This is a genomic window from Acinetobacter sp. Res13-Abat-PEC15-P4-01 (genome assembly GCF_015676285.1).
In the GTDB taxonomy this organism is placed as follows: domain Bacteria; phylum Pseudomonadota; class Gammaproteobacteria; order Pseudomonadales; family Moraxellaceae; genus Acinetobacter; species Acinetobacter nematophilus.
The window spans coordinates 346,030-403,700 of sequence record NZ_JADAIN010000020.1 but is presented as its reverse complement, the minus strand read 5'-3'; the positions used below and the strand labels follow the sequence as shown (position 1 = coordinate 403,700).

At 40.5% G+C, this 57,671-nt stretch carries 42 protein-coding genes and 2 pseudogenes (2 of these 44 only partly in view); 15 read left to right on the top strand and 29 right to left on the bottom strand.

Annotated elements, in window-relative coordinates:
* The 4 genes in view from IMO47_RS08830 to IMO47_RS08815 are tightly spaced (at most 48 nt apart) and all read right to left on the bottom strand, a layout consistent with a single transcriptional unit that may run on beyond the window.
* Positions 1 to 1,215, bottom strand: the 5' portion of a protein-coding gene (locus IMO47_RS08830; protein WP_196075851.1) for an aromatic ring-hydroxylating dioxygenase subunit alpha. 63 nt of this gene lie to the left of the window's left edge; 1,215 of the gene's 1,278 nt are visible here — the first part of the coding sequence; it begins with the start codon at positions 1,213 to 1,215; its stop codon lies beyond the left edge, outside the window.
* A gap of 30 nt (positions 1,216 to 1,245) precedes the next feature.
* A complete protein-coding gene (locus IMO47_RS08825) occupies positions 1,246 to 1,773 on the bottom strand; it encodes a nuclear transport factor 2 family protein (RefSeq protein ID WP_196075852.1) in 528 nt (175 codons plus the stop codon).
* Between the two features lie 43 nt (positions 1,774 to 1,816).
* Entirely contained in the window at positions 1,817 to 2,953 is a 1,137-nt protein-coding gene (locus IMO47_RS08820; RefSeq protein ID WP_227552246.1) for an acyl-CoA dehydrogenase family protein, read from the bottom strand.
* 48 nt (positions 2,954 to 3,001) lie between these two features.
* The gene (locus IMO47_RS08815) at positions 3,002 to 4,114 is read right to left on the bottom strand and encodes an amidase (protein WP_196075854.1); all 1,113 of its coding nucleotides are present in this window, start codon (positions 4,112 to 4,114) and stop codon (positions 3,002 to 3,004) included.
* A gap of 149 nt (positions 4,115 to 4,263) precedes the next feature.
* Between IMO47_RS08815 and IMO47_RS08810 the strand changes: the two genes are divergently transcribed.
* On the top strand, positions 4,264 to 4,731 hold the full coding sequence (locus IMO47_RS08810) for a winged helix DNA-binding protein (protein ID WP_004831289.1): 468 nt from the start codon (positions 4,264 to 4,266) through the stop codon (positions 4,729 to 4,731).
* Between the two features lie 49 nt (positions 4,732 to 4,780).
* Here IMO47_RS08810 and IMO47_RS08805 read toward each other — a convergent pair whose 3' ends face one another.
* From IMO47_RS08805 to IMO47_RS08790, 4 genes are all read right to left on the bottom strand, one after another.
* Positions 4,781 to 5,779 (bottom strand): 3-hydroxybutyryl-CoA dehydrogenase, encoded by a 999-nt coding sequence (locus tag IMO47_RS08805; protein WP_196075855.1) that lies wholly within the window; start codon positions 5,777 to 5,779, stop codon positions 4,781 to 4,783.
* A gap of 1 nt (position 5,780) precedes the next feature.
* Positions 5,781 to 6,887 (bottom strand): NAD/NADP-dependent octopine/nopaline dehydrogenase family protein, encoded by a 1,107-nt coding sequence (locus IMO47_RS08800; protein ID WP_196075856.1) that lies wholly within the window; start codon positions 6,885 to 6,887, stop codon positions 5,781 to 5,783.
* Positions 6,888 to 6,985: 98 nt separating this feature from the next.
* Positions 6,986 to 7,981, bottom strand: coding sequence for an AraC family transcriptional regulator (locus IMO47_RS08795; protein WP_196075859.1), 996 nt, complete (start codon positions 7,979 to 7,981; stop codon positions 6,986 to 6,988).
* A gap of 90 nt (positions 7,982 to 8,071) precedes the next feature.
* Positions 8,072 to 9,415: an MFS transporter gene (locus tag IMO47_RS08790; RefSeq protein WP_196075857.1), complete on the bottom strand. Its 1,344-nt coding sequence runs from the start codon at positions 9,413 to 9,415 to the stop codon at positions 8,072 to 8,074.
* Between the two features lie 364 nt (positions 9,416 to 9,779).
* Here IMO47_RS08790 and IMO47_RS08785 point away from each other — a divergent pair, with 364 nt between their 5' ends.
* The 4 genes from IMO47_RS08785 to IMO47_RS08770 all read left to right on the top strand — a co-directional run bounded on the left by IMO47_RS08785 (position 9,780) and on the right by IMO47_RS08770 (position 14,802).
* Positions 9,780 to 10,172, top strand: coding sequence for a DUF4440 domain-containing protein (locus tag IMO47_RS08785; RefSeq protein WP_196077450.1), 393 nt, complete (start codon positions 9,780 to 9,782; stop codon positions 10,170 to 10,172).
* Between the two features lie 501 nt (positions 10,173 to 10,673).
* On the top strand, positions 10,674 to 12,065 hold the full coding sequence (locus tag IMO47_RS08780) for a GntP family permease (protein WP_196074769.1): 1,392 nt from the start codon (positions 10,674 to 10,676) through the stop codon (positions 12,063 to 12,065).
* A 32-nt stretch (positions 12,066 to 12,097) separates the two neighbouring features.
* Positions 12,098 to 13,258 (top strand): iron-containing alcohol dehydrogenase, encoded by a 1,161-nt coding sequence (locus tag IMO47_RS08775; protein WP_196074768.1) that lies wholly within the window; start codon positions 12,098 to 12,100, stop codon positions 13,256 to 13,258.
* 47 nt (positions 13,259 to 13,305) lie between these two features.
* The gene (locus IMO47_RS08770; protein WP_196074767.1) at positions 13,306 to 14,802 is read left to right on the top strand and encodes a CoA-acylating methylmalonate-semialdehyde dehydrogenase; all 1,497 of its coding nucleotides are present in this window, start codon (positions 13,306 to 13,308) and stop codon (positions 14,800 to 14,802) included.
* 50 nt (positions 14,803 to 14,852) lie between these two features.
* Here IMO47_RS08770 and IMO47_RS08765 read toward each other — a convergent pair whose 3' ends face one another.
* The gene (locus tag IMO47_RS08765; protein WP_196074766.1) at positions 14,853 to 15,605 is read right to left on the bottom strand and encodes an IclR family transcriptional regulator; all 753 of its coding nucleotides are present in this window, start codon (positions 15,603 to 15,605) and stop codon (positions 14,853 to 14,855) included.
* Between the two features lie 264 nt (positions 15,606 to 15,869).
* On the opposite strand from IMO47_RS08765, the gene IMO47_RS08760 reads away from it, so the two are divergent.
* The gene (locus tag IMO47_RS08760; protein ID WP_196074774.1) at positions 15,870 to 16,925 is read left to right on the top strand and encodes a helix-turn-helix domain-containing protein; all 1,056 of its coding nucleotides are present in this window, start codon (positions 15,870 to 15,872) and stop codon (positions 16,923 to 16,925) included.
* Between the two features lie 193 nt (positions 16,926 to 17,118).
* Positions 17,119 to 18,039: an aromatic amino acid DMT transporter YddG gene (gene yddG / locus IMO47_RS08755; RefSeq protein WP_196074765.1), complete on the top strand. Its 921-nt coding sequence runs from the start codon at positions 17,119 to 17,121 to the stop codon at positions 18,037 to 18,039.
* 137 nt (positions 18,040 to 18,176) lie between these two features.
* Here yddG (IMO47_RS08755) and IMO47_RS08750 read toward each other — a convergent pair whose 3' ends face one another.
* From IMO47_RS08750 to IMO47_RS08715, 8 genes are all read right to left on the bottom strand, one after another.
* The gene (locus IMO47_RS08750) at positions 18,177 to 19,505 is read right to left on the bottom strand and encodes an MFS transporter (protein WP_196074764.1); all 1,329 of its coding nucleotides are present in this window, start codon (positions 19,503 to 19,505) and stop codon (positions 18,177 to 18,179) included.
* Between the two features lie 165 nt (positions 19,506 to 19,670).
* Positions 19,671 to 20,558, bottom strand: coding sequence for an aromatic amino acid DMT transporter YddG (gene yddG, locus IMO47_RS08745; protein WP_196074773.1), 888 nt, complete (start codon positions 20,556 to 20,558; stop codon positions 19,671 to 19,673).
* A gap of 171 nt (positions 20,559 to 20,729) precedes the next feature.
* A complete protein-coding gene (locus IMO47_RS08740) occupies positions 20,730 to 21,914 on the bottom strand; it encodes a hypothetical protein (RefSeq protein WP_196074763.1) in 1,185 nt (394 codons plus the stop codon).
* 156 nt (positions 21,915 to 22,070) lie between these two features.
* Positions 22,071 to 23,567 (bottom strand): aldehyde dehydrogenase, encoded by a 1,497-nt coding sequence (locus IMO47_RS08735; protein WP_196074762.1) that lies wholly within the window; start codon positions 23,565 to 23,567, stop codon positions 22,071 to 22,073.
* Positions 23,567 to 24,472 (bottom strand): dihydrodipicolinate synthase family protein, encoded by a 906-nt coding sequence (locus IMO47_RS08730; protein WP_196074761.1) that lies wholly within the window; start codon positions 24,470 to 24,472, stop codon positions 23,567 to 23,569. Before IMO47_RS08730 ends, IMO47_RS08735 begins: the two co-directional genes overlap by 1 nt.
* A 72-nt stretch (positions 24,473 to 24,544) precedes the next feature.
* A complete protein-coding gene (locus IMO47_RS08725; RefSeq protein ID WP_196074760.1) occupies positions 24,545 to 25,873 on the bottom strand; it encodes an MFS transporter in 1,329 nt (442 codons plus the stop codon).
* Between the two features lie 188 nt (positions 25,874 to 26,061).
* Positions 26,062 to 27,387 (bottom strand): FAD-binding oxidoreductase, encoded by a 1,326-nt coding sequence (locus tag IMO47_RS08720; RefSeq protein WP_196074759.1) that lies wholly within the window; start codon positions 27,385 to 27,387, stop codon positions 26,062 to 26,064.
* Positions 27,388 to 27,463: 76 nt separating this feature from the next.
* Positions 27,464 to 28,141: a GntR family transcriptional regulator gene (locus tag IMO47_RS08715; RefSeq protein WP_196074758.1), complete on the bottom strand. Its 678-nt coding sequence runs from the start codon at positions 28,139 to 28,141 to the stop codon at positions 27,464 to 27,466.
* Between the two features lie 849 nt (positions 28,142 to 28,990).
* On the opposite strand from IMO47_RS08715, the gene IMO47_RS08710 reads away from it, so the two are divergent.
* From IMO47_RS08710 to IMO47_RS08700, 3 genes are all read left to right on the top strand, one after another.
* Complete coding sequence (locus IMO47_RS08710) at positions 28,991 to 30,580, top strand: alkaline phosphatase (protein WP_196074757.1); 1,590 nt, start codon at positions 28,991 to 28,993, stop codon at positions 30,578 to 30,580.
* Positions 30,581 to 30,595: 15 nt separating this feature from the next.
* Positions 30,596 to 32,125 (top strand): alkaline phosphatase, encoded by a 1,530-nt coding sequence (locus IMO47_RS08705; protein WP_196074756.1) that lies wholly within the window; start codon positions 30,596 to 30,598, stop codon positions 32,123 to 32,125.
* A gap of 68 nt (positions 32,126 to 32,193) precedes the next feature.
* Positions 32,194 to 32,850: a hypothetical protein gene (locus IMO47_RS08700; RefSeq protein ID WP_196074755.1), complete on the top strand. Its 657-nt coding sequence runs from the start codon at positions 32,194 to 32,196 to the stop codon at positions 32,848 to 32,850.
* A 154-nt stretch (positions 32,851 to 33,004) separates the two neighbouring features.
* Here the strand turns inward: IMO47_RS08700 and IMO47_RS08695 are convergent, their stop codons facing one another.
* The 5 genes from IMO47_RS08695 to IMO47_RS08675 form a co-directional block, all read right to left on the bottom strand.
* Positions 33,005 to 34,267, bottom strand: a complete 1,263-nt coding sequence (locus IMO47_RS08695) for a carbohydrate porin (protein ID WP_196074754.1) — start codon at positions 34,265 to 34,267, stop codon at positions 33,005 to 33,007.
* Positions 34,268 to 34,428: 161 nt separating this feature from the next.
* Complete coding sequence (locus tag IMO47_RS08690; protein ID WP_196074753.1) at positions 34,429 to 35,433, bottom strand: transketolase C-terminal domain-containing protein; 1,005 nt, start codon at positions 35,431 to 35,433, stop codon at positions 34,429 to 34,431.
* 13 nt (positions 35,434 to 35,446) lie between these two features.
* Positions 35,447 to 36,292, bottom strand: coding sequence for a transketolase (locus tag IMO47_RS08685; protein WP_196074752.1), 846 nt, complete (start codon positions 36,290 to 36,292; stop codon positions 35,447 to 35,449).
* A gap of 15 nt (positions 36,293 to 36,307) precedes the next feature.
* The gene (locus IMO47_RS08680; protein WP_196074772.1) at positions 36,308 to 37,606 is read right to left on the bottom strand and encodes an MFS transporter; all 1,299 of its coding nucleotides are present in this window, start codon (positions 37,604 to 37,606) and stop codon (positions 36,308 to 36,310) included.
* Between the two features lie 83 nt (positions 37,607 to 37,689).
* Positions 37,690 to 38,439, bottom strand: a complete 750-nt coding sequence (locus tag IMO47_RS08675; RefSeq protein ID WP_196074751.1) for an SDR family NAD(P)-dependent oxidoreductase — start codon at positions 38,437 to 38,439, stop codon at positions 37,690 to 37,692.
* Positions 38,440 to 38,589: 150 nt separating this feature from the next.
* On the opposite strand from IMO47_RS08675, the gene IMO47_RS08670 reads away from it, so the two are divergent.
* Positions 38,590 to 39,501, top strand: coding sequence for a LysR substrate-binding domain-containing protein (locus tag IMO47_RS08670; protein ID WP_196074750.1), 912 nt, complete (start codon positions 38,590 to 38,592; stop codon positions 39,499 to 39,501).
* 229 nt (positions 39,502 to 39,730) lie between these two features.
* Here IMO47_RS08670 and IMO47_RS08665 read toward each other — a convergent pair whose 3' ends face one another.
* The 3 genes from IMO47_RS08665 to IMO47_RS08655 all read right to left on the bottom strand — a co-directional run bounded on the left by IMO47_RS08665 (position 39,731) and on the right by IMO47_RS08655 (position 41,741).
* On the bottom strand, positions 39,731 to 40,087 hold the full coding sequence (locus IMO47_RS08665) for a DUF1304 domain-containing protein (RefSeq protein WP_196074749.1): 357 nt from the start codon (positions 40,085 to 40,087) through the stop codon (positions 39,731 to 39,733).
* 63 nt (positions 40,088 to 40,150) lie between these two features.
* On the bottom strand, positions 40,151 to 41,128 hold the full coding sequence (locus tag IMO47_RS08660) for a zinc-binding dehydrogenase (protein WP_196074748.1): 978 nt from the start codon (positions 41,126 to 41,128) through the stop codon (positions 40,151 to 40,153).
* Positions 41,129 to 41,138: 10 nt separating this feature from the next.
* Positions 41,139 to 41,741 (bottom strand): TetR/AcrR family transcriptional regulator, encoded by a 603-nt coding sequence (locus IMO47_RS08655; RefSeq protein WP_196074747.1) that lies wholly within the window; start codon positions 41,739 to 41,741, stop codon positions 41,139 to 41,141.
* A 438-nt stretch (positions 41,742 to 42,179) separates the two neighbouring features.
* Between IMO47_RS08655 and proP the strand changes: the two are divergent.
* Positions 42,180 to 43,660 (top strand): annotated as a pseudogene (gene proP / locus IMO47_RS08650) (glycine betaine/L-proline transporter ProP).
* A gap of 110 nt (positions 43,661 to 43,770) precedes the next feature.
* Here proP and IMO47_RS08645 read toward each other — a convergent pair.
* From IMO47_RS08645 to IMO47_RS08625, 4 genes and pseudogenes are all read right to left on the bottom strand, one after another.
* On the bottom strand, positions 43,771 to 44,964 hold the full coding sequence (locus tag IMO47_RS08645; protein WP_196074746.1) for an LLM class flavin-dependent oxidoreductase: 1,194 nt from the start codon (positions 44,962 to 44,964) through the stop codon (positions 43,771 to 43,773).
* Between the two features lie 17 nt (positions 44,965 to 44,981).
* Positions 44,982 to 47,315: a TonB-dependent receptor gene (locus IMO47_RS08640; RefSeq protein ID WP_227552245.1), complete on the bottom strand. Its 2,334-nt coding sequence runs from the start codon at positions 47,313 to 47,315 to the stop codon at positions 44,982 to 44,984.
* 249 nt (positions 47,316 to 47,564) lie between these two features.
* Positions 47,565 to 50,009, bottom strand: a pseudogene (locus IMO47_RS08630) (TonB-dependent receptor plug domain-containing protein); the annotation flags it as partial.
* Positions 50,010 to 50,154: 145 nt separating this feature from the next.
* On the bottom strand, positions 50,155 to 50,820 hold the full coding sequence (locus tag IMO47_RS08625) for a hypothetical protein (RefSeq protein ID WP_196074745.1): 666 nt from the start codon (positions 50,818 to 50,820) through the stop codon (positions 50,155 to 50,157).
* A 167-nt stretch (positions 50,821 to 50,987) separates the two neighbouring features.
* On the opposite strand from IMO47_RS08625, the gene IMO47_RS08620 reads away from it, so the two are divergent.
* From IMO47_RS08620 to IMO47_RS08610, 3 genes are all read left to right on the top strand, one after another.
* Positions 50,988 to 52,994, top strand: a complete 2,007-nt coding sequence (locus tag IMO47_RS08620) for a class I SAM-dependent DNA methyltransferase (RefSeq protein WP_196077397.1) — start codon at positions 50,988 to 50,990, stop codon at positions 52,992 to 52,994.
* 2 nt (positions 52,995 to 52,996) lie between these two features.
* Positions 52,997 to 54,307 carry a restriction endonuclease subunit S gene (locus IMO47_RS08615; protein WP_196077396.1) on the top strand — a complete coding sequence of 437 codons (1,311 nt, stop codon included), beginning with the start codon at positions 52,997 to 52,999 and terminating at the stop codon, positions 54,305 to 54,307.
* Positions 54,308 to 54,416: 109 nt separating this feature from the next.
* Positions 54,417 to 57,671, top strand: the 5' portion of a protein-coding gene (locus tag IMO47_RS08610; RefSeq protein ID WP_196077395.1) for a type I restriction endonuclease. The gene runs 30 nt beyond the window's last position; the window shows 3,255 of its 3,285 coding nt (coding positions 1-3,255); the start codon lies at positions 54,417 to 54,419; the stop codon falls past the right edge of the window.

Below are 57,671 nucleotides of genomic sequence, written 5' to 3'. Positions count from 1 at the left end.
ATCACTCTTTAAACCATCTTCAGTTTTGACTTCACCCGGTAGACCTCGATTTAACATGATCCATAAGTCATTGCCTGCGCTTGCACCATGTTGTACACGTTCCCATGCCTCGGAATCATCTGGAGTTCCAAAACCGAACGGTCCCTGGAAATGTTCATGTAGTCGTAAACGATATTGATTGGCAATCTGTGGTCCACCATCCATGGTAATGACAGAGTGGTGAATTTCAGTTTCTTTGGCTGAAATAGGTTGCATCACACGGAAGAAAGCCATTGAGCAGGCGATGTTCGGGAATATATTCAAGTTAAAACCAGATCCGCCAACAGCACGTACGATACGGCGGACTTCCAGTTCTTCATGACCTTCATCACGCAAGGCCTGAGCCAAGTCTTCAAAGCGTTCTTGGATTGGTCGCTCCATTAACTCTTCTTCTAGATCGACGAGTTCAGGAATCATCACCATGACACTGTGACCATTGCCTAAGTCTTCGACAAATCCAGGTTGATTTTCAAAATCGAACAGTTGTTCTGTTTTCTCATCGACTGAGCTTAAGAAAGACTTATGTACCAATGGGAAATGATAGGCGTCCGTGGTGTTTTCTAACTGAATTTTCCAGTTTCCCGGAAAACGAAAACGATGCTCACCCAATATTTTGATTGGATAGCCTGCACCTTGCTTCATAAACAGATCTATCCATTTCTTTGCAGCACCCAAGAAATCTTCCAAGGGTTCAATATCCTGTTTAAACGTGGCAAAAATCATGCCATTGTATTCTTCGACCCTTAAACTCACCAAGGGGAATTCAGACTTGTCGAGACAGTCTCCATAACTTTCAGGTGAAGGTACACCACGTAATGTGCCATCCAGCGCATAACTCCAACCATGATAAGGACAGACAAAACTGTTGGTCTTGCCCTTTTTATGTTCGCAGACTGTTGCTGCACGATGACGGCAACGGTTTAACAGAACATGAACTTTCTTTTTGCGATCACGAACCACAACAACAGGCTGTTGACCGATATTGATGGTCTTATAACTTCCACCCTCAGGAATTTCACTGGCATGGGCTACCCAGACCCAAGTGCTGTAATAAATTTTTTCCATCTCTTGTTCAAAGATATGCTCATCTTTATATAAGGAGGTATGTGCACGGTCACTTTGAACCAAATCGTTGTAATCAACATCAATGTTCTGCATTGGAATAATACTGTTCATATCAATTATCCTTTTCAATCTATCCATAGGTTATTGCTGAGACGGTACTGGCAATTTCGCTGTACTGTTCCAGTGGGATACGGGACGACTAAAAATATTTTCAGTCTGGAAATGTTTAATTTTCCAACGCCCATCGGCTTGCTGTTTAAACTTGACTCTAAGTTTTGCGGCGTTTAAATGACTCTGGTCATCGCCGAAAGTTGAGGTCTGCAACATCAACCAACTTGCATTTGCCTGTTCGGCATTCATTTCAATTTGCTCTGAACTGAGGAAGTGCGCATTCATCACAAAGTGTGATTCTTTCCGGGTATAGCTTTTAAACATGTTAAAAATGGCCTGCCAAGAATCGTAACGTCCAAAAGATTGGGCATATTTTTCACCAATCCCTTCCCATATACTGTCTGGGTCAAATAAATCCATGAGTTCATCCAGATCAGTATTGGCATTTAAGCCATCACAAATTTCCATATAGCGGTTGATACAGTTACGAATTGCATTTTGTGCTTCAAGGTGCTGTATCCGCTGTATAAGATGCTGTAAAACGGATTGATCATTCATCTCTGCTCGGTCCCTGTACTGTTGTCTCATGCTATTTATCAAACTATAGATAACCCGGTGTTGGTTTCATTCCGAAGCTCACCAAAGCAGCATTCTGTAAAGTGGCATCCCCCATAAAGGCATGCTGGGTCACTACATTGGTATCGTTAACGAAACGGCTAAAGGGATTGTGGGTATAGATTGCAGTCATACCTGCCAACATTTGGATTTTACGTGTTACACGTGCGCAGACTCTTGCCACATGGGTACATGACAATCGCATATCGCTCACCTGCTCTGCTGTGGGTGTACGTTCAGCAAGTATTTCATTCCAAACGATTTGCATAGTGTCATAGAACCAAACCCGTGCTGCTTTAAATTCTGCTTCAGCCTGAGCAAATTCGTATTGGGTGATGGGACGATGGGCAATTTCAGCCCCACCCGTAATGGAAGCTTTACCCGGTGCAAGCTTTTGAAACTCTTCAATTGCTGCTGCCGCTACACCAATTCCCACCACAGTTAAAACCTGTGTTGCCAGTGACAGTGAGGGATATTTAAAAAATGGTTCGGACAACTTCGATGGCTCACCGCGAACAAAAGTCCATTCTTTTGCGACCAGAACATTTTTCACCACCAAATCATGACTACCTGTACCTTTGAGTCCCACAGTATCCCACGTCATTTCGATTTGCGCCTGTTGCGCAGGCATGACTGCCATACGGGGTAAACCCTGAGTTTCATTATTTTTCTGTGGTGAAATCCCGACCCCTACGATATCTGCCCCCATGCAGCCACTGGAAAATTTCCAGCGCCCGCTGACCACAACGCCTTGTTCAGTCATTTCCGCTGGTTGTGGCGGAAAAATCCCTCCTGCAAAAACGATATCGGGACTGTCTTGGTATAACTGCTCAAGCGTTGCTTCAGGCAAACTGCCTAAATATGCAGGACTCATCCCAAAGCTTGCTACCCAACCTACTGAGCCATCCGCTTTAGACAATTTTTCAATCAATTCACAAAACTGTTTTGGTGACCATTCATTGCCGCCAAAGCGTTTCGGAACCAAAGCACGATACACACCGATGTGTTTAAGTTTCTCGATAATGTCCTGACTGACATATGCTTGATTATCGAACTCACCTGTACAAGCACGCTCCCGTATTTCCAGACATAAAGCGTCTAATTCTGCTGTTTTTGTATCCATAACAAAATCCTTTGTCGCTAACTGATTCATTACCCGCTTCCTTGTAATTTATTGCGCTGCCTCAACGATATATTTCGCAATTGCACAGACATGCTCATCTGCATTTTGTTTTGCCACGATTTGTAAACCGACAGGTAAACCTGACGCTGTTTGTAGCGGTATTGAAATCGCTGGATGTCCCGATAAATTAAAAGGACGAACCAAGCCCGTTAAATTCAAGAACGCCACTGTATTTTCTGCTTCACTTACTTTGGGTGGAATCTGTGGCAGGGTCGGTAAAATCAAGGCATCAAATTGTGTCAATAAAGCATCGATTTCAGCCTTAAACTTGGCTTTTATCTGTTCTGCTTGCTGCACTTGTTGCAATGTTGTTTGGGCAGCTTTGAGTAATCGAGCGTTGACATCTGCACCGACCAATCCGGTTTCGGTTAAAGCTGCATATGCCTGCCAATTCTCATAATTGATGACTTGCATACCCGCCTCGAAAGCCGAGTCAAACCATTCTGATTTCACAGAAGTCAACGGCAAATCAGCTTGATCAAGATAATCCTGAATACATTCAATCACTTCAGTATCCGCTCTTACATCAAGCCAAGCGAGTTTTGGTGCCTGAGTTAATTCAGCTAAAGGATGGAAGCTTGGATCAATAATTTGCATTGCTGTTTCAATCATGCTGACTGACATTGCAAATGGTCCAACACAGTCCAAAGAACTCACTGTTGGATGCACACCTTTACGACTCACTCGATCAAAGGTTGGTTTTAAACCATATACCCCGCAACATGCTGCAGGCATACGGATTGAACCGCCGGTATCGGTACCCAGTGTAAAATCAGCCAAACCTGCTGCTATGGCTGCCGCAGAACCGCTTGATGAACCGCCGGGAATCAGGTCTGGATATTTAGGATTAAGCGCAGTGCCAAAGCTGTGATTGATACCGGTAATCCCAAAGGCAAGTTCATGCAAATTGGTTTTCGCCGTGATTTGACAATCAGCAGCCAAAATAAGCTCCACAACTTCTGCATTTGCAGTTGCAGCAGGTGTATCCATCAACGCTTGGCTACCTGACATCGTTTTCATGCCTTGAATGTCAATGGAATCTTTCACCATCACTTTCAAAGCACCGGTGCCTTTTCGTACCTCTTGTACAACAATATTCATTCACTTTTCCATGTATTTTTATAGTTAATACAAATATCGGAAAAAGTAATGTAATTGTCAAGCTATTTTTATTGATAAACAGCAAAGAAAAAAAAATTTAATTTTTGTATAATGAGAAATGTCCATTTTTATAAAGTTATTACTTGGCTATGCTGACTCATTTAGAACAATTCCTACCTAACAATGAACCAAGCAGTTTACAAAGCTATCCTTTTTTCTGGATCTCGCAAGTTAACGGGAAATACACGCAGCTTATTGAAAAATCGATTAAAAAATTAGGTATAGACAACACTCGCCGTAAAATTATCTTGAGCACAAATGCTTTAGAGCAAGCCAGTATTACAGAGATTGCCAATCTCTCTACCCTGAAATTAACCACGGCAACCAAAGCGATTTATCGTTTAGTTGAAGACGATATTGTGCAAGTTTTTTCATCTGAGGCTGACGAACGGATCTCTATGGTCAAACTGACCGATAAAGGAAAAGAACTGGTGGAACAAATTAATCAAATCAGCCAAGTGACTTTGTCGGGGATTCTAAATGCCTTTGAAGATGAAGAACTTCATCAATTAAATGCCCAACTTAAAAAACTGTTCAATCTTATGCCTTCGAGTTAAACATGATCGTAAAAGCTCATCTCTATAGAGATGAGCTGAACATCAAAGTTTAAACTGCGTCATGCTGTAAAATATTAAAATGCGGTTTTAAATCGTGGTGGGTGATTCGATCTGCAAATCGATGTAACACCTGCTGTTTATAAGCAGCAATATCAACCTGATCATAATTATAAAAGCCTTGTTTTTCACGTAAGCCATTGTGTTGTCGACGCATGTTTTCAGTAATGATTTCAGGTGTTTGAAAGCGATTCCCCAACTCCTTTTGCAAATATTGTGAGGCATAATACAAAATATCACCTCCTCCCCAATCAATGAATTCCAATAGTCCCAAGACAGAAAAGCGCAAACCAAAACCTGTGCGAATGGCAATATCAATATCTTCTGCCGAGGCTACACCTTCTTCGAGCATTCTTGCTGCTTCATTCATTGCCAATGCTTGAATCCGCGGCACGATATAACCGGCTTTCGCGTTACATACCACAGGAACTTTGCCCATGGCATGAAAAAAGTTTTTTAAATCGGTTACCGCTTCATCGGAAGTTTGTTCAGAACGGCTTAATTCCACCAAGGGCATCAGATAAGCAGGATTTAACCAGTGTGCATTGATCACTCTTGCAGGATGCGAAATCATTTGCGCAATATCGCTAACCAAAAAGGTAGATGTTGTCGAAGCGACGATACAATTGGCTAAAATACAGGAGTCTAGCCATGCAAAAACTTCCTGTTTGAGTTGTTTTACTTCTGGAACAGCTTCAAGTAATAAATCACAATTCGATAAGACTCCAACCGATGCATCTCGGCTTAAAATATCAATCTTCTCCAGTATAAAAACGTGTTGCTCAGATTGAATAAAATTAATTTTCCCAAGTAATGCAACCTCTTGCTCAAGATCATCCTGAATTTGAATGCGATAGTTTAGGAAATCATCTTCACTTCGTTGTCTTGCATCAATTAACGCCACCCTCAGCCCAGCGTAGGCAAAAGCAATCGCCATCGCTTTGCCCATTCTCCCCGCACCCAATATTGCAATCTTTGAAATTTTGCCCATACTAAACTCCTTGCAACAACATCGCTTGCAACGCTGCTTTACTGTGATCGGCAAGCCCTAAATTTTCAAATGTTCGACCTTCCTGATATAAATCTTTTCCAGTAATTGCAGAAGCTATATTCAGTAAACCTTCCGCGACAGGGGTTGCGACACCGACCCAGCGTCCTACCGAAACTAAAAAGGATAGTCCCAAACGCGTGTCTTCCAACATATAACGGTGCGACTTTAGATCAATATCTTCTCGCCAATCGCCACTATCGGTTAATTTGCCATGAGCACCTCGCCCATACATCCATTCATCTCCCTCATCAGCTTGATTGTAGTGATCCGCCAAAGGGAAATGAGGTGCAGCATAACCCAATGCTTCACGGACCTGCATTCGCTCAGCATCCAGTTGATTGGTCACACGTCGAATTGAAGGCTGCGTACCTTCATTGTGAATATCCCAAGCTTCAAAATGCTCCAATGGTCCAGCATTCATGAGAATCAAAGGGGGATGAATGATTGGTCCGGCATTCATCAAAGCTCCGCTCAAACCATCTTCAATCGGCTCTACACTTGGATAAGCCTGTTTCAGCTGTCGAAAAGCATGTTCTGACAATGCTCTTGGAAACACACCCGTCGGCAATCTCGTGGCATAACCACTGATTACAATTTGATTGACCCCATGTTTACGCACCAAATACGGTAAAGTCCCGGTTTCTGCGAAAGCCACTTCTGCATGATTCCCCGCATCCCGCATGGCTTTGGCAAAAATAAAACTGCCAAATGTCGCAGGAGGCAAAAACACCACCTGCCCAGCTTGAAAAAATTTTGCCGCTTGTTGTGCTAAATCTTCATGTGTTGTGGCTGGCAGAGGAATAATGATTAATTCTGCATGCTGAATGGCATCCTGTAAGTCATGAGTCAAGTTGATCTGGCTCTGTTCAAAGCCGACTGTTAAGGTTCGATCTCCCTGATAATCCTTCACTTTCAATTGACCTGTCATGGCGAATTGATTTAACGCTGTTGAATCACGGCGCCATAACACCACATCATGCCCTTTTTCTGCCATTTCTGCTGCAGCTGCATAGCATCCATGCCCACCGCCGAGTACTGTAATTTTCATGATCTCTCCTGATGATTCTCTTTCAATTCATCATAGGTCAGACATAAACATCTGGCTTATCCAAATGCGCAGTGCTTATTCAATTTACGCAGGCATTTTTAGTTGAGCGGAACATTCATTTTTAAGGTCTGAGAGGGCGAACAGCCATAACGTTTTTTATAAATTGTTGAAAAATGTCCAAAACTCTGGATACCGTAACGCAATAAAATATCTGTAACCGTTTCATTGACTTGTGTCGCTTGCAAAGCCTGATGGACATGTTTTAATCGTTGCTCACGGATATATTCCACAGGTGTTTGCTGTAAATATTGTCCAAAGCCTTTTTGCAATGTACGGATCGACACATCACAGTGTTGGCTCAAACTGGATAATGAAATTGGTTGCTGTAATTGATCTTGAATATACTGTTGGGCTTTTTTTAGATAACGTGGTAAAAGCTGCTGACCTTGAATACGCAGCCGCTCACTATAGTTGTTTGGAATTTTGAGTAAAATCAATTCAATCAGATACTGGGTAAAACTGCTCGAAATAAACTGCCAATTGTGAATATGATAATAGGCATGACACAGATAATTGAGCGTTTCGATCACTGCATCCATGCCCTCAGCCGTACAAGATGGCGAAGTATCAAACTGAAGCGGAGCTTGAGCCGAATGTCCCAACATATGACATAACTGTGCTTCCACGTCATGCTGTGACAATTTTAGAATAATATTGCGACAGTCCTGGTTGGTGACAATCTGCTGCCGTGTATAGGGATGTGTGACGGACATAATTCCAACGGATTGCAGCAGATGTTGATTTGCTACACTGACTTTGCATTGACCTTCAAGGGTAAGTCGGAATAAATAAAAGTTAGATCGCTCATCAATCGTAATCATCACGGGCGCACTATATTTCAAATCGTATAGCGCATTATTTCCAAAGCTAAAACCATTTAAGCGTGTATTCAAGGGCTCTTTTAAGGCAACATCAAAATGATGCGGACATAAATAATGGCTGATTTGCGCTTTAATGGTCTGATAGTCATCGGATTTCAATAATAAAAATTCATCCAGATAATGAAGGTGATTCAGTTTGACAGATATTTCCATCATTACACTCCCTTGTTATGGATTGATCAAATCAACAGCTGCGCCCATTACAAAAGAATGGGCGCTGATGGTTTATCAAACACGGCTATTTCATGAAGCATGTTCCCTTTGCATACTGTCACTGAATGCCTGACAGCCTTTTTTCAATAAAATAAACGCCAATATGCATGATATGGTTCCAACAATGGTCAATGAAGTTCCGACCATCAACGGGTTTTCAAAGACTTTATCAGTAATTAATGCCACCAAAGTTGTACCTATTCCAACGGCAACCAGATTACTGATCAGCAAAAAAATGGCCGAAATTTGGGCACGCAGTTGGTTTGGCGCCAGCATTTGCATTGCTGTAGTTGAAATTGGCATCGGGAAAGATGCAAAAAACATTGCAGGTACAAGGAAGACAACAGAAAGCCACAATTGATTGACTTGGCTAAATATCATCATGGGTAAAATTAAGCCGACAATTCCAATCACACCCGTAATCATGGGTGCATCTTTACGTCCTTTTTGAATAAACCAGTCATTTAACCATCCTGCGCAGAATACTCCTAAAATATTTGCCACCAGTAAAACACTTCCAAGCATATAGCCTGCTTCTGTTGGAGTAAGTCCAAATTTGCGCATATAAAATGCTGGCGACCAACTGATTAAACAGTACAACGCCATCGCATAAAAGGTGAAACCCAAATAATGGCATCTAAATGTTTGTGCATGCTTTTTAATAAATTTGAAAGCATCGCGCATGCTGGTTTTTTCCACTTGACCTTGTGCATTTAAGCGTTGCCCTTTACGTTTTGGTTCTCTAACGGTGAGTAATACCAATAATCCAATAAATACTCCCGGTAAACCGACAATAATAAAAGCGGCCTGCCAGGCTTTTAATGCACCAAAAACCGGGATCAGTATCGTGTCCATATTTTTGAGCAAACCAATCACATATCCACCGACCAGAAAGGCAATACCGCCGCCAACAAAAGATCCTATTGAATATACCGCAACCGCTCTCCCCAATTTATCCTTACTGAACATATCACTAAACATCGAATAGGCGGCTGGAGATAAGGCAGCCTCGCCTACACCTACGCCCATACGGCTTAGAAACAGTTGAATAAAGTTTTTACTCAGCCCACAAAATGCCGTTGCGATACTCCAGAAAACCACACCAATTGCGATAATTTTTGGTCGTGAAAATCGATCTGCCAGATAAGCCAGGGGTAAGCCCATAAAAGCATAAAACAATGAAAATGCTAAACCATGCAATAAGCTAAACTGGGTATCTGACAGACCAAGATCAGCTTTAATTGGCTCAATCATCAGTGCCAATATCTGTCGATCAATAAATGAAAATATATAGGCCAACATACACAGTAAAACCACATACCACGCGTATATATTGGATTGAGCCCTTGTTGGCTCGGTTGTATGAGTATCCATCTTTCTTCCTTGTCCATACTATTGTTCTAATGGGTCTTCTTATTGAAGGGTCTTGTGACCAGAACACATCTCCTTTTCCAGTCATCTTCAATAAGGTGAATCATCATGTCCTATAATTATTATTTTTACATGGAATTTTCCATAATAATTCAGGTATAAAGTTATACCTTTTTTGCTATTTTAGCTATTCCTGAATTACCTCAGTATGAAAAATAATTTAAAAATTAATTAAGTATCTGAAAATTAATTTTTTATTGTTCACTGGCATCATTGACCAAAATATATTTTTTAAATTTATATTGAATTTTACATTTATTTTTGCAATAAAATATAAAGCATAAAAAATTTTTAAATGGAAACGGATATGGCACTTTTAAAAGAACATGCAATCGAAAGTATACATACAATGCATGTATTGATCGAAAAGATTTTTACTGGACAACATTCAGAACAAGATCTTCCCCTACTGATTGATTATTTTGCAGATCATTTTGAAATGATCGGTGCAGCAGGAAAACGGATTAAACTTCAAGAAGTCAAAGGGTTGTTCGCAAATAATCAAGGAAAAATGCCTGATCTTCAGATTGAAATCTATGATGAGCAGGTACTTTTACAGCACCCAAATGCCATTGTGCTCAGCTATACTGAAAAACACACCAAATCTTCCAGTGTGCTCATCCGCCGATCATGTGCATTGATTGAGGAAATTGAAGGAAAGATGCTTTGGAGTTATTTACAGGAAACTTTTTTATCCTAAAATCTGCCCTCGATGAAAAGATTGTGCCCTATGTCCCATTGAATTAATCAAATGGATATAGGGCATACCGAATTTTGCTGCTTTCTCATTTTCCCCGTGTGTTGTAATTCTAAATTTATTTGTATTTTCATTTCTAAAAATGATCTTGGATACATTCTGCCCTCAATAAGAATATATTTATTCCATCTCATCCCAAGCCCCGCTCTTTATTTATTTTTCGTGAACCGCTCCGATCCCAATGATGGCAGACAGTGAAAGAATCTCTTTGCTTCAATCCATATTGCGCCTACAAAATTTTAAACAACCGATAAAATCAATAAATAAATCATTAATTTAAAATTATTTAACTTTTTAAAAATGTAATCACATCACATTATTCTTCACACTACTCTAACGAGAATTACCATTTGAATTTTTTGTTGACATCATCAAGATTAAATTATATACATTAATAACGATACAAATCGTATCATTATAGAATGAAAAACAGGATGTATAAAAATGATAGGACTAATTGGAATAGTCTTGTCCTTAATATTGCTGATGTATTTAGCGTATAGAGGATTTAGCGTTATTGTACTTGCTCCACTACTTGCATTATTTGCAGTGGCTTGGAGTGGGCTAAGTAATGAATTGCTGGGTTTTTACTCCCAGGTGTTCATGACTGGCTTAGGCGGTTATATCATCAAATATTTTCCACTCTTTTTATTGGGTGCAATATTTGGAAAATTAATGGATGACTCTGGTTCTGCCCAAACCATTGCCAACTTTTTTGTTGACAAATTGGGACACCGTCGTGCCATGTTATCTATTGTGCTGTCCTGCGCGATTCTAACCTATGGCGGCGTTTCTCTTTTTGTTGTTGGTTTTGCTGTATTTCCAATTGCTTCGGCATTATTTAAAGAGCTGGGTATCCCTAAACGCTTAATTCCAGCAGCGATTATGCTGGGCGCACTCACTTTTACCATGACTGCGCTGCCCGGCACACCGGCGATTCAAAATGCGATCCCAATGCCTTTCTTTAACACGGATCTATACGCAGCACCTGGTCTCGGTACTTTAGCGTCAATTTTTATCTTATTGACTGGCATGTGGTGGTTAAATCGACGTATTGCCCAAGCAGACCGCAATAAAGAAGGTTATGGCAACCATCTGGAAACTCATTTTGAAACAAAGTTGGTGAAATCAAATCCAAGTCTGATCATTGCATTTGCACCAATTTTAATTGTAATTATCACCAACTTAGTGCTGACTAAATTAATTTTACCTTCGTTGGACACTGCCTATCTAGCTACAGATCAGTTTGGCAATACTTCATTGAATTCAGTGATTGGATTGTGGGCAATTATTTGTGCCTTGGTCTTGGCCTGTCTGAGCATTATCGTGCTCAACTGGAAAGCCATTGTTGATATTAAAGACTCCATTCAGCAAGGTGTTTCCTCCTCCTTTCTGCCTATTTTCAATACCGCCTCTGAAGTCGGCTATGGTTCAGTCATCGCATCATTGGCGGGTTTCATTATCTTACGTGACTTCTTGGTCGGTATTGCACCGAACAACCCGCTGATTTCTGAAGCCATTGTGATCAACGTATTGGCAGGCATCACTGGTTCCGCGTCTGGGGGATTGAGTATTGCACTCAATACCATGGGAGAGACCTATAAGAATCTCGCGATTGAGCACGGTATTTCTCAAGAACTGATGCACCGTGTCGCGTCTATGGCTTCTGGCGCACTGGATTCACTTCCGCACAATGGTGCAGTCATCACCATTATTACCTTATGTGGTTTGACACACAAACAATCCTATTACGACATGTTTGTGGTCGCTGTCATTATTCCACTGATTGCGCTGTGTGGCGTGATTACATTGGGAACATTATTCGGTTCATTTTAAAAACCCATCATTCATTACGAAAGGAATAAAAAATGTCTCATTCAATTAATCTTCCAAGGATTATGGAAGTTGGAAAAAATGCCAGAGCAAAGCTTCCGGCAATTCTTGAAAGTTTAGGTGCGAAAAAGCCACTCATCATTACCGACAAAATGATGGTGACGCTAGGTTATATCCAACAGATTCAAGACATCCTCGAGGCAGCAGGAATAGAGAGCGACTATTTTGATGAAACAATTCCTGAACCGACTTCAGGCTCAATCGAAGCAGGTGTTCACTATGTTCAAAATCACCAATATGATGCCATTATTGCAATTGGTGGCGGAAGCCCGATTGACAGTGCAAAAGCAATCAGCATTTTGAGTAAACATGGTGGCAAAATTTCTGACTATAAATTTCCCCGCCAAGTCAATGAAATGGGGCTGCCAATTATTGCCATTCCTACAACAGCGGGCACAGGCTCGGAATGTACTCGTTTTACCATTATTACCAATGATCTCACCAGTGAAAAAATGCTCTGTGCAGGTTTAGGATTTTTACCGGTTGCAGCCATCATTGACTATGAGTTAACCCTGTCTTTACCTGCCCGTACCACGGCAGATACAGGTATTGATGCATTAACCCATGCCATTGAAGCGTATGTCAGTAAAAAAGCCAGCCCATATAGTGATGCTCAAGCCATTGCTGCGATGAATCTCATCGGACCGAACTTGCAGGTGGTTTATCACCAGCCTGATCATGAACAGGCACGCGAAAAAATGATGCTCGGCTCTACTTTTGCAGGGATTGCCTTTTCCAATGCCTCGGTCGCTTTGGTGCATGGAATGAGCCGCCCTATCGGTGCTTTTTTCCATGTTCCACATGGCTTATCGAATGCCATGCTGCTTCCGATGATCACTGAATTCTCAATAGAAGCTGCACCTGAACGCTATGCAGAATGCGCCAAAGCAATGGGCTGCGCACATTTTGATGACTCAAATGACGTGGCAAATCAAAAACTAATTAATACCTTAATCGAGATTAATCGTGATCTCAAAGTGCCGACTCTGGCGGAGTTTGGCGTAGACAAAAAATATTTTGATGAAGTGGTTCAAACCATGGCGGAGCAAGCGCTCGCCTCAGGTTCTCCATCAAATAATCCTATTGTTCCTACAGTTGAACAAATGGTCTCGCTCTACCAAAAACTCTGGTCATGACTCAACGCCACCTTTACTATTTTTCATCACAATGAGGATATCCCCACATGGAATTAATCGGACATTTTATTAACGGTGCTTTAAATACTGAATACACCAGAACTCAAGCTGTTTTCAACCCATCACTCGGTTTGCAAACCAAAGAAGTCGCATTAGCAGGCAAAGCTACAGTTGAAGAAGCAATTGCTGCTGCTGAAGCAGCATTTCCTGAATGGCGTAATACCCCAGTGCTTAAACGTGCTCGTGTCATGTTCAAATTCAAAGAATTGCTTGAACAAAATGCTGAAAAAATTTGCCAATTGATTGGAGAGGAACACGGAAAAATCGTGCACGATGCAGCAGGAGAACTACAGCGTGGCATTGAAAATGTCGAATATGCCTGTGGCGCACCAGAGTTTTTAAAAGGTGAGTTCAGTAAAAATGTTGGACCGTCAATTGATTCCTGGAGTGAATTTCAACCTTTAGGCGTGGTCGCAGGAATTACCCCTTTTAACTTTCCTGTAATGGTGCCTTTGTGGATGTTCCCAATGGCGATTGTCTGTGGAAATACCTTTGTCTTAAAACCGTCTGAACGAGACCCATCTTCGACCCTATTCATTGCACAATTACTTAAAGAAGCGGGACTGCCTGACGGTGTACTCAATGTGGTTAACGGTGACAAAGAAGCAGTGGACACATTACTGCACGATACACGTATCCAAGCGGTGAGCTTTGTAGGCTCAACACCTATTGCAGAATACATTTATAAAACTGCAACGGCGGCAGGTAAACGTTGCCAAGCACTGGGAGGTGCGAAAAACCATGCGATCGTCATGCCAGATGCAGATCTTGATAATGTAGTAAACTCTTTACTCGGTGCGGCTTTTGGTTCATCAGGTGAACGCTGTATGGCTTTGTCTGTTGCAGTTGCTGTGGGCGATGAGATTGCCGACCAAATGATTTCAAAACTCTCTAATGAAATCAGTACATTGAAATATGGTCCCTACTCAGACAAAAACAATGACTTTGGTCCCGTCATTACTGCACAGCATAAAGCAAAGGTTGAAGGTTATATCAGCAGCGCAGAACAACAAGGTGCAAAAATTGTTGTTGATGGTCGAAATGCAGCACCATCTGGCTATGAAAATGGCTTTTATGTTGGTGCAACATTAATCGACCAGGTCCAGCCCAATATGACCAGTTATAAAGAAGAAATCTTTGGTCCCGTACTACAAGTCATCCGTGTAAAAACCATGCAAGAAGCCATGGATCTCATTGATCAGCATGAATATGGCAACGGAACATGTATCTATACTCGTGATGGTGAAGCAGCCCGCTATTTCAGTGACCACATCAAAGTCGGTATGGTCGGAATTAATATTCCGCTCCCCGTTCCTGTGGCTTATCATAGTTTTGGCGGTTGGAAACGCTCATTATTTGGTGATTTAAACGCATATGGTCCAGACGGTGCTCGCTTCTATACACGCAGAAAAACCATTACTCAACGTTGGCCGAGTACCAATGTTCGTGAAGGCGCACAATTTTCAATGCCAACATTAAATTAATGATATTTCATTTGTTTTAAGAATAAGCAGGCATCATCGCCTGCTTATCCTCACTCGACTTCAATCAATTTATTTAAATCACGGGCTGCTTGACGAAGTAGAGGTTCAAACTGCAAAAGGTCTTCGAGTGATTTGCGGATTGTCGGCGCATGTACATATAGGCAGGCGATAATCGTATCACCACGCTGAATCGGGACTGAACATGCAACCATACCTGAAATAAACTCCTCATTGTCCGTGCCAATTTTATTGAGAAATATCTGATCTAAATTTTCTTCAAGTAACACTGGATCAGTAATGGTATTACGCGTAAGTTGCGTAATCGGTAAATGCTCCAAAATATTTTTTCTACGTGGGCTGGGCTGAAAACTTAAAAAAAGTTTTCCACTTGAGCTACACCATAAAGGCACAGTTGAACCGACAGGTAAATACACCTGCAATGGCCAGTTCGCTTGTACGCGATCTGTATATAGCATTTGATTATTATTCAAGATGGCAATGCCACAGGTCTCATTAATTTGATCTGAAAGTTTTTGTAATATTGCCAATCGTTCCATTTTTCGTGGCTCTTGCTCCCATGAACTCAACAGCAGTTTATAGGTTCGATCGCCCAAGATATATCCACCATACATATCCGTTTTAACGAATTTTTCTTGTTCCAATGTCTGTAGTAAACGATGAATACTCGGTTTTGGGATATCCAATTCGACAGAAAGATCAAGTGGTGTTGGGGGATGTTTCGCAGTTGATATGGCTTCAATAATGTCTAAAACGCGTGTAATTGATGAACCTTTTTTATTCATTCTCATGTTTCCAACAATTCAATCCGGTCAGTCTATGTTCTGCTCTTGTTCATCATAACAGATTGTAACTGATAAATATTGAATCGCATTTTTTTCATCGTCCTGAATATAAAAATCAATCGTTGAGTACACTGCTTTTATTTAATGTTTTATAAGCACCTCTGAGCTATAACCTGCTAGAATAAAATTCAATTTAAGCCCAAGCACCCATAAAATAACTCATTTGGGCTTCACACTGCTCTTATGGATTTGACGGTGAAAATGATGCAAGACGTATCTTTCAATGCTTATGATGAGGTTTCTCCTAGCCCTGAAAGCCTTTCAAAAATTAAACCTGATCTCCGAGTTGGCTTTATTCTCATGGATAAATTCACTTTGGCGCCCGTTTCAGGTTTTGTCGAATCATTGAGATTTGCCGCTGATCAATCCTTTCGCAGCTTGCAGATCTATTGTAAATGGGACTGGATGACCTATCACAATCAACCCGTTCATGCCAGTTGCGGCTTATCCGTCAATCCAACCAAAAATCTAGATCCGAATGAACTTAAACAAAACTATGATTATATTGTCATTGCGGGGGGATTGCTCAGCGAAACTCGCAAACCACCTGAATATTTACTGGAAGTTTTAAAAGAGATACACGCCGCCAAAATTCCAATTATTGCTTTGTGTTCAGGTTGTTTTGTATTGGGTAATGCGGGTTTACTCAACGGTCGTAAATGTGCCATCCATTTTACGACTCGAGATGAGTTTGTAGGGCTTTTTCCACAAGCCATTACACTCATTGAGCAAAATTATATTGAAGATCATGGCATATTTACCTGTCCGGGAGGAACAGCAATTGATTTGGCAGCAGATTTAATTCGTATCCATTGTGGAGAAATCCGTGCCAAAAAAAGTTTGGATTATTTATTAATTAAAGAAAAACCGTTGTCATCTCAAACTAGAGAAAACACCGATTTAGACAGCCCCAGCACCTATGAAAATAACATGGTCGCTAAAGCAATCGCTTTTATGAGTGAGAATTTAAGTGCCCATGTGACCTTAAAAGAAGTTGCTGAACATGTAAATACCAATCCGAGACAATTAAATCGGGCATTTATGGCAAACACCAATGAAGCACCCGCCAATTACTGGCGTAGACTGCGCTTAGAACATGCTCGTAAACTACTTGCAAACACCAGTGCGTATATCACCAACATTGCAATCGAATGTGGTTTTTCCGATGGTTCTCACTTTATCCTGTGGTTTAAAAAACAATATGGTGAAACCCCGTTTGCCTATCGAAAACGCCGTCATGGAGTAGACAAACTGAAATGAAACAATGCTGTCTATAATGTGATTACACGTTTAAATCGCTTGCAATATTTCATTTCCCAAACACCCCCTATGTAAAAATATACTAGATAATGTCCTAATCTTCCTATTCTACTTGGTTGTATTTTTCTATTCTGTAGGGCTACATTCATATCTGCCTTCTCTACAACTCTCTATCCTCTATTTTGAAATCTCTATGTCTAAGAATTTAGCAACATTGGTCGGCCTAAGTGCAATTCTCATGTGGGCATCCATGGTCGGCTTGGTGAAATATATCAGTAGCACTGTCGGTCCTGCGATGGGAATTACCCTGATTTATAGTTTAAGTGCGCTGATCGTTCTGCTGATTTTTAGGTTTCCCAACTTTAAACTGATTTCAAAAAAATACTTAATTCTTGCTACATCCCTGTTCATTGTTTATGAGCTGTGCTTTTCATTTGCAATCGCCTATTCCAAGACCTCGCAGCAAGCCATCGAAGTCAGCATTGTAAATTACTTATGGCCAAGTCTGACCATTGCGGCTTTTGTCATATTTAAAGAATTAAAATTTAATGTTTTGATCTTAATTGGGTTATTTATTTCGATTAGTGGAATTATTTATATTCAAACAGGTAGTGGATCGTTCAGTGCCCAAAGTGTGGTCACAAATCTAAAAGATAATCCTCTCAGTTATCTTTTAGCACTTTCAGGCGCAGTGATTTGGGCATTTTACTGTGTGGTTACCCGAAAAATGAGCAACGGGCAAAACCCAATCTCGTTTTTCTTTATCGGTGTTGCACTCACGCTCTGGATAAAATTGATAGTCTCCGACCAATTGGTCATGCCTGATTTTGATCTTGAATTATGCTTATATCTATTATTCGCTGCTGCTGCCGTTGGTCTGGGCTATGCAGCTTGGAATATTGGCATTATTCACGGCAATATCACCATTCTTGTTGTGGCGTCCTACTTTACACCGATTGTTTCATCCGTCTTGGCGATGTTTGTGTTAGATACTCAATTACCAATCACTTTTTGGCAAGGAACAAGCTTAGTGACGCTGGGCTCTTTTATCTGCTGGATTTCAAGTAACTGGATTGCAATCAAACCATTATTGAAAAAATTAAGAACGTATTGAATGCAAAGCTTATTTTCTAAAACCTGACTTTGCTCAAATTGTGCTTTACTAAAATACTGTCATCGATCGAAACAGGATACAAGATTTTGTATCCTGTTCATTTTACTACTCACCTTACCACTCACCTTTGCTGTATATCATTCCAATGCGGCTGCCTCAGAAAGATCTTTTGATTTGGTTTCTGGTGCCCAAGCGACAGAAACAATTAACCCAATCAAAGTGACTGCTGCAGCAACGTACATGGTATTACCAATCCCGATAGTTTCAAGAGACATCGGAACAAGAAAGGTTCCAATTGCAGCGCCGATTCGTGTGGCGGAAACCGCCCATCCCATTGCATAAGGACGTAACTCTGTTGGAAAAATTTCATTGGGGTAAACAAGCTCTAAAACTTGCGCACCACCAATCAATAAGGCATAAGCGCCAAAGAACACCAATACCACCATTTCTGAAGAATCAGAGAATGTTCCCAGTAACAATAAAGCCAAACCTGACCACAAGAAACTGTGAATCAGCATCTTACGACGCCCCAATACATCAATCAATTTAGTACCGAGAATACAACCGATGACAAATAACAGGGTAATTGCAACGGAGCCATAAGCTGCCCAATCTCCTTCTAGCTTGAGCGCTGCAAGCACTTTTGGAGCAAAAGCATACACAGCAAAAACAGGAATGATGGCACATGTCCAAAATACAATGACAAACATGAGGCGCTTGCCGTAGCCCATCCGCAACATATCACCCAATGAGAGTTTTGCGGATGTTGGTTCTTTAGGCAAATTCACCAGTGAAAATTGATTGCCATATACCTTCTTGATGACATTTTCCGCATCAGAACTTCTATTTTTAGTAATGAGCCAACGCGCTGATTCGACAGTACCGAGACGAGATAAAAGTAAAATCACACCAATAATGACTGAACTAGAAAGTGCCCAACGCCAACCTTCATTGCCCATAACACGAACAATAATATCTCCAAAAATATAAGCCATTGCTGCACCTGCAAACCATAAGATGGTAAAGCTGGCTAAACGTGAACCACGGTATTTTTTTGGTACGAATTCAACAAACAGACTGGTTGCAGCAGAATAATCAATTGCAATCGCGATACCGATTAAAAACCGCAACATAAAAATCATCATGGGCGAATCTGTCCAAAATTGCAGAATTGAACAAATTAAAAAAATGACAGGCGCAACAAATACAATTTTTCTACGACCGAACTTATCTGTGAGCCAACCACTAAATAAGCCACCTGCAAAAATCCCAAGCAGTGCTGAAGTTGCAATCATGCCCTGCCAAAAGTTAGTGAGTTGTAAATTGGCTGTCATCTGTACCAAGGCAATACCAATGATGCTGAGTATATAGCCATCCATTAATGACGCTCCCCCAACAGAAACTGTAAGTCTCTGATGAAATCCATTTAGGGAAACATCTTCTACTGAAATATTAGAATTATTCATTGTGACTTCCTTAATTTAAAGTAAGCCGAACCCACAAAACAGTTGAAATGATCATATTTCAAAGTTTATATTTCATCCCTTAGCTCAGGGATTCAGCTTTTTCCATTTAAAATTGAGTTGTTATAATATTTCTCTGATCTATGACCTCATTTACATTCAGAGTGGTTATTTCTGACGTGTGGCAAACCAACATAAAATAGAGCCAAGGCATACCATGGCTGCCCCTTGCCAGAAAGAGAGTGAAAGCGGCGTTTGTAAAACGATGGCCGCAAGTGCAGCTGAAAAAACAGGAATAAAATAAGAAGCACCAGCCAAAAGTGTGACATTGCCATGCAAAATACCAATATTCCAAGCCGCATAACCAAAACCCATTGCCCCCGCAGCAAGTACAAGATAAATCAGCGCATGTAAATCAAAGTGCATCGGTACTGCCCCCATAGCGAGGTATTTAATCCATAACACTGCAGCCGTAAGCATAAAAAAGAGGGTTACTCCATTTTTGCCATTGGCAATTCTTGCTGTAACGGTGCAATAGGCAGCCCAAATCAAAGCACCTATAAATGCCAGTCCATAGCTCAAGGGATTATCTTGAATATTTCGCCCGATACTGACCAAATCAAGTCCCTGCTCTCCACCTAAAACCCAACAAATGCCTAAAATTGCGATGGCAAAACCAGGGATCACCAGTAAATTTGACTTTTGATGATTGAATAAAATGGCACAAACCATGGTCAAGGCTGGCCATAAATAATTGACCATTCCGACCTCGATTGCCTGTTGACTGGTATTTGCATAGCCAATCGACAGGGCCAAACACAGTTCATAAGATACAAACAGTAGGCTTCCCCACATTAGGTACGCTCGTGGAAATTCTCGTAGTTTGGGAAATCCAATACTTAAGAACAAGAACACTGAAGCAACGCTATATATCATTGCTGCACCTCCTGTTGCACCCAGACTTTCACTGACACTGCGAATCAGCCCAACAATGGCACTCCACAACAGCACGGCAATCAGTCCGATCAGCGTTGCATTGTTTCTGCTTACTATCATCTTCATCATTTACTCTGATTAAAATCATGGATAAATTGATTGATCAATCATCCATTTTCAAGGGTTGAATCGGGGTTTAAAAACATTGGTAGTATTTGAGTTTTGTCGTAAAACACTGCTTTTTTAGCATTGAGTTGTGTGACCATCGTGACTGCGTCATCAACCAACTTACTAAAAGTTATAGACCAACATCAGGTTCAGCAGCTTATTCCACTTAGCATCGTCCCCTTTTCCCAGTGAATTTACTGTCCCACCTACAAAAGGATCATTTTTACTCGTCAAATATTCAGTGTATAAAGTTGTATTCTTATATTCCCAAGCGAGTCCTGCGATATTACGTTGCGAGTTTTGAAACTGCTTCTGTTTTTTATCAAAACCACTGAACACTAAATATGGAGTGATACTCAAAGCCCCACTTACATGATCAAAACGATAACTGCTGTCGATCGTGTAGAAATAACCCTGATTGGCAATATCATATTCACTGTCAAACGAACCAAAGCCAGAACTGTCTGGTGTTAAGTCATCCTTGTTGGTGATCGACTGTCTGCCACCAGTCAGGACAATATTTAGATTTTTATAACCGATTCGATTGAACAATGCCCATGTATTTCTTGAACCATTTTCAGCTGTTTTATGATTTTCAATCTGTGAATACCAATAACTTGCACCTGCTGAAACCTTGAGATCATCATGATTTAAAAAGGGGCTTAAAACTTTTAAATCTTGATCTACACGTGCCATCCACATGTTCTTTTCTTGGAGGTTGGTTTTAAGTGGATCGGAAGACTTCACCATGTTGGCACTATAACGTGCTGAGTCTTTACTCTGACCGTGATAATTGCCTCCATCTGTAGCAAAGTAAGCCAAATCGAATTGGGTTGCTGATGGCATTTCAAAATGATAATTCACCCCAAGATTGTGAATATCCTGTAAACCCATGGTGTTATTGATACCTGCATAAAAACTGCTGTCCCAAAAACGGCCTGGGCCAAATGGGATGGGTTGTAAACCGACAGTAAGGTGATTTGTCTTGTTAAGACGATAACCTGCATAAGCATAGACAAGCGTGGAAAAATCACACAAAGTATCATACTGATAGCAGCGATACTCAGTTTTACCAAACCAATCAGGAGAGTCGTAAGCCAGTCGAAGAATGGCAGCATCCAATTTTATTTTTTGATCGGAAACAGCTTCACCATAATCTTTATCTTGATAATTGACCCGTAGTGTACCTGATAGTGTTAAAGCACCTGTTTCACTTTCTGCTGAGCCAAACGTAATCCCTGCCATAACGGGCATAGACATCCCCAGCGTCAATAATCCCAAGCTTAATATGTTTATTGTTTTAAGCATTTTTAATTCCTTTCTTTCCATGATTTATCGCAACAGTATGTTTTCAAAATTGTTAAACCCATCTGATGCAATGGTTGATGTCCTTGTCTGCTTCACAGAGCAAAGGTGAGGAATGACGAAAAGTCGAGCCCTGCATCATTCCATTTCCCTATATCGCTAGGCTTCAGAAACATCAATCCAGATTGTTTTCAGCTCTGTATATTGGTCATGCGCCCAAATTGATTTATCACGCCCACCAAAACCAGAGGCTTTATATCCTCCAAATGGCGTGGTGATATCACCTTCTCCAAAACAATTGACTGTGACCACACCGGCTTGAATTGCTCGTGCCAGTTTGATGGCATGACGTAAATTACTGGTGTAAACCGAGCCTGCAAGCCCATAGATCGTGTTATTTGCCAAAGCAATCGCTTCTTCAATGGTATTGAATGTGGTCACAGCAAGTACGGGTCCAAAAACTTCTTCTTGGAATAAAGTATCTGTGGCTTTCACGCCGTCTACCACGGTCGGTTCAACGAAGATTTCTTTTTTAGTCTGTCCACCATGCAGAATGTTGAGTTTTTCTGCTTTGGCTTGCTCGATATAGGATTTTACCTTTTCAAAATGAGACTGACTGATCAACGCACCCAATTTATGTTCTGGATCAAGTGGATCACCCATTTTCCAATCCGTTAGGTGGATGCCGATCAAGCCCAATAATTCATCTTTAACATCGTGATGCACAATCAGGCGTGAAGAGGCTGAACAGTTCTCTCCCATGTTCCAAAAAGCACCGTTGACAATATGCTGAGCAACCAGATCCAAATCTTCAACGTCGTTCATCACCACAGCCGGGTTTTTACCGCCGCACTCGAGTACGATGCGTTTTAAATTTGATTCAGATGCATATTGAAGAAATAAGCGACCTGTTTCAGTAGAACCCGTGAAGCTGACCATGCTGACATCCATATGTCTGCCTATAGGTTCACCCACTTCACGTCCCCCACCCGGCAGCACATTCAATACCCCCGCAGGAAGACCTGCTTCAACAGACAGTTCAGCAACACGCAATGCTGTCAAAGTTGTTTCTTTTGCAGGTTTTACCACTATAGAACAGCCTGCCGCTAAAGCAGGACCAATTTTCCAAGCCAACATGAGCAGTGGAAAATTCCACGGTAAAACCAAACCGACGACACCAATTGCCTCACGCTCAATAATGGATAAAGTATCAGTTCCCACAGGCGCAGTGTTGTCATAAATTTTATCAATCAATTCAGCATGCCAACGGATGGTATGAATCATTTCAGGAATATCAGTGAGCTGACATTCACGAATAGGTTTACCACTGTCCAAACTTTCCATGACTGCAAGTTCAATGGTATGCGCTTCAAGTAAATCGGCAAATTTGAATAGAATATGTTTGCGCTGATTTGGTGAAAGCTTACTCCAACGTCCATCTTCAAATGCTGCTTTGGCATGCTCAACAGCAATATTGACGTCCTGTTCATTGCAGGCAGTGATCTCAGCGAGCACTTCACCTGTTGCAGGATTGGTGGTTGTAAATTTTTTCCCTGAAACAGAAGCTTGAAATTTGTGATTGATAAAAGCCAATGTTGGAAACTTTAATTTTTGTGCAATATCACGATATTCTGCTGCGCTTAACAACTCAGCCATTACACACCTCCTGTAATCGCTGCAACGTCACGTTTAAGTTGCGCAACAATAGTTTGGAATGCATGCTTTTTCTCAGCATCCATATCTTGCAGCGGTGCACGCACACCTCCCGTACTTAAGCCATTCAATTCACAACCGTATTTAATACATTGAATAAAATGACCCGTTTCAAGAAAATCCATCAATGGCATCATTGCAGCCATGATCCGGCGCCCTTTATCAAAGTCTTTTTCGATGACACATGCTTCATATAAGGCAATGTGTTCACGTGGAATAAAATTGGAACCTGCACAAGTCCAGCTGCGAGCTCCCCAGGCAAAGAACTCAAGTGCTTGATCATCCCAACCACATGAAATTTCCAACTTTGGATAATGACGTGCCAACATATGCAGCTGATTCATCTCGCCGGAACTCTCTTTCAGTCCGACAAAATTTTTAGATTCAGCAAAAACCGTATCAAAAAATTCTTTACCCATACTCACGCCCATACGTGCCGGATAGTTATAGAACATCACGGGTAAATCTGCTGCTTGGTCTATGCTCAAAGCATGAACCGCCACTTCTTTTTCAGTGGGCAATGCATAAGGTGGGATTGTCACCAGAATACTGTCCGCTTGAATTTGCTTGGCAACTTTTGCAAATTCCACTGAATCTTCAGTACGAATAGCCCCTGTACCCACCATCAAAGGTAGACGTGAACCAATCACTTCTTTTGCATACTTCGCTAAGTCATAACGCTCTTGCGCAGTATGCGCGTAATATTCACCTGTAGTCGCTGCGACAATAACCCCATGTACTTTTGTATCAATCAAGTATTCTAGAACATCAGCAAAAGCTGCTTTGTCTATTGAACCGTCTACTGCCAATGGGGTAATGACAGGCGTGTAAATGCCATCAAAATTCATGTTCTGTTCTCCATTTAAAGTGTGATACGTTTGCCATTGCTCAGTGTGAAATCATGGCTAGATTTTTCAGAATTAATTCAAGGTTGTGGACTGTTCCAAACTCATTCCACGTGTTTCAGGTGCAAATGCCAGAGAGACTACCAGCCCCAACAGCGTGACAGCCGCTGCCGCATACATGGTATTTGCAATCCCAATTGAATCCAGCGACATCGGCACTAACCATGTCCCTATTGCCGCACCAATCCGTGAGAATGCAGCGCCAATTCCCACGCCAATGGGACGTATCTGTGTGGGAAACAGTTCGTTTGGATAAACAAACTGCAAGACTTGTGCACCACCAATAAACAGTGCATATAGTCCAAATAAAACCAAAATAAGCACAGGCGAAGCTTCTGAGAAAAAGCCCAAACCCAGTAACGCCAAACCCGACCACAGAAAACTTTGAATGACCATGCTACGACGCCCCATGTGGTTGATTAGGCGAGTCGCAAGCACACACCCCACAACAAACAATAAGGTGATGGCAACTGATCCATACGCCGCCCAATCACCTTTTAAATGCAAGGCATCCAGCACTTTTGGCGCAAAGGCATAAACCGCAAAGACTGGAATAACTGAACATGCCCAAAACATCGAGACAAAAAATACCCGTGTTCCATAACCTGACGTTAAGAAACTGCTTAAGGAAATTTTCTTTTCTAGAATTTGTGATTGCAGGTTATTCAGTGAAAAAGTTGGTCCATAGACTTTTTTGATAATTGCATCTGCTTCAGCTGCACGTCCTTTACTCAATAACCAGCGTGGGGACTCAGGTGTTCCTAAACGTAGAACAATCAGTAAGATACCAATCACGGCGGGGCTAGCCAGTACCCACCGCCAAGCATCTTCAAAGTGACTGTTTAAAATCAGGTTTCCGACGATATAAGCCAGCGCAGCTCCTACAAACCATAAAATGGTCAACATGGCCAAACGTGGTCCTCGCGACTGTTGTGGTAAAAACTCGGCAAGCAGAGAACCTGCAATCGTGTATTCAAATCCGACACCGATGCCGATTACGAAACGACACAGGAACAACATCATTGCTGACTCTACCCAGTATTGGATTAGAGAACACAAGGTAAATAAGATCGGCGCAACAAAATAAAGTTTCTGTCGTCCCATTAAACCGCCAAGCCAACCACCGAGAAAACTTCCAAAAAAGATTCCAATCAAAGCTGAGGCAGCAATCATGCCTTGCCAAAAGCTCGTCAATTGCAATGCTGAAGACAGTTGTACCATTGCCACACCGACAATACTGAGCACATAACCATCTAAGAGCCATCCTCCACCAGTACGGATGGTCAAAAGTTGATGAAACCTATTTAAAGGTACATCCTCTATAGAAACATTATTTGTTGTCATTTCTGTCTCCGATCCTTCAATATTAAGGATGTGCTTCCTACACATTTCCTAAAACAAGGCTGAACAAAACCTGCAAAATTGAATCCTCAATTTCACTGCAATGAAGTGCTGCTGTATTTAGGAAGACTGAATTAATTTAAATCGTTTAAATTCAAAATCTAAAAATAAGCTTTCATGAAGTAGACATATTAACTCTCCAATCCAGCTTTCATTTGCCCCCACCACAGGGTTGCATTCACACCGATGGATAAAAAGGGTTCTGGTGGAACTTTATTCGGCCCAGACGTTGCCAGTAAAAAATCAGTTAATTCACTTCGTTCGCCGGCAAGCCAATCTGCCAACAATGTTCCTGTCACCGTACCACGTGTAATACCCAGACCATTGCAGCATAGTGCGCCAAAAACATTGGGTGCCAACTGTCCAAAAAAGCCTTTATGATTCTGTGAAAGTGCCAGTGAACCACTCCATGTATATTCAAAATCCACCGCAGGCAACATGGGAAATCTATTCATAAAAGACTGTTGATGGCGTTGTATAAAACGGTTTAGACAATGTGGCTTGGGTTGTCCGTTGGGATTAAAACTAAAACTGTTTCGTATGAGAATACGATGATCATGCGTTCGGCGAACGGTACTGCCAAAAGGGTCCGAAGGAATCACGCCCCAGAAATCTTTTCCGCCCAGTTGAGCTTGTTCATTTTCTGTCAAAGGTCGCGTCATACTGGCATAGAGAAAAACAGGCAACATGGTGCGTTGAATCTGTGAAAAACCAAATCGTTGTCCAAAAGCATTATTGGCAAGGATCAGTTTATCAACGATAATTTGTCCATTTTCATGTTTTAGAACAACTTTATCTCCATATTCAACTTCTGTAATTGCGGTATTTTCATACAGCGTGACATTGGATGGCAAACTGTCAGCCAAGCCTTTTACCAATGCTGATGGCTGTAATAAAATCGTGCCTGGGGTAAACAATGCCTTTTTATAAAATGAAGTTCCGATGTGATGCGGCAAGTCCTGTTCACTGATCACCTGATAATCTTGGCCCAACTTATCCAACCCGCGTTGATATGCCTCCAATACTGCAATACCGCGAGTTTCAACCGCACCCTGATATTTGCCACTACTGCGCATATGACAATCAATACCGTGTGTTTGTACCTGTGTTTGAAGAAGTGATTGACCCAGTAAATTGAGCTTTAAAGTCGTTTTAGCAATTTCAATATCACCAATATAATCTTCTGCGCCAATATCATGGGGGAGATCAATAGCAAAGCCGGCATTGCGACCTGCTGTACCATATCCGACTTCCTGTGCTTCAATCAAAATCACTTCGTCATGGGGAAAATGTTCTGCCAAACGTCTTGCAGCGGCCAGTCCGGTATAACCCGCACCAATTACAGCCCATCTTGCTGAGCTTGTGCCTGAATGGCTCACTTTGACTTGTCTTTGTTGACTTAAGTGATACCAAGCGCATTGTTGATCATCTGCGGGTAAAGCGGTGACTTTTGTCATCTTTATCAAACTCCATTGATAGATTCACTTCGTATTCCACTGTGAAGTGAGCAAGTATTTTTAAATCTTTCGCTGATCAATAAGAAACTGGTACGTCTAAGCCTGTTGGCACAACATATTCAGCCATTCGGCGGCGAGATAAATCCATATGCAATCTAATGATCTCACCTGCTTCACCTGCATTGTGAGATTCAATTGCTTGAATGATTTGCTCATGCTGTAAAACCGCCGTATTCAAATCTTCCTGCATATCCTCAGTAGTTGGAGAACGGTAAAAAATTTTACCTAAACGGGCATGATCAATCAGTAAACGCTGTAAACTTGGTAATAAGTACGGGTTATCTGCAATCCTTCCAATTTCCAAATGAAATTGATTGTTAAAGTAAACCCGTCCTTCTATGTCACCTTGATCAATCGCCTCTCGAAATGATCGTTGAATCTGTTTGAGTTGTTTAATTTCAATTTGTGTTGCATTGATGGCTGCCAACTGCGTGGTCGAAATATAAATTAATGGAGCAGCTAAGAAAAAATTTCGAAGCGACTGATGACTCATTGAAGACACACGAGTTGCACGATTTGCCTCTAGTTCCAAGTATCCTTCTGCTGCCATCTGCCTTAAGAGTTCTCTAACAGGAGAACGAGAAAGTCCAAACTCCTCACTGAGAGCAACTTCATCAACAATTGCACCTGGTGCCAATTCCATGCTTATAATTCGACGCTTTAATGCTTCAGCCAACAGTATTTTCTTGTCCATAAAACATCCCTGCATTTAACCAGATATCATTTTCAATCCATCCAGATTGTGTCGACACATTGTCTAATTCCCGATTTTTTAAATCATACAATGTGTCGACATAGCAAAAAGATAATAAAAAGGACAGAAAATATAAGAAACTGACCTAAAGCATGATTTTTTGTGCACAAAATAAATGAGAGGGATTTTTTACATTTACCCCTTAAAATTAATATATAAAACAATTATTTATTTTTTTGACATTTAAAAGTATCAATATTATTGTCATTTTCAAGTAAAAATCCTGCTATCTCTTTTGAAAGAAATTGTATTGATCAAATATCTCAACTTAATTTATCGGTGTCAGCTTATATCAATGGCTTTTTACTTTTTATTGGCTAATCATTTAAATAAATGAATGTCATATATGAATATTCACTTTGATTACTGGCACATAGCAAAAGTTTATCTACATAATATTTGATGTCTGTGATCCAAAATTTATTGCTAAAATCAATCAAAATATCCATTAAAATACTGCTGAAGCTTTTTTTCAGTACACTGAACAGCAATCATGAAAAATAACATCGCATTGTTTTATCAATTTCTTAAAGAATTAAAGCGATTAAAGTGATAAAAAATTAAGTATGCATTACGCCCCCGCAAGCGTATCTTGCTTCATCAAGAAGTTTATTTTTTTCATATTCCCTGCCATTCAATCATTTATAAAATTTCAATAACACCTCATCAAAATTACAATTTAGTCATTTTTAAGAAATTCTAAACTTAGCAATAAAAATGTCATCAACAGTAAATAGACTCAAATTGAACAAAAAAAGCCATTATTATTATTCAAAGGATATTTAGTTTATGTTCCTTCTAACAATGATCAAGAGGAAAAATCTTCTCGCATTCAGCTTGTTGACAATCCTTGGCGGCACAAGTATTACCGCTTGCTCGGATAGTGACAAAGATGGTCCACAAGTGGTCACACCTGTAAAACCGACCGCTAAGAATGTAATTTTCTTCTTGGGCGATGGAATGGGGATCACCACATTAACCGCTGCGCGAATTTATTCAGTGGGAGAAGATGGTGATTTAACCATTGATCGCTTACCCGAATCAGCTTTTGTACGGACTTTTTCTGAAGACGGTCAAGTCACAGACAGTGCTCCATCAATGGCTGCCTATATGACTGGCGTGAAAATGAAAAATGAAGTCATTTCCATGCAGACAGGTACGGTTGCTACACCACCCAATAGCAATGGTACAAGCAACTGTGATGCTGCTGCGGACAATAAAGATAAAAAACCAGCAGAAACACTGCTTGAACTTGCCAAGTCAAGAGGAATGGGCACAGGTATTGTCACCACAACCCGTGTAACTCATGCTACTCCAGCAACAACCTATGCGCATGTTTGTCACCGTGACGCAGAAAATGATATTGCAGCACAATTGGTTCCAGGCGGTAAAGGTGCGGGCTATGCAGCATACAACAGTAAACTCAAAGATGGCGTGGATGTGATTTTGGGTGGAGGTTTGAGACAATTTAAACCCACCACTGCCGGTGGAAAACGTGCCGATGGTCGAGATCTCATTCAGGAAATGCAAAAGCAAGGTTATACCTTTGTGGCAAATGGAACTGATTTTAACAAAGTCGATCCGAGCAAAACTCAAAAGCTTTTAGGCTTATTTAATTCCAGTCATCTCAATTACGATCTTGATCGAATCAATAAAAAAATTGATGAACCGAGTCTTGCCGATCTCACCAGTAAGGCAATTGACGTACTACAAGCCAAAAATAAAAGCTTTTTTCTCATGGTGGAAGGTGGACGTATCGATCATGCACTCCATGACACCAATGCGAAAAGAGGACTTCAAGATACCGTAGCATTTGACAATGCCATTCAAACAGCAATCGAAAAAATCCGTAAAACAGACCCCGAACTTAAGAATACTCTGATAGTGGTGACTGCTGACCATGACCATACAATGGTATTGAATGGTTATGCAAAACGTACGGGAAAATATGTCAAGGGGGGTGAAACCAGTGTTCTTGGACTGGTTAAAAACTATAACGGTGATGGTGTCGCAAAAGATATCAATGGCAACCCTTACGCCATTATCGGTTTTGGTACTGGAAAAAAACGGCTCGATTTTGATCGAAAAGAACCACGTGGCGCTTTGCTAGACAGTGATATTTGTAATCCTGTCAGTGGACCTGCTGGAAATTATACCGATAGTCTCGGTACAAAAATCAGCACAGTGGGATGGTGTACAGGTGTCGCCTCGGATGACTTCCAGCAAGAAGCGGTTGTGCAGACAGGATTTGCAGATGATGAAACTCACGGAGGAACGGATGTATTTTTAGGCGCCATTGGAGCAGGATCGGAAAACTTTCATGGCAGTCTGGAAAATACTGAAGTTTTCCAACGTATTCGTAAAGCCATTGGTCTGTAAACAAGGAATATAACCATGTCAAAAAATATAAAATTAAACAAACTGAATCTCATCTCCCCGATCATGGGTGCTACATTATTACTCAGCAGTCTGTCTGTTCAAGCCGCGGGTGAAGCAAAAAATATCATCTTTTTTCTTGGTGATGGTATGGGACCAACAGTAGTCACAGCCAGTCGAATCTATGCCTATGGCGAATCAGGAAAACTCACCATGGATACATTTAGTCGTTCGGTACGTATCAAAACATTTTCAGAAGATGGACAAACCACAGACAGTGCTCCCTCCATGGCGGCATATATGACTGGACAAAAAACTCGCAATGAAGTGATTGGAATGACGCCTGGTACAGTTGCTGTAGAACCCGGCTCAGGAAAAGCACCTGATGGGACACAGGTTTCAAATGCTGTAAACCGTTGTCCAGAACCAGGTTCAAGCACTGCGGCGGGAACACCTGCAATGACGATTCTTGAGTTGGCAAAAGCCAGAGGTAAAAAAGTCGGTGCAATCACCACAACTGAGTTGACCCATGCAACCCCTGCTGCAACATTTGCACATGTCTGCAATCGGAATGCGCAGTTTGAAATTGCCCGTCAAATTATTCCTGGTGGAGTTGGCTACAACAGCAAATTACTGGATGGTGTGGATGTATTGATGGGCGGTGGTCGTAATCACTTCACCCCATACAGCATGAGCAATAGCAGAGGACGTATTGACGGGCGTAATTTATTGAGTGAATTGGCTGCCAAAGGTTATACCGTAGCTGCAAATAAAGCTGAAATGCAAGCGGCACCCCTCAACAAAAAATATATTGGTCTTTATACAGCTACCTCTCACCTTGCCTATGATCTGGATCGTTTAAATGGAAAGGCGCCTGATCAACCTAGTCTTGCAGAAATGACGGTGAAATCATTGGAAATGCTACAGGCACAAAGTGGCGATAAAGGTTACTTTTTGATGGTTGAAGGCGGTCGTATTGATCATGCTCTGCATGGTACCAATGCCAAACGCTCATTCCAAGACACCATTGCCTTTGATAATGCAATCAAAGCAGCATTGGACAAAGTGAAACAAACTGACCCTGACCTGAAAAACACCCTAATCGTGGTCACAGCAGACCATGACCACACCTTAACCTTTAATGGCTACAATGCTCGTACTGGAAAAACCACATCGACTAATCCCGGGATTCTAGGGCTAAGCTATCTGTATGCTGTGGCAAGCAGTGCTGCTGCACCAAATCGTATATTGGCGGATGGTAAACCACATGCGCCTGCCGTTGATGTGAATGGTCGCAATGGATCAGTACTGGTATTCGGTAATGGGGGAGGACCACGTCCGACATCTCGTGCCAGCATTTCAGAACAAGAAGCTGCCGCTGATGATTATCTACAAGAAGTTGGCATTCGCATGGGTGCGCCGGGTTCAGAAACACATGGAGGGGGGGATGTTCTACTTTATGCAGAAGGTGCCGGTTCATCGATATTCAAAGGAACACGTGATAACACTTGGGTCTTTAGTAAATTAAAAGAAGCGTTTGGTTTCTAAATTTCGATCCATTTAAGACCTCAGCGAGAAATATCAGCTGAGGTTTTCTTGCTTATACAGGATTATTTATGCGTTTTATGATCATGCTGTTATTTGTCTCCTCCATCCACGCTGTTCAAGCTGCACCAGTGCTTAAAGCAACCATTAGCCGTGAGTCCCAAGTGATTGGAAATGATGGTATTACCCACACTTCGGTATTTCAGGAACGTATGTATCGGGATCAAAATAACGTTTGGCTTGAGCGAGTTCTTCCCAAACATCATCAACATTCAACTGAGATAAAAAATAAACCCAACCATAAACACTTGGATTTATCGGAAACAGCACAACATTATTTTATCGACAATAAAAAAACAACACGACTTAATCTGGTTCTGCCAGAAGATAAAACTGTGGTTCATTTACAAAATGTAGATATCGAAATGCTCGGTTTAACTCACTGTTGGACCTGTGTCTTTTCCATCTTTGATTCCAGGTCACTGAAAAAAATGAAAATCACGCAACAAGGCAATGGCTATACATGGTACGAAAGCCAAAATGCAAAAAATAAGATTAAAATCAAATGGGACAATAAAAACAATCTAGCGCTGATCATCGATATTCGCAGTTTAAACGGACAGAGTTATAGCCTGACCAAAACCCACATTCAACACGTGAACATTACGCCACCATGGACTCAATACGGCAAATTCATCTCGAAGGAATATGCCGACTTTGGGGACTAATATTGTTACATAGATTTCAATATATGGTTCAGACAAAGTATTTTACTTGATCATTCATGTCACACTTGGACATAGAATTAAATTTTGCTCCAAAGCCGCGACCATAATCTAAAACAGTTAAATACAATTTTCAGATCCTTAAAATGAAGATTGCTTAAAAAATAATTTTCGAGCTTAAGCCTAGCACTAGAGCATTATCCACATAACTCGTTGCCCCAGGATTGATTACATATTGAATATTAGGTCTCAACATCAACCATTTCATTGGAAAATATGAATAGTTCACCTCAATATTATATTCAGCATCCTGATTAATCGCTTGGTGTGTTCGGCTGTAACGATCACTCACATCAACTCTATTCACAGCAAAACCTACAATATCATTGGGATGATGATTTAAAAGTCCCACATACTTCAAACCCATTTGTTGCATATTTTCAATTTTGTTCGTGGTTTGATCATGAAAGCTGAAATTCATAAAAGCATACAGCCCTTGATGAGTTGAGTCTTTGTGGGTTAATTGTTGTTCCACAACTCCCCACATCCCATATGTGCGAGATTCAGGTTCTCCTGTCACGATATCTTTTTGGTTTTTGAGATCGTCAGCCGTATTGTAAAATGCACCTATACGATAAATTCCAACTAAGTTATTAATCGCCTGTTTACGCTGCCAGACAAGTTCAACAGGAATATTGACGCCATCGGCATCTTTTGTATCCAAATTCCATCCTTCACTTTCTTCCAAGTTTTTGGGGTTATATTCGAATACACCAAATTGTATAAAGGTCTCAGGGTTAAAACTATATTTAGACATTACAGCCCATTGGCTGACAGGTGCATTCATCCATTTACTGCCTTGCCATTTCCCCATTTGCGCACCGCAAAAAGAATTATTTTGAAAGTCACAGGACATCACATTGAAATAAGTTCCCATGGCAAAACGCCCAACTCGAATACTGGTAGCTGCGTTACTAAAATTCTTTTCGATCGATAGTTCTGCAAGCCTTGTACCCGAATTACCTCGTCCATAATTTGCCTGTACATTGGCCAATTGCGGTGCTTGCGGATCGGAAATCTGCTCTACTGATACACTCTGCCCTTGTCTTGCCATAATTAAAGCTCGAACAGTCACCCCTTCCATATTTATCAATTTTTCTAAATCTAAGGTTGAACCCAGTGAAAACTGGCTAACATATGTTGGGTCTTGTCGTGGGGCATATCCTCCATCTGCCAAGTAAGCAATATCGAGATTGGAACTAGCATCAAATTTGATTCCTTTATCCACTAGCTGTTTCCGTTCACCCTCCCAATCTCCTGTTAAATTTGTCCGATTCACATCAAATAAGTTCTCAGCAAAACAAGCTGTATTTGTTCCAATAAGAACACCAATAAGACATAAAAAATTACTTTTTTTCATTGCACAATCCCTGCAAATTTTGAATATCAGTTTCCCTAAACAGCGAATTGAATAAGCTATTTTGAGTGATTAAATTGGATTAAAATTAGTGTGATAAAATTGCAGCATGGCGGGACTCCTGTCATACACCATGCTCAATTCACTAATAGAGTTGGACTCTCTTAGATTAAGTGATTTTTAATTTTCTCTTTAACTGCTTCTGTAGAAATACCATAACGATCATGCAATGTTGGTAATGCTCCAGCATCTAAAAATGCATCTGGTAAACCAATCATATCAAAACGTGGATGTTGCCCATTTCTTAACAGCAATGTTCCAACTGCCTCACCTAAGCCCCCAACCACAGAATGATTTTCAGCAGTAAGTACTGGTCGTCCTTCTTTTGCAACTTCAGCTAAAATCGTTTCTTCATCAAGAGGCTTAATGGTTGGGACATGTAGAACTGAAACTTCAATTCCTTCTTTTTCAAGTTCTTCAGCGGCCTCAAGCGCACGCATAGTCAGCAGCCCTGTAGAAATAATCAACAGGTCTTTGCCAGGTTTAATAACTTGAGCCTTACCTAATTTAAATTGGTAGTTATATTTATCCAGTACCAATGGAACTTGACCACGTAACAAACGCATATAAACAGGACCTTGATGAGCAGCGATCTGCGGAATAGCCTGTTCAATTTCCAAAGCATCACATGGATCAATGATCATTAAATTTGGCATTCCACGGAAAATTGCAATGTCTTCTGTGGCTTGGTGACTTGGTCCATATCCTGTAGTTAAACCAGGAAGGGCTGCTACAATTTTCACATTCAGATTATCTTCGGCAATCGCCATACAAATAAAATCATAAGCACGACGTGAGGCGAATACAGCATAAGTCGTGGCAAAAGGAACGAAGCCTTCTCGAGCTAATCCAGCCGCAGCACTCATCAAGAGTTGTTCTGCCATTCCCATTTGAAAGAACTTGTCTGGATTTTGATTCGCGAAAATATGTAGATCTGTATATTTGGATAGATCTGCGGATAATCCAACAATATCATCACGTTCTTTCGCTAGCGCGTTTAAAGCATGTCCAAATGGTGCAGGCTTGGTTGGTTGCCCTTCTGCAGCTATCGAAGCAATCATGGCAGACGTTTTTAATTTTTTCTTAGGGGAGTTCGCTAATTGGCTCATGGATCTAAACTCCTTATTTGCCGTAATGGGTTAATATATTTAAAGCTTCATCCCATTCGCGTTCATCCACGCGAATAAAATGTGTTTTTTCACGACTTTCTAAAAAAGAAACACCTTTACCCATTTGGGTATCGCAAATAATGACTCTTGGGCATGCTCCTTTATGGTTTTTTGCTTGATCGAAAGCATCAAGTAAAGCTTCCATATTGTTGCCATCTACGCGTTGCGTATACCAACCAAAAGACTTCCAACGATCTACAATCGGTTCAAAAGCAAGAATTTCACTTGAATGCCCATCGGCTTGCTGATTATTCACATCAATAATTGCAATTAGATTATCTAATTTCCAATGTGAAGCTGACATAACGGCTTCCCATGTCGAGCCTTCATTGAGCTCACCGTCTGATAGGAAGTTATAAACAAAAGACTCTGATTTCTTTTGCTTTAATCCTAGGCAAGCACCTACCGCAATACCTAAACCATGCCCCAAAGAACCACCTGTGATTTCCATACCTGGGGTATAGGTTGCCATGCCTGACATAGGTAAACGACTGTCATCAGAACCATACGTTTCTAGTTCTTCAACTGGAATAACTTTTGCTTCGATCAAAGCAGCATATAAAGCAATTGCATAATGCCCTATTGAAAGATAAAAGCGATCTCTTCCTTCCCACTCAGGATTTTCAGGCTGATATTTCATTGCATGAAAATAAGAAACTGCGAGTAGATCAGCTGCACCTAAGGCCTGTCCAACATAACCTTGGCCCTGTACTTGTCCCATACGTAACGCATGTTGACGAATGTTATATGCACGTTGCTGTAGTTCAGCAATACGAACTTCTTTATTAATATTTGACATGATGAACTTCTCTTATTAACGATTAACCAGTTTTGCTGGAACGCGCAGTACTAGGCTGGCGCCGACAACCAAGACTGCTGTGATTAAGAACATACCTATGGCATTCGAACCTGTATTAGTTGTAATCCAGCCAATGAGAAACGGAGAACAAAATCCAGCGAGATTGGCAAAACTATTGATTCCTGCAATGCCTGCGGCGGCTGAAACACCACCTAAAAAGTTGGTTGGCAACATCCAAAATAAAGAAGATGCAGTGAGTACACCCGATGCCGCAATACATAAACAAATCAGTGATAGAGTTAGATTGGAGACAAACAAGGTTGCGAAGGTCAGTGCAACGGCACCAGCACACATAGGAATAATCAAATGCCAGCGACGCTCTCTAAAGTGATCTCCGCTACGGCCTGCTAACAGCATTACAACTATTGCACACATATAAGGTAGGCTGGTCAGCAAACCTATATGCCAGTTGTCGCTAATGCCCGAGTTACGAATTAAGGTAGGCAACCAGAAAGTAATTGCATATTGCCCCATTACGACACAAAAGTAGATTCCAGCAAGTAACCACAAGCGTTTATCACTAATGAAGTCTTTAATACTGCTATGCCCTTCTTTCTGTTGATTATCTTGAGCAATTTCTTGCTGAACTAAATTCTTTTCAGCACTTGTTAACCAATGTGCATCTTGAACAGAATCTTTTAGAACCGCGAGGACTAACAAACCAACAACCACTGTAGGTATAGCTTCAAGTACAAACATCCATTGCCAACCATGCCATCCTTGCACATTGTTCATTTGATCCATGATTAAGCCAGACAGAGGTCCACCAATCATTCCTGAAATTGGGATCGCAATAAACCACAGCACAGTCATACGGGCCCGACGATAAGATGGGAACCAATAGGTAAGATAAAGTAATAAACCTGGCGCTAATCCAGCTTCAGCAACACCGAGTAAGAAGCGTAAGGTATAGAATTGCCACTCTGTTTCAACAAATGCAAAACAGCCTGACAAAATACCCCATGTAATCATGATCCGAGCAATCCAACGTCGAGCACCAACTTTATGCAGCACAATGTTGCTCGGTACTTCACATAAGAAATATCCTATAAAGAAAATACCTGCGCCGAGTCCATAAACAGCTTCACTGAACTGTAAATCACTCATCATTTGAAGTTTGGCAAAACCAACATTTACACGGTCTAGGTAAGCACAAAAATAACAAAGCATCAAAAATGGCATCAGCCGAAATGCAATTTTTCGATATGCAGATTTACGAATAGCATCTGTATCAGATGAAAATACGGTATCCATCATGCGAGTCCCTTTACATTTGGCCACAATATCCTCTCGTGACCATATCTCTATTTTAAATTTTCTAATACTAATACTGAATTTTAGTGAATCAGCATGCCACCATTTACGTCTAAAGTTACACCTGTTAAGTAGGCTGATAGATCACTGGCTAAAAATAACGCTGCATTTGCGACATCTTGTGCTTTACCTAAGCGGCCAAGTGGAATGCCTGCAAGAATGTCATGACGGCGATCATCATTCATTAACCCCCCTGTAATGTCTGTTTGAATAAGGCCTGGTGTAAGTGAGTTGACACGAATATTATCTGCACCAAACTCGCGAGCCATCGCTTTACCTAACCCTAAAACCCCAGCTTTGGCAGCACTGTAGTGTGGACCACCAAAAATACCACCACCTCGTTGTGCCGAAACGGATGATAAGCACACAATACTTCCTCCACCGTTTTCTTTCATTGAGGGAATTACAGCCTGAGACATAATGAGTGTTCCACGCAAACTGACATCCAAAATACGATCATAATCATGACGTTTGATATCTAATGTTTTTACAGGTTGGGTAATGCCTGCATTATTGACCAAAATATCAATTTTTCCGTAGTGTTGAAGGGCTTGTTCCACAGCAGCGCATGCTTGTTCTTCATTTGCAACATTTGCTGCTAGACCTAAATGACCTTCGCCCAATGCTTTAGCTGCATGCTGGCTTTGCGCAAGATCTAGATCAACAATAATGATTTTGGCACCTTGCTGTGCAAAGATTTCTGCTGTTGCACGACCAATACCACGTTCAGATGCTGCACCTGTGATTAACGCTACTTTTCCTTGTAGTAACATGTCTATTCCTCTTTTCTTCAACATATTCATTCATCACTAGATTCTCTTTTTTCACAGTGAGCAGCAATAAGGTTAAACTCAACTAGGCATGAATTTTATTCATGCCTATGATATTTTTAGCTGAGATTTGAAAGAAAAATGGAATTTTAAATGAACAATAGTGAAAAAAATTACAATCAGGTACCTGCAATAAAAACCTTACAGGCCTTTGAACAAACTGCTCGATTAGGAAATGTGGCAAAAGCAGCAGAGGTTTTGAGCCTCACACCATCTGCTGTCAGTCATCAAATCGCAAAACTAGAAGAAATGATCGGTCAAAGCTTATTTATAAGAGGCGCACGCGGAGTAACCTTAACGCCTTCTGGTGAACGTTACTATCAAGATGTAACCGCTATCTTGCATAATCTGATGTTAGCCACTGAACAAGCATCCGATAAAAGCCCAAAAGATAGTTTATATATCCATTCTTCACCAAGCTTTGGACTTCTGTGGTTACTGCCAAGATTGGAATCATTTAAAGAACAATACCCTCTTATTCAGGTAAATTTATCTTGCTCATATGAAAACCTTCATTTCACACGAGATAAAATTGATATTGATATTCGTCATGGTATTCCGAATTGGACAGGCGTCGAAATTAGAACGGTTCGAAGTGAAAAATTAGAAGTTCTTGCCTCCCCTAAATTACTTGAACGTAGTCCAGTTTCTAGACCTAAAGATTTACTAAAAAAAGAACTCATTTTATCGAAGTCTACTCTGGTTACATGGCCCCAATGGTTTGCACATAACGGATTAAGTATTCCAGAATTCCCTTACACTTTTAGTTTTGATCGATCCTATATGTCACTTGAAGCTGCAACCCATGGGCTCGGTTTCGTCCTTGAAAGCAATTTACTTACCCAAAATTATTTAGCATCAGGAAAACTTGTCAAAGTCTTTGCTGATGACTTATCCGTGCCCATATCCGCACATCATTTAGTTTACCCTCGCACCCATGAGAATATTCTCAAAGTGAACCATTTTTTAAATTGGATTGGTGAAGAAATGACAGAAATTTTCTAATTTTTCTAAATTATTTTTACAGTCTGTAAGTAGCATATCAATTTAATTTCTTATTTTAGACAACAAAATATGCATGCGAAATTGCTATATATTCAAATATTGTTGAGAAAAAAATGGACTTTCCATTATGAGGGATAATTGATTAATGTTGCGCCATTCAAAATTATAGGTATAAGAGTAAAACACATACTCATCATCCAACCTTAAAAAAGATAGCGCATCCGTTATTTCAAATATTGAGATTTACCGCAAGCAATGCCAATAACGCGGGAATTGCCTGTATATACATAATTTTCTTACTGGCAGTCATTCCACCATAAATACCCGCCACCAATACACAGCCTAGAAAGAAATTTGCCAGTGAAGTTGCGTAGATTTCGGGTGTGCATAATGACCAAAATAAACCAGCAGCGAGGAAACCATTGTACAAGCCCTGATTTTGCGCCATCACTTTGGTCAGTTTTGCTTTTTCCGGCGTATTAGCAAATGCTTTTAAACCATAAGGTTTATCCCACAAAAACATTTCCAATACCAGAATATACACATGTAACAGCGCAATGAGACCGACTAAAATTTGCCCAACCATGTTTTTTCCTTATTTTAAATATGGTAATAGATCAGCACTTTTGCTGATCTATGCCAGATAGGATTACGGTTTTAACAGTACCTTGCCTTGACGGGCACCTTGAGTGGCTTTCGCTGCTGCTTGTTGAATTTGATCAAAACTGAATATACCTTCTACGGGTAATACTAATTTTTTTTGCGCGGCTAAAGTCACTAACTCGACAATCAATTCCCTTTTGCGTTCTGCAGATAGTTGCTTATTCACTACACTTGCCCAGAAACCTTTGACAATGGCTTGTTTAAAAATCAGATCACCTGAAGAAATTTGCATCACTTCTCCAGTCATACTTCCAAAAGAAACCAAAACACTGTTTTCACTGAGTAGAGCCAACATTTCACCACTGGCTTTACCGCCAATTGAATCCACCCCTGCAATTAAAGGCTGATCAGCATGGATTGCTTTGACTTGATCTTTCCAATCTGGCTGATCTGTAGCAACAACATTTTGAATACCTAAAGCATTCATTTCTGCAATCGCGTCACTACGGCGAACCAAATGAATGACTTTTTGACCACGCGCCTGTGCAATCATGGCAACGGTTTTGCCTACAGCACCATTGGCGGTATTTTGAATCAACCAGTGATCTTTTTGAAGATCAATAAAATCCAGCAACATCAATGCACTGATCGGCATACCAATCAATTGAGCCGCTGTTTCATCATCTATTGCATCGACTAATGGGACGACACCCTGTGCAGGTGCAATAAAATACTCTGCCCAACTGCCATGCACGGCTGCAACTGCAACACGTTGTCCTACCGACACGTGGTCGACGCCTTCTCCAAGTGCATCAATGACACCAACCCCTTCACTTCCTCCGATCGCTGGTAGTGTCGGTTTATAGCCATAACTGCCTCTCACCGTCCATACATCATGGTTATGGATGGGAGATAAAATCATTTTAATACGAACTTCACCTGCTTTAGGTTCAGGTTTAGGCATTTCTGCTGATGCTAATACATCTACAGGTTCGCCAAACTTGTGATGAATAATACTTTGCATTTTGACCGTCCTATAATGGTTTTAGTAATTGCTGTGTTGTTTCCAATGCAAGATAAAGCGGTTGTTTATCTTGTGCGAGTCTTGCCAATAAAGCTGCACCCAACCAGAGCTGATACATCGTTTGTGCCATTTTCTCAGGTTCAATATGTGGTGGAATTGAACCATCTTTTTGCCCTTCACGAAGTAAATTCGTAATACGTTCTGTCAGCTTGGTTACTCCAAAATTTAAAATTTGACGCATATCTTCAGATAAATCTGAGACCTCAGCTGCAAGTTTTACAATTAAGCAGTTTTCAGCCCAGCCCCCCTCATCATGGCTTGGATCATCAATCCACGCTTGCCAAAGCGCCACTAAACTTGCATATGCACTGCCCTGTTCTGTTTGCATTAGCTGATCTATTTTGACTTTATAATCAGCAAGATAATGCTTTAAAAGTTCACAACCAAATGCTTCTTTGGAGGCAAAATAATGATAGAACGAACCTTTTGGAACGCCACAGCTCGTTAAAATTTCCTGCAAGCCAACCCCAACAAAACCTTTATGTAATACCAATCTATAACTGGTATTTAAGATATGTTGACGCGTTGCTTCACTTTTATCTGATCTTTTCATTGTTTTACTATAATCAATAATAGACCAGTCGTCTAGTTTATTTATATTTTGATTAACAATGCTTTTTTGAGTCGTTACAAACAGCTAATTCACAAACTGAATGGATTATCTTTTGTTTTATTTTCAATCTTAAACAGATAAAACCTTTTTCCTCTTTTTGTCAGTATTCGTTTTATTGCACTTTCAGATTGTTGTTAAAATTTAAGTTTATTACATAATGACATCATTTTTCATACACTTTATTCATGATTAGCCAACACATAAAATCAACAAAAAAACTAAAATTTTAATCAATTGATATTTATTAATTTTCTAGGCATTCAGCGCTCCGAATGACTGTATGAACGATGTTTGAATCGTACCTCTCCATATTTTTATCGTTGATTGTGTTTTGAGTGAAAACTTTAAAGCAGAGTCATGAATCAGGATTAAGCATTTATGTATAAAAGAAAAATCAAACCACTGGAAATCGATGATGTCGAAATTATTGATTATGATAAGACAAAAAAAGCCATTAAAGCAGCAGCTTTAGGAAATGCGATTGAATGGTTTGATTTTGGTGTTTATGGATATGTCGCTTATGTATTAGGTCAGGTTTTTTTCCCCAATTCCTCACCCAGCATACAGATGATTGCGGCTTTAGCGACCTTTTCAATTCCCTTTATATTCCGACCTTTAGGTGGACTATTCTTTGGTTTTTTAGGCGATAAATATGGTCGGCAAAAAATTCTGGCAATCACCATTATTATCATGTCCGTCAGTACCTTCGGTATTGGTTTAATTCCATCTTATGAAACTATCGGTATTTGGGCCCCATCTTATTACTGATTGTAAAAATTGCTCAAGGCTTCTCCGTGGGTGGTGAATATGCAGGTGCTGCAATCTTTGTTGCTGAATACTCACCAGACCGAAAACGAGGTTTTATGGGAAGTTGGCTGGATTTTGGTTCAATTTTGGGCTTTGTGGTGGGTGCCGGTGTGGTTTCCCTGATTACTTTTGCTGTAGGTGAAGCGGCTTTTGTCGAATGGGGTTGGAGAATTCCATTTTATTTAGCGCTTCCGTTAGGATTGATTGGCTTGTATTTGCGCCATTCCTTAGATGAGACACCTACATTTCAATCCCATTCGGAAGAACAATCACAACTTAAAAAACCACAAAAAGTGGGTTTTAAACAAATTTTACGTGATCATCGGCGTAGTTTATTGGTCTGTGTTGGATTAGTACTATGTACCAATGTCACCTACTATATGCTTTTAACTTACTTGCCAAGTTATTTTTCACATAACTTAGGCTATTCAGAAAGTCACGGCGTATTGATCATCATTGCAGTCATGGTGGGGATGCTCTTTGTGCAACCTTTTGTGGGGATGCTCAGCGATAAAATAGGTCGTCGACCATTTGTTTTTGCAGGCAGTATTGCTTTGATCATACTGTCATATCCGGCTTTTTTATTGCTCGGAACCAACAATGTATACTTGATCTTTTTAGGTCTGTTGATGCTTGCACTGTCACTGAATATGTTGATCGGTATCATGGCATCAACACTGCCTGCACTTTTCCCAACCGAAATTCGTTATAGTGCCCTTGCGATTGCCTTTAATATTTCTGTCGTCATTGCGGGTCTCACTCCAACGATTACTGCAACCTTGGTAGAAACCACACACAATATAATGGTGCCAGCATACTATCTTGTGATTTGCGGTGGCTTTGGCGTGATTACTGCATTTTATCTTAAAGAAACTGCCAATCTTCCTCTCAAAGGTGCAAAACCGATGGCTGTGGATACTGAAGAAGCAGAAGAACTGCTTGAGCAATATCATGACAATATTGAGCAAAAAATCGAAAAGATTGATCAAAGAATTGAGGAATTGCAAGAAAAACGTGATCATCTTGCAAAGCAGCATCCTGATATTGATTAATCTTGAAGTTACATATTAGAAGCGTACTGACCGTCATTTATTTCAAACTGCTTAGACCATAAAAACAACCTCTGATTTTGACAAATCTCAGAGGTTTAAAACCAAAACCCTCATGCAATACGATATTTTGATGCTTCAGGAATTCGTCCTAATTGCTGACGTTGTTTTTTGAAATAAGGCAGCACATGCTCACCTAATCGATAAGCCTCCTCTAAATGCGGATAACCGGCCAAAAAGAACAGATCAATACCAATACGATTATATTCTTCGATACGTTCGATAATCTGGGTATAACTTCCTACCAAGGCTACTCCTGGGGGAACACCAATATAGCCAAAACCAGACCAGACGTTGGGATGAATGAAAAAATCATTCACATTTTTACTGCCTGCTTTTTCGTTGTATTCTTTTTCAAAACTCAGAACACGGGCAGATCGCAATCCTGCATGTGCTGCAGAAGCGTGCAAACGTTGTTTTTCCGCAGCTTCGTCTAAATAGCGCTGTGCTTCTGTTAAAGCTTCTTGCTCTGTGCGTCGGGCAATCGTATCGATAGACAGACCAAACTTGATATTCTCTCGACCATATTTGGCCGCACGCTGTCGGACATCAGCAATCAATATAGCAATTTCACTTGGTTTTTCTGCCCGCATTAAATAATAATCGGCATGCTTTGCAGCAAACTCTCGAGCAGCCTCAGACGAACCTGCTGTACATATGATCGGTAACTCTGCTTTGTTCAATGGATATTTCAAGCCACCCCCTTCAGCAGAGTAGTACTGACCTTGATAGTGAAATGATTCATTGTGCCAATATCCTTTGACAACATCTAAAAATTCCGTTGCACGGATATAACGATCATCGTGTGGCGTTACATCCCCCACTTGCCGTTGGATAACTTCCGATCCGCCATTGATGATATTCCAAACCAAGCGGTTTCCCGTTGCTCGTTGATAAGTTGCGGCACTTTGCACGGCGTTATAGGGACTAAAGTGATAAGGCTGAAAAGCCGTCACAAAATTTAATCGTTTGGTTTCTCTCGCCAATAATGAGCATACCGTCCAAGGTTCTTCACCTGTTGGCGCATTCACCATCAATGCACCTGCAAAACCATTGATTTCAGCAGCTCGCGCAATCTGGCTCAAATAATCAATATAACTAAAGTCATCGCCAACCTGATAGTTGGACACCGCACCCGTATTTTCAACACCTGCAACACGCGTCCAATCACCACGGTTACGTGGATCCCCAGCTAAAAACTCAGCCTCGCCATGTAGTGGTAAACGTGTAAAAAATTCTATTCCCATGAAAGTAATCCTCATTTTTAAAATTTAGCTGTAAATGAAGCACCCACCTGACGTGGATTGCCATAAGTTAAAACGTACTGCCCGACTGGACCATTTGGACGTCCATGTACTTGATATTCTTCATTAAGCAAATTTTTCACATAGGCATTGACTTGATATTTGTTATTGGCACTGTGATAGCCAATATTGGCATTCCACAACGTGTAAGCTTTTTGGCTCAAGACAGGATCAACGGTATAATTCTGACGGTTGACCAAGAAATATTCACGATCTCGATAACTTGCATCCGTTCCGACCACGACACGTGAGCCATTGCTCAGATTAAAGGTATATTCTCCACCAAGACCCACCGTGTATTTGGGTGATCGCACCAGACTGTTGCCTGTATTATCCGCATTTACAACGTTGGTCACGGGATTTTTATCTACAAAGTCTGTATATTCACTGTCCAAATATGCGCCGGCAAAACGGAGTCTCAAGTTTTCCGTTGCCAAGTAATCCAGTTCTAGTTCAGCACCTTTCACCTCAGCTTTTGGTCCATTGGCTAAAACTGAAGTTACCCCTCCGGCTTGCCCCTCGGTTGCGACCAATAAGTTGGTTTGAATGTCTTTATAGTCATAATAAAAAATATTTGCATTTGCAGTTAAATCACCATTCAACAATGTTGACTTAAGCCCAAGTTCGTAACTGTTTAAATATTCAGGATTAACATCAGTCAGTTGGGTTAAACTGCTAGATATCCCTGTGTTAAACCCACCTGAACGGAACCCACGGGCGAAACGAAAATAAGTATTCAGGTCAGGATTGATTTCATATTCTGGTGTGATGTCATAAGTCAGCTCATTCCATGTTTTTTTACGGCTGGTTGAACCATTTGCATTTGCTGCTGGATTATAGACGCTATTGCTGTATCCATCCTTTTTCCACCAACTGCCTTTGCTGTAATCCCCTGTCGTGATTTGAGTTAAATCAAGATTGATGTCTTTTTCTTCACTGGTCCAACGTAAGCCGCCCGTGACTTTGAATTTATCCGTGAATTTATAGGTGCTGTTTCCAAACAGGGCAAAGCTCTGTGTTCCCTGATCATAACCAATGTCTCTGAATGCAGGTGTAGCAGCAGTTTGAGACGCAGCGCCGTTCGGTAAAGTTTTTGTTACACGTGCGCTGACACCTGTCGCATCTAAATCCTCATTAAAATAATGTAGCCCGGCAATCCAGCTTAGGCGTTTTTCTGCATCAGACGCAATACGAAACTCCTGACTATATTGACGCCATTCATTATCAGTATAACTACGCGCAATATCATATGGTGTATAGTCACCATCTGATATTGATTTTTGGGTGGTTTTATCAAAAGCTGTAATCGAGGTAAAAGTATAACCATTACCTAAATTACCCGTTAAACTGAGGGATGCACCGTCATGCTGAATTTTGCCACTTTCATCCAAGTCTAAATATGTATCACGTCCCTTTGGTCTCTCATATACACCCCAATATTTTCCAACACTTAGAGAGCCATTATTTCCTGTGCCATTATAGGTTTGACTATGTAAATTGAGTAAAGCATCCCAATCCTCATTCACTTTGCCTAAAATTTGGAATCGAAAAGATTTTTTATCAACATCTCCATAGTGTTCTCCATTGGCTAAGTTTTTGGCATAGCCATCACGGTCCTCAGAATAAAATGCTCCCCTGACCGCAACGTTTTCCGATATTTTTGCATTCGCGGCAGCTTCAAACGTTCGAAGGTTATAGTCCCCCAAACCAATAGTTGCATAACCATTTGGTTTATCTGTAAATGTGGGTTTTCTAGAGATATAATTTACTGCACCCGCCGTTGTATTTTTTCCATACAGTGTACCTTGTGGACCTCGTAAAACTTCGATGCGTTCAAGGTCAAATAGATCCCCTGCACCTGCAACAGGAGCATTTAAATATACACCATCCGCATAAACCCCAACGGGAAATACTGTAGACGCAGCAACATCTCCAGTTCCTAAACCACGGATATACCATCGTGGACGACTATCGCCATCTGGATTTTCCGCCGCCGCGTTGGGTGTGTAGGTTAGGACATCGCCAATAAATGTCGAACCTTTAGCTGCCAGGTCTTTTCCAGAAACGGCAGTGATTGCCGTTGGAACTTTTTGAATGTTTTGTGCTCGATATTGTGCTGTAACAATGACATCTTTTAATTTTTTGACATCTTTTGCATCCACAACCTGTGCCTGTTGATCAACTTGATTCGCTCCAGTGAGCTCATCATCGGCAAGCGCCAGTGTTGAAACACTCGCTGTAACCCCCCACATAGCAGTCAAAATACTCTGCCTAATTTTTGTAACTTTGAACATGGATTCTCCATTTTAAACTTATCTCTTATTGTTATTGGCAACTTCCATGCCACTATTTTAAAGTTATATTTTTCAATATATTAAAATATATAAATAAAATTTAAGCAGAATCAACTGCTGTTAGATAGACATTTAAATTACGTCGCTGTTGTTATTTCAACAGGTATATGTTGCGATACAAAATACCGAAAAAAAGCCATACATCTGTATGGCTAAATCAGGGTGAATATTGTGCTGATTTTTTGATGATTAAAATTGATAGCGAAACTGCCCCTGAACACTCAAAGGACGCATCGGTTGTAAAAATTCACTGTTTGCGCCTGCTAAACCATTAACGAAATTACGCTCATTGGTTAAGTTCAATACGTTCAATCCGACTGTCCATTGTGGCTGACGATAATAGAGTCCCAAGTCTAAATTGTAATTGTTGGGTACTTTGACTGTTTGACTCAAATTCGTATACCAATTACTTGTCCACCAACCAGATAGATTCACGCCAAAACCCGATTGATGCTGATAGTCAACATATGCACTGGCAGAATATTTTGGTATCCCTGCTGCATCATATCGACCAGCTGTACGTAGGTTGAGCGCATTACTGTCACCCCATACAGTTGCATTATCTGCATAAAACCCATAGGGCGAAAAACCTGAAGGTACAATTGAAGAATATTCAGCATCTAAATAGCTAAAGTTTCCACCTATGGCGATATTGGGTTTGAATTGCCAACGCAGAGAACTTTCAATGCCCTTGATCTCAAATCTCGCCATATTGCCATTGGTATCAGGTGATAAATCACGTTTTTGTTCAAATCCACTCAAAGTCAAAAAAAGTTGTTCTGCAATAGGCTCGTATTTTACACCAACTTCTTTTAACTCACTTTGACTATCAAAAGCCAAGGGATTGAGCTGATTGCCGGCTCCCCAAATTAAAAATGGACCAAAAACACCAGTATTTAATGCAGTGCTCCTGTCATAGGTAAAATATATTGTACTTTTATCCGTCGGTTTGACAAAAGTACTGATCTGATAACTTAGCAGACTATAATTCTTGGTATCTGATCGGACATCACTTTGCGTCAACACCAAGGGGTTCTCAAGTTTCGCTTTTATTGAACTATGATTTATTCCTAGATTTATTCCGAAAACATCATTAAAGGTAAAGTTCTGTTGTGTAAAAACACTGAAAGTATCCCAAAACCCATTGCCTGTGTACACCGCACCTCCACCATTTGGAGGAAATCCACCTTTTTCAGCATATAAACCATGTCCAATGGGATACATTCTCGGTAGGTTCAAATAACCAAAATATTGAGAATATTGGGGAACTCCGACTTGTCCAATCCAGCTTCCCGTTGAGTGTCCAGTGTTGACCAGACCCAGTAAATCCCCTGGATTTTTTTGTGAGGGATCATTGGTCAGATCATAGGGGTTGATATTAAAACTGTTATTGGCTGCTAAAGATGTGAATTTCTCGTATCGATAGCTTCCTCCCGTGCTACTTTTATTATTGATTTTTAAACCCAAAAGCTCAAAACTATGATCACCTAGAAACTCCAAACGATGATCAAACAAATCATGTTTTAAATCCGTAAAAAAGCTACCGACTGAATCTCCAAGATCGTGACTTTTTTGAAATAATGTACTGTTGGAAACAGACCATTGTGTATTGATATCTTTTACGACTTTAAGTTGAGTACTAAACCGTTTCGCACTGTTTTTATCTTCACTTCGCCCTGAGACATTGCCATCAAGTTTAACCAATTCATTGCCAGGAATAGTTGGATCATAGACCCAACCACGGATTGTTCCCGCTTGATCTGAGTTGGCACTGGGCAATGCTGTAGTGTGTATATCCCCTACAGCAATATATTGATTTTTACTGTTCTTCTGTCGTTCTTGCCAACCGATAACTTTAGAGTTTGCTGCACCAGACTCAAAGACTGGTGACCAAAAACTTGAGCCATTTTGAATAATTGGAGTTGCTCTGCCTTTATAATACAGACCTTGATCCACTGCTTTTTGAGTGGCCCTGTTCCAGCCGTGCGTGACATTAAAATCATAGTAGTCATCATAACTGATGTTCCAATCTACACGCAGACCTTCATTGGGACGCCAAGCCAATGCCCCAAAAAAAGCATTATAGTTATTTTTGACATTGTCATAATAATCATTTGATTTTTGCGCTGTGGCACTGACACGATATGCTAAATCTTCATGAATGGGTTGACTATGATCAACACTGAGAGAGAAATTAGGTTCAGCACTTTTGCCCGCATATACTGAACCAATTACGCCAGATACTACCGTTTCAGCCTTGTTGAAATTCGGCTTTTTGGTCAGATAATTGATATAGCCCCCCGACCCTGAAGTGGGCGCAAAAATAACACCTGTCGGTCCTGCAACAATATCAGCAGCTTCATAGGCATTTAAATTTGTTGGATGGCGTGTACTATAAATACGTTGGTTATCTTGAAATACTTCAGAATTTTGTCCACGTATCTGTGGCGTAAAATTTGAATTTTGTCCCCCACCCCGTGTAATACTCGGTGCGTATTTGACAAGATCATCCGCACTACGAATGACATCTTCACGAAATTGCTGTTCTGTGACCTGAGAAACGACCCGAGGCGTATCTAACACTGAACTATCCGTACCATATACCGAACGCAGATTTCGATTGGGTACAATACTTTTTTTCGGCTATTTGCATTTTAGGGTGGGATTTTTATAAATCTCACCTTATTTTTAACTTAACAAACTCTAATTTTGCAATCTAAGGTTGAAACTACTTGAGCTAATCATTTTTAAAATTTGCATTATAAGGTTGAAAGTGAATTTAGCTTTTTAATAATCCTTTTAGTTGACTCAAATATTCATTTGCTTTTTGTTGAGCATTTTCTTCTGATAAATTCAAATCGGATTGAATCTTAATGATGCTTTGTTCAAACTGGCTCAATTCCAAATCACTCAATCGTTGTTCATCTTTGTACATATCTATAGTTGCTCGACACAAATGAATGAAGTGTGCTGTTGTTTTGTGCTGATAATTACAACAAGCATGAATGATATTTTTGAGTCGTCTGTGGCGTAGCTCAATATTGATTGGTTTATAAGTTGGATGGCTTGCGCTAAAAAATAGTGCCTTATCTATGGCATCACCGCTATACCAACCTTTATCCAAATTTTCTTGTGCTGCTTGAATGTAAATTTCTGCTACTCGCTTCCTGTCAGCCAAAATGTATTTCTCAATTTCAGCTTGGTCGGTTAAAAGCTCAATTGGTTCAAACTGAACTTTAGTGCCGTATCTGTTTTGGGTAGATTGATCATTTACTCGCAGAAAAATGGTTGCACCTATTTCTATATCTGATAGCACGGCATTTTTGACAAGTTTGGCTTGATAATTTTTTACACTACCGATCAGTTCAGCTTGAATATACTTTGTTCCAATTTTTAAGATACGAAACTGTCCAAATGCTGTCATTTTTTCTTGCTTATTTGACATCTCACACCAAGCCTAATTATTATCCTGTGATAAATTTTAACATTAAGTCTTTATTCTGAAATAAAAAATTACTCAGATTTGAAATTTTTAAATATTGCATTTCAAGGTTGAAAAATCTACGTTTATTGCATAATATTTAACTATTGCAAAATAAGGTTGAAAATAAAATGGCTTCTGCACCAAACAATACCGAATCTACTCTCGCTAGTTTTATTTGGAGTAATGCCAACGACCTTCGTGGAGGTGGCTTTCAGCATATAGATTTCGCCAAGGTGATTTTACCTTTTACGATTTTAAGACGTTTGGAATGTGTACTTGAGCCAACGAAAGAAGCGGTTCTCAACACTTATACGCAATTTAAAGATCAAGGTTTAGCCATTGATGACATTCTAACTAATGTCAGTACAAATCCGTTTTATAACAAATCCACCTATAATCTTTCTAATTTAGGTGGTACAAAAACTAAAGCTAATCTTGAAGATTACATCGCCAATTTCTCTGAAAATGTACGTGTCATCTTTGAACAATTTGATTTCAATACAACAATTAATAAATTAGCCAAAGCCAATCTATTACTGCGTATTTGCAATAATTTCGCTGCCATCGACTTACATCCGAATGTTGTGCCTGACCGTACCATGAGTAATGTCTATGAACATTTAATTGCGAAGTTTGGTGCAGAAGTCGGTACGGGGTCTGAGGACTTCATGACTCCGCGTGATATTGTGCATTTAGCAGCAACTTTATTGCTTGAGCCTGATAATGAGCTGTTTGAACAAAAGAACGGTTTAATTCGCACCATCTACGATCAAACCTGCGGTACATCGGGTTTTTTAACCGACATGATGAACTATGTAGAAGGCTATAAAGACCGATATAGTGTTGCTCCTGTACTTGTGCCTTATGGTCAAGAGTTGATAGAAGAAACTCATGCTGTCGCATTGGGTGCAATGTTACTCAAAAAATTAGAATCTGACCCAAGTCGTGATCTTTCCAAAAATATCAAATTAGGCAGTACATTAAGCAAAGATCATTTTTTAGATCAGCGTTTTCATTACCAATGTTCCAATCCGCCTTTTGGACTGTCTTGGGCAAACGATGCCAAAGCCGTACAGTTAGAGCATAAAGAAAAGGGTTTAAGTGGTCGTTTTGGTGCGGGCTTGCCTAAAGCCAGTGATGGCTCAATGCTTTTTTTACAAAATCTAATTTCCAAACTAGAACTGCCTGAAAATGGTGGTGGTCGTGGTGCGATTGTGCTATCAGGTTCACCATTGTTTAACGGTGGTGCAGGCTCAGGCGAGTCGGAAATTAGACGATTCATTTTAGAAAATGATTATCTCGAAGCAATTGTGGCATTGCCGACTGATATTTTCTTCCGTACAGGTATTGGTACATATATTTGGTTAATCTCAAACCGTAAACCTGAACAGCGCAAAGGCAAAGTACAGCTCATTGATGCTACAGGCATGGGTTCATCTATGCGCAAGAATGAGGGCAACAAGCGCAAGTTTATTGACCAAAATTCGATTGATGAAATTAGCCGTATTTATGCAGATTTTGAAGAAAGTTTGGTTAGTAAAATCTTTGACTATACTGACTTTGGCTATCGCAGAGTCAAAGTCTTGCGCCCTCTACGGATTGATCTTCAATTTGATGCGGAAAAACTGGAATCGTTTAAAGCATCGAAAGAGTTTGGCAAGTTATCAGACAGCGACCAAAATGCGGTATCAGCTTATATTGAGCAGCAGTTTGGTGACAGCAAAGACTATGCTTGGTTTGAGAATACATTCCTGAAAAATCTACCACTCAGCAAAGTCAGTAAGGGCTTAAAGAATGCTTTGATCGCTGCGTTTGGTGTGCAAAATCCTGATGCCGAAGCCGTTGAAATTAATGGTGAAGTACAAATCGACAGTGACCTCACCGACTATGAAAATATTCCTTTAAATCAAAATATTGAGGACTATATGGCAAAAGAGGTACTTCCTCATGCGCCTGATGCGGTAATTGATACCAGTTATACTGATGCCAAAGATGGTCAAGTAGGTGTAGTGGGTTATGAAATTAACTTTAACCGTTATTTCTATGTATTCGAGCAGCCACGCCACCCAAATGAAATTATGGCGGAGATCAAAGAGTTGTCTGCCGAAGTCGCAAAATTGCTTGGGGAGGTTTAAAAATGGAATTTAAACAATACCCAAGTTATAAAAAAAGTGGTGTGGAATGGTTAGGTGATGTACCTGAACATTGGAATTTAAAAAGGTTTGGTTATCTTTTTGATGAAAACAAAAAGAAAAATATTGGCTTAAAAGAAACTAATGTTTTGTCTTTAAGTTATGGAAATATTAAAGAAAAGAATATTGATGACAATAAAGGTTTATTGCCTGAATCCTTTGAAACTTATCAAATTATTGAACCAAATAATATTGTTTTCCGCTTTACGGATTTGCAAAATGATAAACGTAGTTTAAGAAGTGCTATCTCAAAGTATCACGGAATTATTACGTCTGCATATATTGCCGTCAAAACCAAACAGAATGCAGATTTTTATAATTATTTGTTTCGTGCTTACGACTTACAGAAAGTATTTTATTCGATGGGCGAAGGTATGCGTCAATCTTTAAAGATGGACGAATTAAATAAAATGCCTGTTGTTTTACCAAATAAAGATGAACAAAAACGCATTGTTTCATTTCTCGACACCGAAACTGCCCGAATTGACACCCTTATTGCCAAGCAAGAAAAGTTAATTGAGCTTTTGGAAGAACAGCGTAAGTCGATTATTTCTCATGCCGTGACCAAAGGTTTAAACCCTAATGCACCGATGAAAGACAGTGGTGTGGAATGGTTGGGGGAAGTGCCTAAGCATTGGGAAGTGGTGAAATCCAAAAGATTATTTTGGTGTAAAGGTGGATTTGCATTTTCAAGTGATGATTTTTTTGAAGAAGGTAATTATCCAGTAATTCGAATTTCAAATATTCAAGATAAATCTATTTCAACTGATAAAATTGTCTATGTTAATAGCTGTACTAAAAAAGTTTTTAATCAATTCTCTGCTTATACAGGGGATTTGATATTTTGCATGACGGGTGCAAGTTTAGGGAAAGTTGGTCTTTTACCTAAAGAGTTAAGTTTTGCTCTAATTAATCAACGTGTAGGTAGACTTGATATAACATCTTACGCAATAAAGCAATTTGTGTTTTACCTAGTTTCTAGTCATGGATTTCAAACTAATATTCGTATGCTAGGAGTGGGTCTAACTGATAATTTTCCTAATATTAGCTCTGATCTAATAGGAATTGTTGATGTAGTTCTTCCACCATTAGTCGAACAACAAGGGATTGTTAATCACCTAGAGATAGAAAACTCTAAAATAGATACTCTTATTGAAAAGCAAAATCAACTTATCGACAAACTCAAAGAATACCGAGCTTCGATTATCTCTCATGCAGTTACAGGCAAAATTGACGTAAGGGAGTTTGGCGCATGAATTTTTTAGCAAACACTATCTAAAGCCAATATGGGAATGCCTGAGTTATGGCATCAAGCCCCGTTTTGGCAACACGCATTACAACAGAATTAAAAATTAGGGGAATCGCATGAATATTTTGGCAGACAAAGCCCATTACGAAAGCCACTTAGAAGCCTATATTGTGCAAAAACTGCAAGCGCAAGGTTGGGTGGTTGGGCAAAGTAAAAATTATCATACCGAATATGCACTCTATCCCGAAGATTTAATCACATGGATTCAAGTGACACAGCCTGAAAAGTGGGAAAAACTGCAAGCACTAAATGGTAGTAATACCGAAAAACGCATCATCGACCGCTTGGATGATGAACTGAATAAGAAAGGCACAATCCATATCTTTCGTAATGGCTTTAGCATGGCGGGCGCAGGCACAATCGACCTCAGTGAAAGCGCACCCGAAGATGGACGCAATCAAGCCGTCATTGACCGCTATAACGCCAATATTCTACGTGTTGTCCCACAACTCAAATATCATCCATCCAAAGATGCAGGGATTTTGGACCTTGTGTTCTTTATTAATGGCTTGCCAATGGCAACGGTGGAAATTAAGACTGAGTTTAACCAGTCTTTAGAAGATGCCATTGAGCAGTATAAAAATGACCGTAAGCCGATAGACCCTAAAACAAGACGTAAAGAGCCATTGCTGACACCCAAGCGTGGTGCAATTGTGCATTTTGCCTTGTCTGAATCTGAAATTGCCATGACCACCGCTTTAGATGGTGAAAGCACCTATTTCTTGCCGTTTAACAAAGGTAATCAGGGACATGCAGGCAATCCCCCTGCGGATGCAGCCAAAGGTGAGGATTATCCAGTGGCGTATTTTTGGGATTATGTCTGCCAACGTGATAATTGGCTGAAAATTTTCCATAATTTTGTCTATGTAGAAAAGAAAAACAAAGTCGATCTATATGGTAATTGGACGGTACAGGAACGCTTGATCTTCCCGCGTTATCATCAGTTTGATGCGGTGAATAAAATCATTGCCGATGTGCAAGAAAAAGGCGTAGGACTGAATTATCTGTGTGAACACAGTGCAGGCTCAGGCAAAACATCGACAATCTCTTGGGTGTGTCATTCACTGGTGCGTTTGCGTCACAATGACGGTACACCGTTTTATAACTCCGTCATTGTGGTGACAGACAGAACGGTACTGGATGACCAGTTACAGGAAGCGATTCAACAATTAGATCATCAGAAAGGCTTAATTGCTGCAATTAACCGTGATGACAAAGAACATGCAGGCAAATCGAAAAGCAAACAGCTTGAAGATGCACTGTTGTCCAATAAACAGATCATTATTGTGACCATTCAGACTTTCCCGCATGTGATGGAAGCGATTCTGACCAATACCAGTTTAAGCGACCGTAACTACGGTATTGTGATTGATGAAGCACATACCTCGCAAACAGGCTCAACAGCATCTAAACTGCAAGCGACATTGGCATTGCAGTCGGGTGAAGCAATGGCTAACCTGACTGTTGAGGAACTGCTTGAGCAGATTCAAAAAGCGCGTGTACAGTCCAAAAACATCAGTCACTTTGCCTTTACTGCAACTCCAAAACACTCGACTAAAATGCTGTTTGGGCGCACTAAAAATGGTGAGCCTGCCAGTGATGATAACTTGCCTGAATCCTTCCATCTATATCCGCAACGTCAAGCCATTGAAGAAGGCTTTATTTTAGATGTACTGCGAGGCTACGTGCCTTATAAAACAGCTTTTAAACTCGGCGGTGAAGCTGTTGACGATGATAAACGGGTCAATTCTAAAGCAGCCAAGAAAGCCTTAGCCCGTTGGATGGCTTTACACGCGACCAATGTCACGCAAAAGGTGCAGTTTATTATTCAACACTTTCACCACAATGTTGCCAATTTGCTTAATGGTCAAGCCAAAGCCATGATCGTGACCAGTTCACGCCCTGCGGCAGCACGTTATAAAATTGCCTTGGAAAAATATATTGAAGATAACCCTGAATACAGTGCCTACCGTGTCTTGGTGGCATTTTCGGGTAAGCTCACGGGCAAACAGATTAGCCATGAAGCAGATGGTGATACCGAAAACGGGGCGCTATTTCAAGTTGGTGAAGATGCTGAATTTACCGAAGCCAATATGAATGCCGATGCACCTAATTCTGATTTACGCATCGCATTTGACCGCCCTGAATATCGTTTAATGGTAGTGGCGAATAAATTCCAAACAGGTTTTGACCAACCCAAACTCTGCGCCATGTATCTTGATAAAGTCATTGCCAATGAGGTTGAAGTGGTACAAACCTTGTCACGCTTAAATCGTACCACCACTGGCAAAGATCAAACCTTTGTAATTGACTTTGTAAATGACCCTGAATGGATTTTAAAGTGCTTCAAAAAGTACGATAACGGGGCAACAATGGTGGATGTACAAGACCCGAATGTGGTTTATACCATCAAAGACAATATTGAAGAACTTGATCTGATTACCGAAGATGATTTGGAGGAGTTTAAAGCAGCTCGTTTTAAAACTATCCGCGATATTAGTAATCATGATTTCAAAGAAACCACACATCCCGACCTGTTTAAAGCAACCGATCGTGTCGCCCGCCTGTTTAACCAAAAACTGAAAATGCTCAAACAGGCGATTGAGCTACAGGAAACCGCATTTGATCAAGCCAAAGCAGACGGCAATGATGAAGGCGCAGAAAAAGCGGAATTTGAGCGCAAGCAGTTAGACGTAGAATTACAAACCTTGATGCGCTTTAAGGGCAATTTGGATAAGTTTAGCCGTATTTATTCCTATGTGGCACAGCTTATTGACTTTGGCGATCCTGAACTTGAAAACTTCTCGGCATTTACCAAGCTCTTATCCAAACGATTAAATGGTATGTCTGCTAAAGAAATTGATATTTCAGGCTTGGTACTGACTGGCTTTGGCATCTTTAAAAAGAAACTTAAAACCGATGATACCGATCATCCCGAAGCGGATGAACCTCAACCATTAGCCCCCATCCAAGGCACAGCGAACGGTGACTTACAGCCAAACAAAATGACTTATCTCAAAGAAGTGATCGAGCTGATTGCACAGACCTTTGGGGATATTTCTACCCGTGAAGAACAGGTGGTGTACATCAATCATTTAGTAACCATTCTACGAAATAACGATGTAGTTATGGCTCAGATTGAAAATAATCCTGAATCCACAGCCTTGCAAGGTAATTTGCCATCGGCAACGAAAGGCGCAATTATTCAAGCACTGACCTCACATCAAGACTTATCAGCATTGTTGCTCAAGACCGATGCACAAGCGATGCAGAATGTGATCAAGGTGCTGTATAAATTGCTTAAAGATGGT

Bases quoted from the DNA above. Each gene is read 5' to 3' on its own strand.
- IMO47_RS08825 (WP_196075852.1), bottom strand. From the start codon at position 1,773: ATGAATGATCAATCCGTTTTACAGCATCTTATACAGCGGATACAGCAC.
- IMO47_RS08820 (WP_227552246.1), bottom strand. From the start codon at position 2,953: ATGGATACAAAAACAGCAGAATTAGACGCTTTATGTCTGGAAATACGG.
- IMO47_RS08815 (WP_196075854.1), bottom strand. From the start codon at position 4,114: ATGAATATTGTTGTACAAGAGGTACGAAAAGGCACCGGTGCTTTGAAA.
- IMO47_RS08810 (WP_004831289.1), top strand. From the start codon at position 4,264: ATGCTGACTCATTTAGAACAATTCCTACCTAACAATGAACCAAGCAGT.
- IMO47_RS08805 (WP_196075855.1), bottom strand. From the start codon at position 5,779: ATGGGCAAAATTTCAAAGATTGCAATATTGGGTGCGGGGAGAATGGGC.
- IMO47_RS08800 (WP_196075856.1), bottom strand. From the start codon at position 6,887: ATGAAAATTACAGTACTCGGCGGTGGGCATGGATGCTATGCAGCTGCA.
- IMO47_RS08795 (WP_196075859.1), bottom strand. From the start codon at position 7,981: ATGGAAATATCTGTCAAACTGAATCACCTTCATTATCTGGATGAATTT.
- IMO47_RS08790 (WP_196075857.1), bottom strand. From the start codon at position 9,415: ATGGATACTCATACAACCGAGCCAACAAGGGCTCAATCCAATATATAC.
- IMO47_RS08785 (WP_196077450.1), top strand. From the start codon at position 9,780: ATGGCACTTTTAAAAGAACATGCAATCGAAAGTATACATACAATGCAT.
- IMO47_RS08780 (WP_196074769.1), top strand. From the start codon at position 10,674: ATGATAGGACTAATTGGAATAGTCTTGTCCTTAATATTGCTGATGTAT.
- IMO47_RS08775 (WP_196074768.1), top strand. From the start codon at position 12,098: ATGTCTCATTCAATTAATCTTCCAAGGATTATGGAAGTTGGAAAAAAT.
- IMO47_RS08770 (WP_196074767.1), top strand. From the start codon at position 13,306: ATGGAATTAATCGGACATTTTATTAACGGTGCTTTAAATACTGAATAC.
- IMO47_RS08765 (WP_196074766.1), bottom strand. From the start codon at position 15,605: ATGAATAAAAAAGGTTCATCAATTACACGCGTTTTAGACATTATTGAA.
- IMO47_RS08760 (WP_196074774.1), top strand. From the start codon at position 15,870: ATGCAAGACGTATCTTTCAATGCTTATGATGAGGTTTCTCCTAGCCCT.
- yddG (WP_196074765.1), top strand. From the start codon at position 17,119: ATGTCTAAGAATTTAGCAACATTGGTCGGCCTAAGTGCAATTCTCATG.
- IMO47_RS08750 (WP_196074764.1), bottom strand. From the start codon at position 19,505: ATGAATAATTCTAATATTTCAGTAGAAGATGTTTCCCTAAATGGATTT.
- yddG (WP_196074773.1), bottom strand. From the start codon at position 20,558: ATGATAGTAAGCAGAAACAATGCAACGCTGATCGGACTGATTGCCGTG.
- IMO47_RS08740 (WP_196074763.1), bottom strand. From the start codon at position 21,914: ATGCTTAAAACAATAAACATATTAAGCTTGGGATTATTGACGCTGGGG.
- IMO47_RS08735 (WP_196074762.1), bottom strand. From the start codon at position 23,567: ATGGCTGAGTTGTTAAGCGCAGCAGAATATCGTGATATTGCACAAAAA.
- IMO47_RS08730 (WP_196074761.1), bottom strand. From the start codon at position 24,472: ATGAATTTTGATGGCATTTACACGCCTGTCATTACCCCATTGGCAGTA.
- IMO47_RS08725 (WP_196074760.1), bottom strand. From the start codon at position 25,873: ATGACAACAAATAATGTTTCTATAGAGGATGTACCTTTAAATAGGTTT.
- IMO47_RS08720 (WP_196074759.1), bottom strand. From the start codon at position 27,387: ATGACAAAAGTCACCGCTTTACCCGCAGATGATCAACAATGCGCTTGG.
- IMO47_RS08715 (WP_196074758.1), bottom strand. From the start codon at position 28,141: ATGGACAAGAAAATACTGTTGGCTGAAGCATTAAAGCGTCGAATTATA.
- IMO47_RS08710 (WP_196074757.1), top strand. From the start codon at position 28,991: ATGTTCCTTCTAACAATGATCAAGAGGAAAAATCTTCTCGCATTCAGC.
- IMO47_RS08705 (WP_196074756.1), top strand. From the start codon at position 30,596: ATGTCAAAAAATATAAAATTAAACAAACTGAATCTCATCTCCCCGATC.
- IMO47_RS08700 (WP_196074755.1), top strand. From the start codon at position 32,194: ATGCGTTTTATGATCATGCTGTTATTTGTCTCCTCCATCCACGCTGTT.
- IMO47_RS08695 (WP_196074754.1), bottom strand. From the start codon at position 34,267: ATGAAAAAAAGTAATTTTTTATGTCTTATTGGTGTTCTTATTGGAACA.
- IMO47_RS08690 (WP_196074753.1), bottom strand. From the start codon at position 35,433: ATGAGCCAATTAGCGAACTCCCCTAAGAAAAAATTAAAAACGTCTGCC.
- IMO47_RS08685 (WP_196074752.1), bottom strand. From the start codon at position 36,292: ATGTCAAATATTAATAAAGAAGTTCGTATTGCTGAACTACAGCAACGT.
- IMO47_RS08680 (WP_196074772.1), bottom strand. From the start codon at position 37,606: ATGGATACCGTATTTTCATCTGATACAGATGCTATTCGTAAATCTGCA.
- IMO47_RS08675 (WP_196074751.1), bottom strand. From the start codon at position 38,439: ATGTTACTACAAGGAAAAGTAGCGTTAATCACAGGTGCAGCATCTGAA.
- IMO47_RS08670 (WP_196074750.1), top strand. From the start codon at position 38,590: ATGAACAATAGTGAAAAAAATTACAATCAGGTACCTGCAATAAAAACC.
- IMO47_RS08665 (WP_196074749.1), bottom strand. From the start codon at position 40,087: ATGGTTGGGCAAATTTTAGTCGGTCTCATTGCGCTGTTACATGTGTAT.
- IMO47_RS08660 (WP_196074748.1), bottom strand. From the start codon at position 41,128: ATGCAAAGTATTATTCATCACAAGTTTGGCGAACCTGTAGATGTATTA.
- IMO47_RS08655 (WP_196074747.1), bottom strand. From the start codon at position 41,741: ATGAAAAGATCAGATAAAAGTGAAGCAACGCGTCAACATATCTTAAAT.
- IMO47_RS08645 (WP_196074746.1), bottom strand. From the start codon at position 44,964: ATGGGAATAGAATTTTTTACACGTTTACCACTACATGGCGAGGCTGAG.
- IMO47_RS08640 (WP_227552245.1), bottom strand. From the start codon at position 47,315: ATGTTCAAAGTTACAAAAATTAGGCAGAGTATTTTGACTGCTATGTGG.
- IMO47_RS08625 (WP_196074745.1), bottom strand. From the start codon at position 50,820: ATGTCAAATAAGCAAGAAAAAATGACAGCATTTGGACAGTTTCGTATC.
- IMO47_RS08620 (WP_196077397.1), top strand. From the start codon at position 50,988: ATGGCTTCTGCACCAAACAATACCGAATCTACTCTCGCTAGTTTTATT.
- IMO47_RS08615 (WP_196077396.1), top strand. From the start codon at position 52,997: ATGGAATTTAAACAATACCCAAGTTATAAAAAAAGTGGTGTGGAATGG.